At 69.1% G+C, this 56887-nt stretch carries 51 protein-coding genes and 5 pseudogenes; 34 read left to right on the plus strand and 22 right to left on the minus strand.

Going from position 1 to position 56887, the window contains the following annotated elements:
- Positions 1-246: 246 nt before the first annotated feature.
- The 8 genes and pseudogenes from ACIRQH_RS39565 (at position 247) to ACIRQH_RS39600 (ending at position 9779) form a co-directional block, all read left to right on the plus strand.
- Positions 247-861: pseudogene (locus ACIRQH_RS39565) on the plus strand (transposase).
- A gap of 731 nt (positions 862-1592) precedes the next feature.
- Positions 1593-2690: a sugar ABC transporter substrate-binding protein gene (locus ACIRQH_RS39570; protein WP_388878113.1), complete on the plus strand. Its 1098-nt coding sequence runs from the start codon at positions 1593-1595 to the stop codon at positions 2688-2690.
- 116 nt (positions 2691-2806) lie between these two features.
- Positions 2807-3583: an ATP-binding cassette domain-containing protein gene (locus ACIRQH_RS39575; RefSeq protein ID WP_404230287.1), complete on the plus strand. Its 777-nt coding sequence runs from the start codon at positions 2807-2809 to the stop codon at positions 3581-3583.
- Positions 3580-4860, plus strand: a complete 1281-nt coding sequence (locus ACIRQH_RS39580; protein WP_388878107.1) for a sugar ABC transporter permease — start codon at positions 3580-3582, stop codon at positions 4858-4860. Before ACIRQH_RS39575 ends, ACIRQH_RS39580 begins: the two co-directional genes overlap by 4 nt.
- Positions 4861-4873: 13 nt before the next feature.
- A complete protein-coding gene (locus ACIRQH_RS39585; RefSeq protein WP_388878104.1) occupies positions 4874-6079 on the plus strand; it encodes an ROK family protein in 1206 nt (401 codons plus the stop codon).
- An 867-nt stretch (positions 6080-6946) separates the two neighbouring features.
- Complete coding sequence (locus ACIRQH_RS39590; RefSeq protein ID WP_388878101.1) at positions 6947-7813, plus strand: CPBP family intramembrane glutamic endopeptidase; 867 nt, start codon at positions 6947-6949, stop codon at positions 7811-7813.
- A gap of 67 nt (positions 7814-7880) precedes the next feature.
- Positions 7881-9083: a sensor histidine kinase gene (locus ACIRQH_RS39595; protein ID WP_404230291.1), complete on the plus strand. Its 1203-nt coding sequence runs from the start codon at positions 7881-7883 to the stop codon at positions 9081-9083.
- 3 nt (positions 9084-9086) lie between these two features.
- Complete coding sequence (locus ACIRQH_RS39600) at positions 9087-9779, plus strand: response regulator (protein ID WP_404230294.1); 693 nt, start codon at positions 9087-9089, stop codon at positions 9777-9779.
- Positions 9780-10313: 534 nt separating this feature from the next.
- Here the strand turns inward: ACIRQH_RS39600 and ACIRQH_RS39605 are convergent.
- Positions 10314-11327 (minus strand): ArsR/SmtB family transcription factor, encoded by a 1014-nt coding sequence (locus ACIRQH_RS39605; RefSeq protein WP_388878092.1) that lies wholly within the window; start codon positions 11325-11327, stop codon positions 10314-10316.
- 511 nt (positions 11328-11838) lie between these two features.
- Here ACIRQH_RS39605 and ACIRQH_RS39610 point away from each other — a divergent pair.
- The gene (locus ACIRQH_RS39610) at positions 11839-12747 is read left to right on the plus strand and encodes a LysR family transcriptional regulator (RefSeq protein WP_388878134.1); all 909 of its coding nucleotides are present in this window, start codon (positions 11839-11841) and stop codon (positions 12745-12747) included.
- 172 nt (positions 12748-12919) lie between these two features.
- Here ACIRQH_RS39610 and ACIRQH_RS39615 read toward each other — a convergent pair whose 3' ends face one another.
- Entirely contained in the window at positions 12920-13234 is a 315-nt protein-coding gene (locus tag ACIRQH_RS39615) for a hypothetical protein (RefSeq protein ID WP_388878089.1), read from the minus strand.
- 160 nt (positions 13235-13394) lie between these two features.
- Positions 13395-13970: an RICIN domain-containing protein gene (locus tag ACIRQH_RS39620; RefSeq protein ID WP_404230297.1), complete on the minus strand. Its 576-nt coding sequence runs from the start codon at positions 13968-13970 to the stop codon at positions 13395-13397.
- A 967-nt stretch (positions 13971-14937) separates the two neighbouring features.
- On the opposite strand from ACIRQH_RS39620, the gene lanKC reads away from it, so the two are divergent.
- The 4 genes from lanKC (at position 14938) to ACIRQH_RS39640 (ending at position 21835) form a co-directional block, all read left to right on the plus strand.
- Entirely contained in the window at positions 14938-17523 is a 2586-nt protein-coding gene (gene lanKC, locus ACIRQH_RS39625; RefSeq protein ID WP_388936378.1) for a class III lanthionine synthetase LanKC, read from the plus strand.
- 58 nt (positions 17524-17581) lie between these two features.
- On the plus strand, positions 17582-17710 hold the full coding sequence (locus ACIRQH_RS39630; protein WP_058940762.1) for a SapB/AmfS family lanthipeptide: 129 nt from the start codon (positions 17582-17584) through the stop codon (positions 17708-17710).
- 172 nt (positions 17711-17882) lie between these two features.
- Positions 17883-19742 carry an ATP-binding cassette domain-containing protein gene (locus ACIRQH_RS39635; RefSeq protein WP_404230301.1) on the plus strand — a complete coding sequence of 620 codons (1860 nt, stop codon included), beginning with the start codon at positions 17883-17885 and terminating at the stop codon, positions 19740-19742.
- Positions 19742-21835 (plus strand): ATP-binding cassette domain-containing protein, encoded by a 2094-nt coding sequence (locus tag ACIRQH_RS39640; RefSeq protein ID WP_404230304.1) that lies wholly within the window; start codon positions 19742-19744, stop codon positions 21833-21835. The genes ACIRQH_RS39635 and ACIRQH_RS39640 overlap by 1 nt, the downstream gene beginning before the upstream one ends.
- On the opposite strand, the gene ACIRQH_RS39645 is transcribed toward ACIRQH_RS39640, so the two are convergent.
- Together ACIRQH_RS39645 and ACIRQH_RS39650 are read right to left on the minus strand one after the other, a co-directional pair.
- A complete protein-coding gene (locus tag ACIRQH_RS39645; protein ID WP_404230380.1) occupies positions 21810-22421 on the minus strand; it encodes a LuxR C-terminal-related transcriptional regulator in 612 nt (203 codons plus the stop codon). The genes ACIRQH_RS39640 and ACIRQH_RS39645 overlap by 26 nt on opposite strands.
- 333 nt (positions 22422-22754) lie before the next feature.
- Positions 22755-23118, minus strand: a pseudogene (locus ACIRQH_RS39650) (methyltransferase domain-containing protein); the annotation flags it as partial.
- Between the two features lie 172 nt (positions 23119-23290).
- Between ACIRQH_RS39650 and ACIRQH_RS39655 the strand changes: the two are divergent.
- Entirely contained in the window at positions 23291-23653 is a 363-nt protein-coding gene (locus tag ACIRQH_RS39655) for a MarR family winged helix-turn-helix transcriptional regulator (RefSeq protein ID WP_404230383.1), read from the plus strand.
- Positions 23650-25083 carry an MFS transporter gene (locus ACIRQH_RS39660; RefSeq protein WP_404230307.1) on the plus strand — a complete coding sequence of 478 codons (1434 nt, stop codon included), beginning with the start codon at positions 23650-23652 and terminating at the stop codon, positions 25081-25083. The genes ACIRQH_RS39655 and ACIRQH_RS39660 overlap by 4 nt, the downstream gene beginning before the upstream one ends.
- A gap of 29 nt (positions 25084-25112) precedes the next feature.
- Here ACIRQH_RS39660 and ACIRQH_RS39665 read toward each other — a convergent pair whose 3' ends face one another.
- From ACIRQH_RS39665 to ACIRQH_RS39680, 4 genes are all read right to left on the minus strand, one after another.
- Complete coding sequence (locus tag ACIRQH_RS39665; protein WP_404230386.1) at positions 25113-25964, minus strand: IS5 family transposase; 852 nt, start codon at positions 25962-25964, stop codon at positions 25113-25115.
- 103 nt (positions 25965-26067) lie between these two features.
- Positions 26068-26988 carry an SDR family NAD(P)-dependent oxidoreductase gene (locus tag ACIRQH_RS39670; protein ID WP_404230309.1) on the minus strand — a complete coding sequence of 307 codons (921 nt, stop codon included), beginning with the start codon at positions 26986-26988 and terminating at the stop codon, positions 26068-26070.
- Between the two features lie 177 nt (positions 26989-27165).
- Entirely contained in the window at positions 27166-27492 is a 327-nt protein-coding gene (locus ACIRQH_RS39675) for an SDR family oxidoreductase (RefSeq protein WP_388936384.1), read from the minus strand.
- Positions 27390-27719 (minus strand): SDR family NAD(P)-dependent oxidoreductase, encoded by a 330-nt coding sequence (locus ACIRQH_RS39680; RefSeq protein WP_404230312.1) that lies wholly within the window; start codon positions 27717-27719, stop codon positions 27390-27392. Before ACIRQH_RS39680 ends, ACIRQH_RS39675 begins: the two co-directional genes overlap by 103 nt.
- 94 nt (positions 27720-27813) lie before the next feature.
- On the opposite strand from ACIRQH_RS39680, the gene ACIRQH_RS39685 reads away from it, so the two are divergent.
- From ACIRQH_RS39685 to ACIRQH_RS39700, 4 genes and pseudogenes are all read left to right on the plus strand, one after another.
- Positions 27814-28419, plus strand: a complete 606-nt coding sequence (locus ACIRQH_RS39685; protein ID WP_388878069.1) for a TetR/AcrR family transcriptional regulator — start codon at positions 27814-27816, stop codon at positions 28417-28419.
- A pseudogene (locus tag ACIRQH_RS39690) lies at positions 28395-28742 on the plus strand (transposase); the annotation flags it as partial. The gene ACIRQH_RS39685 and the pseudogene ACIRQH_RS39690, both read left to right, overlap by 25 nt.
- Before the next feature lie 45 nt (positions 28743-28787).
- Complete coding sequence (locus ACIRQH_RS39695; RefSeq protein WP_404230389.1) at positions 28788-29102, plus strand: DUF1330 domain-containing protein; 315 nt, start codon at positions 28788-28790, stop codon at positions 29100-29102.
- A 635-nt stretch (positions 29103-29737) separates the two neighbouring features.
- Positions 29738-31186, plus strand: a complete 1449-nt coding sequence (locus ACIRQH_RS39700; RefSeq protein ID WP_404230314.1) for an FG-GAP-like repeat-containing protein — start codon at positions 29738-29740, stop codon at positions 31184-31186.
- A 626-nt stretch (positions 31187-31812) separates the two neighbouring features.
- Here the strand turns inward: ACIRQH_RS39700 and ACIRQH_RS39705 are convergent.
- From ACIRQH_RS39705 to ACIRQH_RS39715, 3 genes are all read right to left on the minus strand, one after another.
- On the minus strand, positions 31813-32871 hold the full coding sequence (locus ACIRQH_RS39705; RefSeq protein WP_388878063.1) for a hypothetical protein: 1059 nt from the start codon (positions 32869-32871) through the stop codon (positions 31813-31815).
- A 516-nt stretch (positions 32872-33387) separates the two neighbouring features.
- The gene (locus ACIRQH_RS39710) at positions 33388-34419 is read right to left on the minus strand and encodes an alpha/beta fold hydrolase (protein ID WP_404230318.1); all 1032 of its coding nucleotides are present in this window, start codon (positions 34417-34419) and stop codon (positions 33388-33390) included.
- Positions 34420-35128: 709 nt separating this feature from the next.
- Complete coding sequence (locus ACIRQH_RS39715; RefSeq protein WP_404230321.1) at positions 35129-35332, minus strand: hypothetical protein; 204 nt, start codon at positions 35330-35332, stop codon at positions 35129-35131.
- A 370-nt stretch (positions 35333-35702) separates the two neighbouring features.
- Here ACIRQH_RS39715 and ACIRQH_RS39720 point away from each other — a divergent pair, with 370 nt between their 5' ends.
- Positions 35703-36008 carry a hypothetical protein gene (locus tag ACIRQH_RS39720; RefSeq protein ID WP_404230324.1) on the plus strand — a complete coding sequence of 102 codons (306 nt, stop codon included), beginning with the start codon at positions 35703-35705 and terminating at the stop codon, positions 36006-36008.
- Positions 36009-36258: 250 nt separating this feature from the next.
- On the opposite strand, the gene ACIRQH_RS39725 is transcribed toward ACIRQH_RS39720, so the two are convergent.
- Together ACIRQH_RS39725 and ACIRQH_RS39730 are read right to left on the minus strand one after the other, a co-directional pair.
- Positions 36259-36930, minus strand: coding sequence for an alpha/beta fold hydrolase (locus ACIRQH_RS39725; RefSeq protein WP_404230326.1), 672 nt, complete (start codon positions 36928-36930; stop codon positions 36259-36261).
- 262 nt (positions 36931-37192) lie between these two features.
- The gene (locus ACIRQH_RS39730; RefSeq protein WP_404230329.1) at positions 37193-37555 is read right to left on the minus strand and encodes a hypothetical protein; all 363 of its coding nucleotides are present in this window, start codon (positions 37553-37555) and stop codon (positions 37193-37195) included.
- 37 nt (positions 37556-37592) lie between these two features.
- Here ACIRQH_RS39730 and ACIRQH_RS39735 point away from each other — a divergent pair, with 37 nt between their 5' ends.
- The 8 genes and pseudogenes from ACIRQH_RS39735 (at position 37593) to ACIRQH_RS39770 (ending at position 43757) form a co-directional block, all read left to right on the plus strand.
- Entirely contained in the window at positions 37593-38411 is an 819-nt protein-coding gene (locus tag ACIRQH_RS39735) for a LuxR C-terminal-related transcriptional regulator (RefSeq protein ID WP_404230330.1), read from the plus strand.
- Between the two features lie 389 nt (positions 38412-38800).
- A complete protein-coding gene (locus ACIRQH_RS39740) occupies positions 38801-38977 on the plus strand; it encodes a hypothetical protein (RefSeq protein WP_404230333.1) in 177 nt (58 codons plus the stop codon).
- Between the two features lie 484 nt (positions 38978-39461).
- Positions 39462-40272: pseudogene (locus ACIRQH_RS39745) on the plus strand (SigB/SigF/SigG family RNA polymerase sigma factor).
- A gap of 125 nt (positions 40273-40397) precedes the next feature.
- Positions 40398-40781 (plus strand): DUF5133 domain-containing protein, encoded by a 384-nt coding sequence (locus ACIRQH_RS39750; protein WP_404230335.1) that lies wholly within the window; start codon positions 40398-40400, stop codon positions 40779-40781.
- A gap of 11 nt (positions 40782-40792) precedes the next feature.
- The gene (locus ACIRQH_RS39755; protein ID WP_388878042.1) at positions 40793-41056 is read left to right on the plus strand and encodes a hypothetical protein; all 264 of its coding nucleotides are present in this window, start codon (positions 40793-40795) and stop codon (positions 41054-41056) included.
- A 32-nt stretch (positions 41057-41088) separates the two neighbouring features.
- On the plus strand, positions 41089-41481 hold the full coding sequence (locus tag ACIRQH_RS39760) for a hypothetical protein (RefSeq protein ID WP_388878039.1): 393 nt from the start codon (positions 41089-41091) through the stop codon (positions 41479-41481).
- Between the two features lie 15 nt (positions 41482-41496).
- Positions 41497-42033, plus strand: coding sequence for an isochorismatase family cysteine hydrolase (locus ACIRQH_RS39765; RefSeq protein ID WP_404230339.1), 537 nt, complete (start codon positions 41497-41499; stop codon positions 42031-42033).
- Positions 42034-42716: 683 nt separating this feature from the next.
- Complete coding sequence (locus tag ACIRQH_RS39770) at positions 42717-43757, plus strand: NAD(P)/FAD-dependent oxidoreductase (protein WP_404230341.1); 1041 nt, start codon at positions 42717-42719, stop codon at positions 43755-43757.
- A gap of 176 nt (positions 43758-43933) precedes the next feature.
- Here the strand turns inward: ACIRQH_RS39770 and ACIRQH_RS39775 are convergent, their stop codons facing one another.
- The 4 genes from ACIRQH_RS39775 to ACIRQH_RS39790 all read right to left on the minus strand — a co-directional run bounded on the left by ACIRQH_RS39775 (position 43934) and on the right by ACIRQH_RS39790 (position 46581).
- Positions 43934-44362 carry a nuclear transport factor 2 family protein gene (locus tag ACIRQH_RS39775; protein WP_388878028.1) on the minus strand — a complete coding sequence of 143 codons (429 nt, stop codon included), beginning with the start codon at positions 44360-44362 and terminating at the stop codon, positions 43934-43936.
- Between the two features lie 62 nt (positions 44363-44424).
- Entirely contained in the window at positions 44425-45177 is a 753-nt protein-coding gene (locus ACIRQH_RS39780; protein WP_404230344.1) for an SDR family NAD(P)-dependent oxidoreductase, read from the minus strand.
- An 89-nt stretch (positions 45178-45266) separates the two neighbouring features.
- Positions 45267-45698 carry an Rrf2 family transcriptional regulator gene (locus ACIRQH_RS39785; RefSeq protein WP_388878022.1) on the minus strand — a complete coding sequence of 144 codons (432 nt, stop codon included), beginning with the start codon at positions 45696-45698 and terminating at the stop codon, positions 45267-45269.
- Between the two features lie 535 nt (positions 45699-46233).
- The gene (locus ACIRQH_RS39790; RefSeq protein WP_388878019.1) at positions 46234-46581 is read right to left on the minus strand and encodes a hypothetical protein; all 348 of its coding nucleotides are present in this window, start codon (positions 46579-46581) and stop codon (positions 46234-46236) included.
- A 1097-nt stretch (positions 46582-47678) separates the two neighbouring features.
- Between ACIRQH_RS39790 and ACIRQH_RS39795 the strand changes: the two genes are divergently transcribed.
- On the plus strand, positions 47679-48014 hold the full coding sequence (locus ACIRQH_RS39795; protein WP_404230348.1) for a MerR family transcriptional regulator: 336 nt from the start codon (positions 47679-47681) through the stop codon (positions 48012-48014).
- A gap of 219 nt (positions 48015-48233) precedes the next feature.
- Positions 48234-48707, plus strand: a complete 474-nt coding sequence (locus tag ACIRQH_RS39800) for an ATP-binding protein (RefSeq protein ID WP_404230350.1) — start codon at positions 48234-48236, stop codon at positions 48705-48707.
- A gap of 123 nt (positions 48708-48830) precedes the next feature.
- Here ACIRQH_RS39800 and ACIRQH_RS39805 read toward each other — a convergent pair whose 3' ends face one another.
- The gene (locus ACIRQH_RS39805) at positions 48831-49166 is read right to left on the minus strand and encodes an STAS domain-containing protein (protein WP_404230352.1); all 336 of its coding nucleotides are present in this window, start codon (positions 49164-49166) and stop codon (positions 48831-48833) included.
- 39 nt (positions 49167-49205) lie between these two features.
- Between ACIRQH_RS39805 and ACIRQH_RS39810 the strand changes: the two genes are divergently transcribed.
- The 4 genes from ACIRQH_RS39810 to ACIRQH_RS39825 all read left to right on the plus strand — a co-directional run bounded on the left by ACIRQH_RS39810 (position 49206) and on the right by ACIRQH_RS39825 (position 54077).
- Complete coding sequence (locus tag ACIRQH_RS39810) at positions 49206-50087, plus strand: phosphatase PAP2 family protein (protein ID WP_404230355.1); 882 nt, start codon at positions 49206-49208, stop codon at positions 50085-50087.
- Between the two features lie 327 nt (positions 50088-50414).
- Complete coding sequence (locus ACIRQH_RS39815; protein WP_404230358.1) at positions 50415-51605, plus strand: MFS transporter; 1191 nt, start codon at positions 50415-50417, stop codon at positions 51603-51605.
- 827 nt (positions 51606-52432) lie between these two features.
- The gene (locus ACIRQH_RS39820; protein WP_404230392.1) at positions 52433-53620 is read left to right on the plus strand and encodes an Ig-like domain-containing protein; all 1188 of its coding nucleotides are present in this window, start codon (positions 52433-52435) and stop codon (positions 53618-53620) included.
- Between the two features lie 127 nt (positions 53621-53747).
- On the plus strand, positions 53748-54077 hold the full coding sequence (locus tag ACIRQH_RS39825) for a hypothetical protein (RefSeq protein ID WP_404230360.1): 330 nt from the start codon (positions 53748-53750) through the stop codon (positions 54075-54077).
- A gap of 202 nt (positions 54078-54279) precedes the next feature.
- On the opposite strand, the gene ACIRQH_RS39830 is transcribed toward ACIRQH_RS39825, so the two are convergent.
- From ACIRQH_RS39830 to ACIRQH_RS39840, 3 genes and pseudogenes are all read right to left on the minus strand, one after another.
- Positions 54280-55245, minus strand: a complete 966-nt coding sequence (locus tag ACIRQH_RS39830; RefSeq protein ID WP_404230362.1) for a CU044_5270 family protein — start codon at positions 55243-55245, stop codon at positions 54280-54282.
- Positions 55246-55247: 2 nt separating this feature from the next.
- Positions 55248-55853, minus strand: coding sequence for an RNA polymerase sigma factor (locus ACIRQH_RS39835; RefSeq protein ID WP_404230365.1), 606 nt, complete (start codon positions 55851-55853; stop codon positions 55248-55250).
- Positions 55854-56110: 257 nt separating this feature from the next.
- Positions 56111-56858, minus strand: a pseudogene (locus ACIRQH_RS39840) (transposase family protein).
- Positions 56859-56887 lie beyond the last annotated feature (29 nt).

Raw genomic sequence — 56887 nt, forward strand, 5'->3', positions numbered from 1 at the left:
GTAGCCGAAGCCCGGCTCCAGCGGCTCGATCACGAACCGGGAGCGGAATTCGTCGACGACCTCTTCGGTCAACGAGGGACGCTGAGCGATCAGCACGTGGTGTTGCCTCCAGTGGTTTGGCGCCCGTTACGAACGCCGTAGACCTTACGAAGGGTACGTGCGATACGGCCTCCGCAGAGAACGCCATGGCGTAGCTGACGCTCATCCTGGGCTCGGGTTCGCCGTCGACGCGGTGGAAGAAGGCGTGTGGCCGCGGGTGGAAGCACCGCGGCGGCGCTCGGGGCCCGGATCGTGTTCGAGGGCGAGGCCGGGTTCGCGAGGACGCCGCCACGAGCCCGCACGTGGGGCCGGCGTGGACAGACGCCCGTGGTGCGGGTGAGGGGACGGCCCTGTCGAGGGATCTCGATCGCCGCGATGTGCTGCTACCGGTCCGATGAAAGGCCCCGGCTGATCTGCTGGCCCCGTTTCCACCTGCTCCTCAAGAGCGTTACCTGGCAGGACTACCGCGACCTTCTGGTCCGAGCTCACGTGCAGTTCGGCGCCGCGATCGTTGTCGTTCGGGACGATCTGAACACGCACCGTGCCGCCGGGATGAGGAAGTACGCGGCCGAGCATGAAGGTTCACCGTCATCCAACTGCCGTCCTACATAAGTGACTTGAATCCTGTGGAAGGCATGCGGTCGCTGCTGCGGCGCGGGCCCACGGCCAACGCCGCGTTCACCGACCCCGATCACCTCAGCCGCACACTCCGCCGAGGTCGCCCGCATCCCGCGCCATCCCGAACTCATCGACGGCTGCCTCACGGAGACCGGCCCGACCCATACCTCAGACTCCCCGAAGCTCATCCGAAAAGATCAGTAACGCGTTCTTGACCAGGTTGGGTCTGCCGTGCCGAGAACTGCCGCCGGAGTCACGACCGCACCGGCTGGATCGAGGGCGTCGAGTCCGCCGCGCCATCGAGGCGGCGGACTGGGCGGAGGCAGCCAGGTTATGGGCCGCGTTCTCGCCTCCGCAGGTCGCACGCCAGACCCGGAAGTCGCCGGTGAGGTCCGGGCGTGCTCGATGCGGGAGACCTAGGCGGGTACCAGTCCAGCCGCGGCGCGAGCTCCGTTGCCGTCAGATCTGCGTCCTTGCAGGTCTCCCGTGGCCGGGAGGGTCACCGCCGCGGAGGTCATCGGCGCCGCTGCGAGTCCTCTTGCCGAGAGGCTGGTCGCACCGGCGAAGCCTGTTGGATCCGGCTGTCCGGATGCGGAAGGTCTGCGAGATCGAGGACGGTGGGGTGTCGAACTCGGAGATCGGAACGCTGCTCTGCCGGGCCACCGCACGGCCTCATGCGCTCGCCGGGTGCATGAGGCACAGGAGGCAGTAGTGCCCCGCGTTGTGACGGGCCGTCATCTAATTGTTATGGCGGATGACAAATGGCGCTGCCCGCCCTCTGGGCATGGGGCCTGGAGCGCCGTAAGTTCCCGCTCACAACATTCGATCCGGGTGGATCACCCGACATCCGGCAATTCCCCCTAAGCGCGCTTCTCGTCTCCTTCCGACCACCCTCGTCCGGTCGTCAGGCCGAAACACCAGAAAGGACCCTGCCCATGCGAAAGGGACTCCTCATCACCGCCGCCTCGGTGGCACTGGCCGGCTCGCTCACTGCCTGCAGCGACTCCTCATCGGACGACTCCGCGTCCGGCTCCGGTTCCGACGCCAAGCCCAAGATCGGTGTGATCCTCCCGGACAGCAAGTCCTCGGCCCGCTGGGAGACTGCGGACCGCAAATATCTCTCCGAGGCGTTCAAGGCGGCGGGCGTCGAGTTCGACATCCAGAACGCGCAAGCCGACAAGCAGGAATTCCAGACCATCGCGGATCAGATGATCACCAGCGGCGTGAACGTCCTGGTGATCGTGAACCTGGACAGCGGCACGGGTAAGGCAGTCCTCGACAAGGCCAAGAAGCAGGGCGTCGCCACGATCGACTACGACCGGCTCACCCTTGGCGGTTCCGCCCAGTACTACGTGAGCTTCGACAACACCGAGGTCGGCAAGCTGCAGGGCGAGGGCCTCAGCAAGTGCCTGAGCGACATGAAGGCCAAGAAGCCCATCATCGCCACACTCAACGGCTCACCGACGGACAACAACGCCACTCTCCTTGCGGACGGCTACAACGGCGTCCTCGGCCCGAAGTACAAGTCGGGCGACTACGTGAAGGGCCCGAACCAGTCCGTCCCGGACTGGGACGCCGCTGAGGCGAGCACCATCTTCGAGCAGATGCTCACCAGCGAGCCCAAGATCGGCGGCGTGCTCGCGGCCAACGACACCCTCGGCAACGCGGCCATCGCCATCCTGCGCAAGCAGAAACGAAACGGCGAGGTCCCTGTCACCGGGCAGGACGCCACCGTGCAGGCCCTTCAGAACATCCTTGCGGGCGACCAGTGCATGACCGTCTACAAGGCGGTGAAGAAAGAGGCCGACGCCACCGCGAAGCTCGCCGTCTCCCTCGCCAAGGCCGAGAAGGGCGAGACGAACGCGACCGTCGAGGACCCCGAGGGCAAGCGCAAGGTCCCGTCCGTTTTGGAGACGCCCGTGGCCATCTACAAGGACAACGTCAAGGACGTCGTGGACGACGGCTACGTCACCAAGGAACAGCTGTGCAAGGGCAAGTACGCCGCCCTGTGCGCCGAGGCCGGCATCAAGTAGCCCTGGCCGGACGCCCGGAACCGTATCCCCAGTCCGGCCGGCCGGCCCGAGTGCGGGGCCCGGGGCTCCCACCTCCCCGGGGCCCGCGACATCACGACCCTAAGGAGCCGTCTTCCATGACAGCTACCCCGATCCTTCAACTGCGGGGGATCGACAAAAGCTTCGGCCCCGTGCAGGTACTGCACGACGTGTCCTTCGACGTCCATCCGGGGGAGGTGACGGCCCTCGTCGGAGACAACGGCGCAGGCAAGTCCACCCTGGTCAAGTGCATCGGCGGGATCCACCCGATCGACGGCGGCGCGTACTGGTTCGAAGGCGAGCAGGTCCAGGTGCACAGCCCCCGTGAGGCGGCGACCCTTGGCGTCGAGATCGTGTACCAGGACCTCGCACTGTGCGACAACCTCGACATCGTGCAGAACATGTTCCTCGGCCGCGAGAAGCGCCGGGGGCTCGTCCTGGACAACACCACGATGGAGGAGATGGCCACCCGGACCCTTGAAGGGCTGTCGGTCCGCACCGTCAAGTCCATCCGCCAACAGGTCTCCAGCCTCTCCGGCGGTCAGCGGCAGACCGTGGCCATCGCCAAGGCCGTGCTGTGGAACAGCAAGGTCGTCATCCTGGACGAGCCGACCGCAGCGCTCGGTGTCGCCCAGACGGCACAGGTCCTCGAACTGGTCCGGCGGCTGGCCGACAACGGTCTCGCCGTGGTCCTGATCTCGCACAACATGAATGACGTCTTCGCGGTGTCCGACCGGATCGCCGCCCTCTTCCTTGGACGGATGGCCGCCCAGGTCAGCACGTCGGAGGTGACGCACTCCCAGGTCGTAGAACTCATCACCTCGGGCCGCAGCGGAGACCTCGGCCTCGCCCACAGCAACGGAGCCACCGCATGACCGCCGCCGTCGCGCCCGAGAAGCCGGAACTCCCACGCGGTGCCGGTACGCCGAGGAAGAACGGAGGGGCCGCAGCCGCGAGTCTGGGCTCGGTCGCCAAGAACTACGTCGATCGGGTACGGGGCGGCGAGTTGGGCGCCATCCCCGCCGTACTCGGCCTGATCGTCCTGTGCGTGTTCTTCGCTGCCCTGCGCCCGGTCTTCCTGTCCGAGCTGAACTTCGCCAACCTGCTGACTCAGGGCGCGGGCAGTATCGCCATCGCCATGGGTCTGGTCTTCGTGCTCCTCCTCGGCGAGATAGACCTGTCCGCGGGATACGCAAGCGGGGTGTGCGCCGCCGTCCTCGCCATCCTGCTCACCAACCACGGGTGGCCCTGGTACGGAGCGGTCGGCGCGGCGATCCTCACCGGCACCGTCATCGGCCTGATGCTCGGTCTGCTGGTGGCGAAGGTCGGGATCCCGTCCTTCGTGGTCACGCTGGCCGCCTTCCTGGGGTTTCAGGGCATCGTGCTGATGCTGCTGAAGGAAGGGACCAACATCTCGATCCGGGACGAGACGATCCTGGCCGTCGCAAACAACAACCTGTCACCCGCGGCGGGCTGGATACTGCTCGCCGTCAGTGTCGGGGCGTACGCGGCAATCCAGCTCAGGCAGAGCCGCAACCGCCGGAAGCGCGGACTCACCCCCGCCCCACTGATCCTGCTCGCAGTAAGGATCGGCGGCCTGGCCGTGCTCGGGGCAATCGCCGTTCACCTGCTCAACCAGGAGCGCAGCCGCAACATCATCGTCGACTCGCTCAAGGGCGTGCCGATCGTGGTGCCGGTCATCGCCGTCCTCCTCGTCTCCGGTACGTTCCTGCTCCAGCGCACCTCCTTCGGCCTGCACATCTACGCGGTGGGCGGTAACGCCGAGGCGGCCCGCCGGGCCGGTATCAACGTGGCAGCCATCCGGATCTGCGCGTTCGTCATCTGCTCCTCCCTGGCCGCGGTCGGTGGCATCATCGCCGCGTCCCGTGGGAACTCGGTCGACCCCAACACCGGTGGCAGCAACGTGCTGCTGCTGGCGGTCGGCGCGGCCGTGATCGGCGGGACGAGCCTGTTCGGCGGGCGGGGCAGGGCCATTGACGCGGTGCTCGGCGGCATGGTGGTGGCAGTGATCCAGAACGGTATGGGCCTGATGGGGTACAGCTCAGGGGTCAAGTACGCTGTCACGGGTTCGGTTCTACTGGTGGCCGCAGGCGTGGATGCGCTGTCCCGTCGCCGGGCCGTACAACGATGACACCTGGGGTTCCATGAAAGCCGGTCCCTCGCAGGAGGAGATTCGCCGGCACAACCTCGGCACGCTGCTCCGGCACGTACACATCGGCGGATCCATGTCGCGGGCCGTCCTGGCCGAGCGCATGGGACTCAACCGCAGCACCATCCTTGGGCTGGTGAGCGAGCTGGGCTCGGCCGGCCTGGTCCGCGAGGAACTGCCCCGTGATACCGGCAGGGCCGGCCGGCCGTCCCTGGTCGTACGGCCCGAGTCCGACCGCGTGTACGTCCTCGCCTTCGACGTGGGCGTGGACCGGCTGGCAGCCGCCCGCATCGGCCTGGGCGGCATCTTCCTCGACCGCCGTGAAATCTCCATGCCTCCAGGCCCTCGCGACGCCGACAAGGTGGCCGAGGTCCTCGCCGGCTCCGCGCTGGAAGTGATGACCTCAGCACCGCACGGCACCCACTGCGTAGGAGCGGCCGCCGCCGTCCGCGGGATGGTGCGCCGACCCGACGGCCTCGTCCGCGCCGTCCCTTACCTCGGCTGGGAGGACGAGGAGTTCGGCAAGGACCTCTCGCGCCGGCTGGACCTCGGGCTCCCCGTTTCGGTGGGTAACGAGGCCAGTCTCGGCGCACTCGCGGAGCACCTGCGCGGTGCCGGCACCGGCTGCCAGGACCTCGTATACCTGCATGGGGACATCGGCATCGGAGGCGGTGTCATCACCGGTGGCCAACTGCTGCACGGTGACCGCGGATACGGGGGCGAGATCGGGCACATGGTCGTCAACCCGCGCAACGGCAGGCCCTGCGGCTGCGGAGCGCACGGCTGCCTCGAAGCCGAGGCGGGGGAACGCGCCCTGCTGGAGGCCGCGCAGCGCGACCCGTCAGCCACCGGCCGGGAAGCCGTACGCACCGTCATCGAAGCAGCCGACCGGGGCGACATCACCGCCCGCGCCGCCCTGCACGACGTCGGCGACTGGCTCGGCATCGGCGTCGCCAACCTGGTCAATGTGTTCAACCCGCGCACGGTCATCTTCGGCGGGACGCTCCGCGAGGTGTTCCTCGGCTCGGCCGCCCAGATCCGCAGCCGAATCAACCGCATTGCCCTCGGCCCCTCCCGCGAGAACCTGCGGCTGCGCGTGGGAGAACTCGGCGACGACGCGGTGCTCATCGGAGCCGCCGAACTCGCCTTCTCCGAGATCCTGGTCCGCCCTCTGGAGACGCTGGCTCGCGCAAGCGCATAGCCGGTACAGCGAGGCGACGGGCACCAACGCCGGACCACGACAACCACCGGGCTCACGTCCGTAGTCTTCTCCACCGCCGGCGCAGTGGACAAGGAGGCCGGTGAGGCAAACGACGTCCAACGGTGGCGATGTTTCCCGCGGCCGTTCTCGGGACGTGTCGGCAGAGGTCCGTGACGCTGACGACGTGCTCTCGCCCTTGAGCGCCCAGACACTGGCCAACGCGCTCAACCGGTCCACTCGGGGTTCGCCAGATAGGCCGTCAGCGGGCGCCCGCACCGCAACGGCGTGGTTCATCTCCATCAGCTCGAACCGTGGTCGTGGGCCGGATGTGCGGGGTCGGCGGCCCCACCGGCGGTCGTCACGAACAGGCGATTCACCCTGGGGAGTTCACCTCTTCCCGCAGCACGTCGAGCCTGTGGTCGAGCAACTGGCTCGGGGCCCTGCTCTGGCGGGGCGGAGCGGGCGGCCCACGTCCGGTCGTGGAAGGCGAGAACGCCGGCGGCAGTACGTCCTGGCGCTTGAAGTGATCCCGCAGTCCCGCCTGCGACATGCCGGCCGCGACTCCAACGGGCCGTGGGCTCCGTCACCTTCACCGTGGTGCTGTCGGTGCTCTTGCACGGCGCTCTGGCCACGCCGGAGGTCGCATCCCTGGATCGTCGCGAACGCCGTATCGCGGAGTCTGCAAGCGGCACGCTCGAAAGCCGTTCCGAATCAGCCGGTTGGCAGGTATGCGGCGGCGGAGGGACGCAGCGCATCCCCCGTGCGAGCTACAACAGGTGTCCCTGTATGGGGGATGGGGGAACAGCTCCGAGTTCCTACCGTGGTCCTCAGGTCGCCGCCGGTGCGACCGCGATCGAGGAGGCCACCATGAGCACGCAGCCCGCCGCCGGGGACAACGCCCCTACCCCTGGCCCCGAGCAACCAGATGGGGGCCGCCTGGGCCGACTGCTCCGGGCTCCACTCGGCTGGATGGTTGTCGGCCTGCTCGGTCTGGGCCTGGTGTCGGGCCTGACGGCTGCGGGGCCGGGTCCTGTCCCGGCTTTGGGCGCGGTTGCGGCGGTGGGTGTGTACTGGCTGTTGATGCAGCGATTGGCGCATCGCTCGACGCCGGAGGTAGGCCGTCGTGGAGCCGCCCGCGAGGCGCTCTTCGGCGGTGCGATCGGTCTGGGCTTCGTGCTCTTGTCGACGCTGGTGATCGTGATGTTCGGCGGCTACTCGTTCTCCTGGACAGGCGACGGCGTCTTCACTGTTGTTGTGAGCGCGGTGGTGGTGCAGGGCGCCGCCGCGGTTACTGAGGAGCTGATGTTCCGCGGTGTCGCCCTGCAGGCGTTGGAGCAGATGTTGGGCAGCCGTGCCGCCATTGTGATCACCGGACTGTTCTTCGGTGTCGCTCACCTGGGTGCCCCGAGCGCCACCGCGTGGAGTGCGCTGTGCATCGCCCTGGAAGCTGGAGTGATGCTCGGTGCCGCATTCTTGTGGCGGCGCAGCATCTGGTTCGTCGTGGGGCTGCACTTCGTCTGGAACGTCATGGAGCAGCTGCTGGGCATCCCGGTGTCCGGGCATACGCCCGAGGGTCTGTTCACCGTCGATGTGTCGGGCGGAACGTGGCTGACCGGCGGCGGCTTCGGGCTCGAGGCTGCTCTGGTTACCCTCGTCGTCGGATCGCTGATCGCGGTGCGCATGGTCACCTTGGCCGGCCGCAGTGGCAGACTCGTCTCGCGCAGGTCCGCATGACATCCTCAGGCCAGATGACTGGAGGGACGTAGTGACGGCCCGTCAGGTGTGGTCGCGGCGAGGGTCGTTGATCGACTCAGTACATGTCTGGTGGAGGACACGGGGCGTCCTCGCCACCGACGGTGTTCTGGCTGTCGGTGCGGCCGCGGTGGCGCTCGTCCCGGCTTTGGCGACCTTGTCAACTGTCGGGGCGCAGATAGGGGATCTGCCGCAGCGCCCGCCAAGCCTGTGGGGAGTTGGCCTGATCCTTGCTCAGACTCTGCCGCTGGCTGCGCGACGTCGAAGGCCCGCTTTGTGTGTCGTCGTTGTGGCGGCCGCGTTCGCCATGCATCAGGCCATGGGCTTCACGACGACGTTCGCGAGTCTGGGACTGTATTTGGCTCTGTACTCGGCCGGCGCCCACCAGGGCAGCCGGCGCCTGCGACTGGTGGGGGCGATGACTGGGGGCTATGCGGTCCTGGCATTGGCACTTGACCGGCTCGGCTCACCTCAGGACGTGGCGGACTATCTCGCGTTCTATCTGGCTCTGGCCGCCTTCTGGATCGTCGGGAGTACGGTGCGCGGACGGCGAGTTGGCGAAGTCCAGCGGCGCCGTAGGGTCGGTGAGGAAGCCGCGGCCGCGGAGCGGGCACGAATCGCCCGCGAGCTGCACGACGTGGTTACGCACCATGTGACCGCCATGGTCATTCAGTCGGACGCGGCCCAGGTCGTGCTCACCTCCGCGCCGGACAAGGCAGCAGAGGGGCTCTCCGCCGTCAGCGGCACAGGCCGAACAGCTTTGAAGGAGCTGCGGTTGCTGCTCGGTGTGCTGGAGGCGACCGCCGACAGTGCGCCAGCCGGTCCCGCTCGCCAGGGGCGGGCACCCGCACTGGGTCGGCTGGAGGACCTGGTCGCCCAGACGCGTCGGTCCGGGCAGCCGATCGAGTTCAGCGAACAGGGCACGCCGCACGCGCATTCCGCGGATGTGCAGCTGGCTGCCTACCGGGTGGTTCAGGAGGCGCTGACCAACGCGCTCAAGCACGCAGCCGGCTCACCGACCCGGGTCGTGGTCGAGTACGGCGCGAAACTTCTCGACATCACGGTGACCACCGACAGGCCTACCCACGCCACCGGTCCCGCCGAGCCCAAGGAGAGCGCTGCGGGCGGGCGCGGACTTCCTGGCCTGCGAGCACGCATCCAGATGGTCAGCGGTCAACTGCAGGCAGGCCTGCGCGCCGACGGTGGATTCGAGGTCCACGCCACCATCCCTTCCATCCCCATTCAGGAGTGAACCGTGGCCAAGGCGCCGCTTCCCATCCGTGTGCTCGTCTGTGACGACCAGGCACTCGTGCGCACCGGCTTCACGACGATCTTCTCCGCACAGCCCGACATGGAGGTTGTCGGCGAGGCGGAGAACGGGCACGAGGCGGTCCACGCCGCACGGCGTCTTGATCCCGACGTGGTCGTCATGGACATCAGAATGCCTCTCCTCGACGGCATTCAGGCAACCCGGCAACTCGCCGGCCCCGACGTCCAGGACCCGCCGAAAGTTCTGGTCGTCACCACCTTCAACGTCGACGCCTACGTCTACGACGCGCTGCACGCGGGTGCGAGCGGTTTTCTCCTCAAGGACGCGCCGCCGGCCGAACTGGTCAACGGGATCCGGACGGTAGCGAGGGGCGAGGCTCTACTCGCGCCTGCCGTGACCCGCCACCTCATTGGCCACTATGCCGAACGCCTGCGTCCAGCCGAGGCGTCCCGGCTGGACGGTGTGGCGGTGGTTCAGGCACTGACGCCCCGTGAACTGGAGGTCTTCCGGCACCTTGCCGAAGGCTTGTCGAACGCGGAGGTCGCCGCGCGGATGTTCATCACGCCCGAGACCGTCAAGACCTACGTCTCGAGGATCCTCACCAAGCTCGACCTGCGCGACCGCGTCCAGGCCGTCGTCCTGGCGCACAGAGCAGGACTGGTCTCCCTCGGGCCCTGAGCCCGGCGGGCGTGCGAAGCGGCATGGGCGGTCCTATGAGTTGGTGCGTGACAGCGCGTGTGCATGCTCTGCTGGAGAGACCCGGGAGCGGCAGCCTCGGACCAGCCAAGACCACAGCCGCCTGACCGGCCGGACATCTCGTGAAGTCCCAGATCGCCCAGGCCAGGGAAGGGGTCAGGCACTCCGGCGCTTCTGTGTCGAGGACTCCTTGGCCGGCGACCTCGCCGGCCGCGGGCACATCGTGGTGGGCGTGCGGACTCTCATCCCGTCCACCATCGACGCAGGCAGACGAGCGGAGGTGCCCACGGCGTCCAGGCCGTGACCGGCTCGCCTGCCTTGAGTGCTTGCCATGCGATCGCGGCGGTGCGGGCGACGGGTTCCTCCACGTTGGGGCAGCCATCGTGTGCATGGCGTGTGCCGCAGTGAAGGGAACGCTTTCGGGCCGCAGAAGCTGAGTCGGGGGAGTGAGGCCTGGACCAGCGCGGCCGTCCACTGCTGATCTCCCGGGGGCAAGCGAACCAGCGGGACCGTAGGTCAGGCGGTTCGCCGGTGGGGAGGCAGATCGCCGCTCAGCAGCGCGGCACCCAGCGGGGTCAGGGTGTGGATGACCTGGGTGCCCATGCGTTGGCTGTGTGCGAGATCCACCTCTCGTAGGGCAGCGACGTGTTCACTCGCCGAAGGAGCCGAGATGCTCAGGCGTCGGGCGAGTTCTCCCGTGGTCGCGGTGGTGTCCAGGGCGGCCAACACGCGGGCGCGCGTTCGGCCGACCAGGGCGGCCAGAGCCTCGGGACGGCGGTCGTGTGTGGCCGCGGGGACCCAGACGGGGGGATGGGCGACGGGGTAGGCCAGGACTTGTGGGAGGGCGGGGTCAGCGAGAGCGATGGGTGTACCCCAGCAGAAGTGCGAGGGGATGAGCCGCAGACCGCGGCCGTCCAGGTGCAGGTCCCTGTCCTCCGGGTAGCGCACGTGCAGCACGGGAGGTTGCCAGACCATCAGGGGACGAAAGGAATCGAGCAGCCCGTGGACGCCGCGATCGCGCAAGATGCGCGTCCGCAGTGCCCGGTCGGCCTCGGTGGTCTTTGCCGTTCCGGCCCAGTCCGGCGTGATGATCGTGCGGTGGATCAGCTGAAACGCCGTCGCCACCTCCTCCGTCCTGCTCCGATCACCCGAGGCCAGACCCTGCGCCCAGGACGGCAGCGGGTGGGTTTTGGTGAGGCGGACCAGTTCACGCCGTAGTCGTGGCCTGGAAGTGGCGCGCAGTTCGTCGAGTGCTGCCTCCAGACCTCTCGCCGAGGCGTCTGGTGTCAGGAAATCGGGCCAGTAGCCCGCCGAACCCGGGGCGAGTGCCGAGAGCAGCCGGACCGGGCCCGTCAGGCGCTGACTGGCCAGCTTGGCGCGTGCGGTGCGCCGCCAGTGGGTGAAGACGGGGTGGCCTCGGCGCGGGGAGGCCAAATGGTGCAAGCTCAGCAGGGTCTCCCAGATCGGATCAGGCTCGCGGGCCAGGTGGACGTGGGCCAGGTCGCCGTCGGATAAGTGAATGCGCAGCACCTTTTTGTCTCCCCGTTGGCTCTTGCTGTCGGTACGGTCCGAACGCGAGCGCGGCGGCCACCGCCGGCGCGGACAGGCGGGCGGGTCACCAACGGTGCCTGCAGGACCGAACGGGCCCGGCGCCATGCCCGAACTCTGGCCTCGGCCCCGGCCGTCCGGGATCGCACCGACGGCTCGTCGTGTACGCGCGATCGGCACGGCTGCAGGGATCGCCACGATGCGGCGGGCCGGACGGGGGCCGGAAGAAAGCCGGCGGCCAGCATGTTGTCCCCCTGACCGCGCACGTGTCTTCATCGCGTCTCGCCGGAGCCGGCTGACACCGCCCAGCTCCTGCCGGTGGTCAGTCCGGGCGGCGCTGCGCCGTCTCAACGTTGCACGAAGAGTGTGCGTCTGTCAGGGAGGCGACTGATGAGAACCTGGGCCGGATCAATAGCGCGGCCGTTATGGCTGCAGGCGGGGGACCTTGGCTGTGCCTGATGCAGGGGGGACAACGGAGCCGAGCTTGCGTCAATTGCGCATTTTCCTGACGCTGGGACAGGAACTGCACTTCGGCAGGGCGGCCGCGCGATTACACATGACCCAACCGGCGTTGAGCCGTCAGATAAAGGATCTGGAGAAACGGCTGGGGGTGGTGCTGTTCTCCCGTGACAGTCGAAGGGTGTCCTTCACCGAGGCCGGCCGTGGCCTGACGGAGGAAGCACGGGTCACCGTGGAGGCGATGGGGCGACTGCGTCTCCGCGCGGGCCAATGGGGCCGCACCCTCGCCGGGCACGTGGTGATCGGGACGATCGGCGCGGAGGCGGCCATGCCCTACACCCGGGCCATCCTCGAGCACCTCCGAGCCGGCCAACCCCGGCTCACAGTGGAGATTCGCAGCCTCAACTTCACCGAACACCTTGCCCAGTTGCTCTCCGGCGACATCGATGTCGCCATACTCCGGCCCCCGGTGCCTGCCGGCATCGAACTTCTGGAACTGGCGACCGAGCCCCGTGTCGCCTGCCTCGCGGCCACAGACCCGATCGCGGATCTTGCCAAGATCTCGCTCGCCGACCTGGGGGACCGGGTCTTCGTGGACGTCCCGCCGGAAGTGCCTCGGGTGTGGTGGGACTTCTGGGCCATGGACCCACGCCCGGATGGCACACGCGTGCGCTACGGACCGGTCGTCTCCGACATGGAGGGCCTGCTGCTCGCGGTCGCCAGAGGAGATGGAATGTGCTTCCTGCCCGCAGCCGCACGCGAGTTGTTCCCGCGCCCCGGGGTGCGCTACCTCGATGTGGTGGATCTGTCTCCGTCGATGTCCGCCCTCGGCTGGCCCGTCCAGTACCGCGACCGTCCGGGAGTGCGGGCCGTGCGGGCAGCCGCGAGCGTCATTGCCGATTCCGGTCGAGGGCGCACCCCGCCCCGTCGACCCGCCGCGTGAGAGGCGACGGAACCGCGGGACGGGGCGCAATCACGCTTCGACAGGGACCGATGGAGGTGGTCGCGAGCGGTGCCTGTAGAAGATTCGGCGAACCTTGATCATGAAGGCTTGTGCTTGTCGCATCGGGGGAACGCAAGCCACTTGCTGAGTTACTGTGCCGGCGCTCTCGACGTCAGAACACCCGGACGGAAACGATCCTGTCGTTCATCGCGTCGCCGACGTACGGTTGGCTGCCCGTGTACGTTTGGACGTGGCCGGGTTCCGTCACCACGCAGTTGCCGGTGCTGTAGACGTTCACTCGACCCGACGCCGTAAAGGATGAGATGGTGTTCTGCCAGTGGGCGGGAAGGGTCACACAGCTACCGCTTGGTACGTAGAGCGATGATCCTCCGCCGTAGCCGGCGTCCGCGAAGAACTCCGCGGACGCTTGCGGACTTGCTGATGCTGATGATGTGGCTGCCATGACGCCGACGAATACCGACGCCATCAAGGTGAGCATACGGTTGCGCATCTTTTCCCCGCAATCTTCATAGGGTGTACCGAGGTTCGGAGCTGCTCGGCGGGGTCATCGACACCGGTGGGATACGTTCTGCCGGAAACGGATACCGTCCGCCGGTGCCGCTCTTGTGCCGGGCCGTTCAGCGGGATCAGTAGTCCCACTTCTGGGCGATGCCCTCACCGCATGTCCATTGGTGTGCCAGGGCGCCGTTGGAGCCGACCGATGCGTCCGGGATCTCAAGGCATTTCAGGCTGTTGAGATTGGCGAGGACGGCGGTGCGAAATGTCCACGGGTCGTGGTCGAGAATCCACTTCTGCGTGTTGACGTTCTCGCACGTCCACTGCTGGACGGGCGCGCCGTTGTCCAGGCGGGAATCTGCCACTTCCAGGCATTTGTTGGTGGAGGCGTTCCGGATCCGGTACACGGTCCCGCCGCCGCCCCAGACGTTGGGGTCGACGGGGCCGATTTTCTCCCAGCGCCAGCGCATCCACGCCGAGGTTCCGCCCGCGCAGGACCATTGCTGCGCGCGAACACCGTTCTCGGGGCTGCCGTCGTTGACCTCTAGGCAGAATCCGCTCCGTTGGTTGACGATCTGGTTGATCTCGAAGTCGGCGGGCAGTTGCTGAGCTGCCTGAGCTGAGGTGGTGCTGAGAGCAGCCATCGCTGTCGCCGCCGCGAAGGTCAGCAGCGTGCGGTGTCTGCGCGGCTTGAAGTGCTGTTTCATCGTTCCCCGTCCGTGGTGGCGCTTTTCAGCGCGGATTCCTGTCGTTCAGGTGGCTGTCGCCGGTCTCATGGCGGACTGTTCGTCAGAGCTGCTGGTCAGGCGTTCCGTTTCTCTCGGACCTTCTCCTGCAGTGCAGCTTGTGGGGCGGCGGGGAAAGACGCACCCCTTTTCGGCCTGCGCCGAAAGCTGCGAGGTCCGCGACTTCTTGATCGGCGCAGACCCATTGCGTCGCGGACATCGGCTTGGTCCTGATGGGTCGGACGTCTCCAACAGGTCATTCCGTGCCGAAGGCCAACTATGTGGGCAGGCAATACCACTGGACGCCGACGCGCTCACCGCACCGCTCCTCGCCACTTTCGTGGGCACCATCCCTGAGCGAGCTTCCGTCGCCGGCGAACTTGTCGACCGTCTCCGCCCCTATGCGCCGGCCCATCTCGGCGACTCCCAGCTCAATGCGGAGACTGTCGCGCGCCAACACCGCATCCCGGCTCGCTGGGGCGTGCACGACACCGAACACCTCGGCAGGGCCCTGAAACGTGAATTCGGCGAAACCGTCAGTGACCTACGCCGCGGACGGAGGGCATCGGCCGAGGGCGGATGACGCCGGCGGTCGATGTCGGAGCGGTCCCCGCCCGGCTGTCGGTGACCCACGGGATCGGCAAGCCGCGCCTCTTCGCCCGGCTTCGGCACGCACCCTCCCCTGCGGTGCCCCCATCGACGGAGCACTCTTCCTCGATCCTGCCCCCCCCGCACCGGCGGCTCGTGCCGGGGCACCGCGAAATCAGGACCTCGTGGCGCGCAGGCACTCTGCGGTGGTGCGGGCAACCTTCCCCCAAGGTCCGAGTCACCCATGCGTTTCGCACGGTCAGTTGCTGACGTGTGTGACTGTCGGCGCCCCTTCGCCGAATGACACCGTTCTTCCTGTCAGGCCGACACGGAGCCGGTACCGCCGACCGAGGGAGTGGACGTGATCCAGGGCTACGCCGCCTTCTGTGACGCGGACCCGCACTTCTACGACGCTCCGCACCGGCTGAGCACCGGTCCGACCGGTGGAGCCGGCGGCAGGGGAGAGCAGTACGCCGTGGCCCTCGCACCGGTCCCCGAGGGCTGGCAGCGTCACCGCGTCGGCGACTGGCTGGCCATGCGGCCGGCAGACCGCCAACTCCCCGAGCAGGGCTGGAAGATCCATGTGTCCGCGTGCCTCGGCAACGCCGAGTCCGTACTCGCGAGGGTCTCCACCTACTGCCAAGAGCAGCGTGTCGCCTACAAGTTCGTGCCCAGCCGCTATCTGCTGCACCATCGCAACGCCAAGTACGCGGATCGGGCCGCGAGCGGCAAATTCATCACTGTGTACCCGTGCGACGACGGGCGGTGCCACCGCGTCGCCGAAGACCTCGCCGGTCTCCTCGACGGCGAGCCCGGGCCCTACATTCTCAGCGACCTGCGCTGGGGATCCGGACCGGTCCACCTCCGCTACGGCAGCTTCACCCGCCGCCATTGTTACGACGAGGAGGGGGAACTACGGCCCGCGGTTCGGCGCCCCGACGGACGCCTCGTCCCCGATCTGCGCGGGCCCGCCTTCCGGGTGCCCGACTGGATCGAGCCGCCGGCCTTCCTCGCGCCGCACATCGAGGCCCGGGCCGCGGTCACCGTCGGCGAACTTCCCTACGCCATCGAGAGTGCCCTGCACTTCTCCAACGGAGGCGGGGTCTACCTCGGCCGCGACCGTGCCACCGGTGAGAAGGTCGTCCTGAAGGAGGCCCGGCCGCACGCAGGACTGGCCGCCGACGGCGCCGACGCGGTTGCCCGACTGCGCCGCGAACAAGAAGCGCTGGAGCGGCTCTCCGGGCTCGGCTGCACCCCGGAGGTACGGGGGACGTTCTCCGTCGGAGACCACCAGTTCCTGGCGATGGAGTTCGTCGAGGGCAAACCGCTCAACACCTTCTTCGCGCGGCGTCACCCCCTCATCGAGTCCGACCCCGGCGCCGAGGCGCTGGCCGAATACACGGCCTGGGCCCTGCGTATCCACCGGCTGGTCGAGGGCGCCGTGCACGCGGTGCACGCTCGCGGAGTCGTCTTCAACGACCTTCATCTCTTCAACATCATGGTCTCCGAGGACGAGCAGTCCGTGACACTCATCGACTTCGAGGCCGCAGCCCACATCGACGAGGGCCGACGCCAGACCGTCGCGAACCCCGGCTTCGTCGCCCCCGCCGACCGGCGAGGACACGACGTGGACCGGTACGCCCTGGCCTGCCTGCGGCTCGCCCTGTTCCTGCCGCTCACCAGTCTGCTTCCCCTCGACAGGGCCAAAGCCCGACACCTGGCGGACATCGCCGCCGAGCAGTTCCCCGTCGACAGAAGCTTCCTGGACGAGGCGGTCGAGGAGATCGCCCGCGGCACCGACCGACCCGCTGCCGGACCGTACCTGCCCGTCGAGCCAGGCGACTGGCCACGCAGCCGCGACTCGATGGTCCGCGCCGTACTGGCCTCCGCCACCCCCGAGCGCGACGACCGGTTCTTCCCCGGCGACATCGCCCAGTTCGCCACCACCGGCGGCGGAGCGACCTTCGGGTACGGCACTGCCGGTGTCCTGTACGCCCTCGCCGAGACCGGCTCGGACCCCCACACCGAGGCGGAGGAGTGGCTTCTGCGCCACACCAAGGCACCGGAGTCCGGCACACCGATCGGCTTCTACGACGGACTGACCGGCATCGCCTGGACACTGGACCGCCTCGGCCACCCCGAACGGGCCCTGGAACTCGTCGACTCGGCGCAAGCTCGGCCTTGGGAGGGCATCGCCCCCGATCTCCACGGGGGCCTCGCCGGCGTCGGACTCGCCCTGGACTCCCTCGCGACCACGACCGGCACACCGGCCCTGCACGACGCGGCTCGGCGCTGCGCCGAACTGGTCGCCGAGGCCGTACCGGGCATCACCCGCGCCGGGCTCCTGTACGGGGCGTCCGGACCGGCCCTGCTCTTCGTCCGACTCTACGAACGTACCGGTGATACCTCGCTGCTCGACCGGGCAGGCGACGCACTCCGGCAAGACCTCGCCCGGTGTGTCCGTAGCGCCTCCGGAACGCTCCAGGTCGACGAGGGCTGGCGGACCATGCCGTACCTGGGCGCCGGCAGCGTCGGCATCGGCATGGTGCTCGACGACTACCTCGCCCACCGGGCGGACGACGACCTCGAACGAGCGCGCCGCGAGATCGTGCAGGCCGCGCAGGCCACCTTCTACGCTCAACCCGGGCTGTTCCGTGGCGCCGCCGGCATGGTGCTGCACCTCAGCCGGACCACCGCGCCCGGCCCCGGCACCGCGCCGGGGGACGTCCGCCGACAGATCGACGCCCTGACCCGGCACGCCGTCCCCTACGAGGGCCATCTGGCGTTTCCCGGCGAGCAGATGATGCGGCTGTCCATGGACCTCGCCACCGGCACTGCCGGTTGCCTCCTCGCTCTGGGCAGCGCCGCCTCCGGCGGAGGCGTGCATCTGCCCTTCCTCCCGCCGCCCCGGCGGAACCCACAAGCCGGTCCCGTACAGGGATCGTGAAGTGCACCACCCGCAGGACGTACGAACCGCTCACAGTCCCCGATCGAAAGGAAAGACGATGACGCTTCTTGACCTGCAGTCGATGGAGACCCCGAAGGAAGAGGCCACCGGCGACGTCGCCACCGGCAGCCGCGCGAGCCTGTTGCTCTGCGGCGACAGCAGCCTGTCCGTCACGACCTGCAACTGACACACCGGCCGGTCCGCGCGGCTTCACCGCTGCGCGGACCGGCGCCGGTCACCGGCCCGACGACGATCACGCCCGACGTCTGAGACCGACGAGGACAGCTCATCGACCCGAGCCCCGACGCCGGCCGCCCACACCACGCATCTCAGCCGTTCCCGGGGAGGAGACCTCCGCGATGACCTCCGTCCCGGACTTCCCGGCCACCCCGTCCATCGCCGGAAACGACGGCGAGGAGAACTCGGAAGTCCATGCCCCCCGTGACGGCCTATTGCGCCAGGCACTCCGGCACAGCGGCGGGCACAGCCTCGCGATCCTCCTCTGCTCCGTCACCTCCGCGCTCGTCTCGCTGGCTGAACCCGCGGTCCTCGGGCACACTCTTGACCTGCTCCTCTCCCGGTCGCCGGGCGCCACCGGATGGACCCTCGCGTGCGCCGCGCTCGTCGTTGCGGAGATCCTGCTCGACTCCGTGGATGCGCTGCTTGTCGGAACCGTCAACGCCCGCTCCACCGCCTGGCTGCGCACCCGGACACTCGACCGGCTCCTGCGCGCCGACCCGAACCGCGCCACCGCCTCCTTCGCGCCCGGGGATCTAGCCACCCGGCTGACCGCCAACGCCACCGAAGCGGGCACCGTTCCGGCCGCTTCGGCGGGAGCGTTGGCGGCTCTGCTCCCGCCGCTCGGTGCCCTTGTCGCGCTGGCCGTCATCGACGTGTGGACCGCCGCTGCCTTTCTGCTGGGGGTCCCCTTGCTGGTGCTGCTCCTTCGAACGTTCGCCCGCTCCTCGTCCGTGGCGGTCGGCCGGTATCAGCGGATCCAGGCGGAGATCGCCGATCGGCTCGCCGAGGTGCTGGACGGAGCCCAGACCGTCGCCGCCGCGGGCACCGCACCCGGGGAACGACGCCGCGTGCTCGCGGACCTGCCACGCCTGGGCACCGAAGGCCGTGCCATGTGGCGGGTCTACGGGCGCGCCGTCGCGCACAGCGGAGTGCTGATGCCGCTGCTCGTCTGTCTCGTTCTCGGTGTGGGAGGCCTGCGGCTCGCCGCCGGACACCTGAGCGTCGGTGACCTGGTCGCGGCCTCCCGGTACGCGGCGCTGGCTGCGGGCGCCGGGGCAGTGGCGGGGGTGGTCGGTTCCCTCGTGAAGGGAAGGGCGGCCGCTCGACGCACGGTCGAACCGGCACTCCTGTCCCCGGTCGCGTACGGTCCGTCGGCCCTGCCGGCAGGCGGACGGGGGACGTTGGAACTGCGCGGTGTCGGTGTCGTGCGCGACGGCGCCCACGTCCTTGACGACGTCACCGTCACCGTGCCCGGCGGGACCACGGTGGCCGTCGTGGGCCGCTCCGGTTCGGGCAAGTCCGCCCTCGCCGCGGTGGCGGGCCGACTGACCGACCCCGACGAGGGCGGCGTGAGTCTGGACGGCGTCCCGCTTGACCGGCTCACCGAAGAGGACCTGCGCACGGAGGTGGTTCACGCCTTCGCACAGCCCGCACTCTTCGGAACCACGGTCGCCGACGCCATCGCGTTCGGCGCCGTCGCACCGCCCCCCGCAGCCGTACGGGCCGCCGCCCGTGCAGCTGGAGCGGACACCTTCGTGACGCGCCTTCCGCAGGGATACGACACCCCACTCACGTACGCGCCGTTGTCCGGAGGCGAGCGCCAACGCCTGGGGTTGGCCCGGGCGTTCGCGCACGCCGGACGACTGCTCGTGCTGGACGACGCTATGTCCGGCCTGGACACCGTCACCCAGCGGGAGGTGGAGCGCGCGCTCGCGCAGGACGTCCGTGCCGGCACCCGGCTGCTGGTCGCCCATCGACTGTCGACCGCGGCCGGCGCCGATCTGGTCATCTGGTTGGAGAAGGGCCGCATCCGGGGGGTGGGCCCGCACGATGTGCTGTGGCGGATGCCGGACTACCGCGCCGTCTTCACCGCCACGGACGTCGGACCAGACCATCTGAGCAACTCTCGAACGGTCCCGGACATGGGTTCGCCGCCCGGTGCCACGTCCGGACACCAGGCAGCGGGGGAGAAGGCCTGATGAACGACGCCCGCCCCGCGGCAGCCACCGACGGATCCTCGCTCCGCCACACGGCCGGACCTTCGACACGGCGGGCCCCGGGTGACCCGAGATCGATCGGGAACGATGAACGTGGCTCCCCGAGAGGAGTGTTGGCGGACGGTCGACGGTTCCTGCGCCGACACCGACCTGTCCTGATCGCGTTGTCCGGCTGGTCCGTCCTGGAGAGCGGCCAGACATTCCTCGGCGGTTACGGCGTCGCCCGCTCGCTCGATGACGGCTTCCTCGCCGGCCGTACCGGCACCGGTCTGCTCTGGCTCTGCGCCGCGGCCGGCGCCACGTTGCTCGGCGGCTTTGCCGTCCGCCAGATCTTCCGAGGTCTGGCCGACCTGGTCGAACCGTTCCGCGACGGTCTGATGCGCCGGGCGGTGGACCAGGCGCTCCGCGCCGCGCTCGCCGAGCCGGCACGAGCCGATCCGACCGCGGGCGTGTCCCGACTCACGCACCAGACCGAGATCGCCCGCGACAGCTTCGCCGGCCTGGTCCTGACCGCCCGCTCGTTCGTCTTCACCACGGCAGGCGCGCTGCTCGGCATGGCCTCGCTCGACCCGGCGCTGCTGATCGTTGTACTGCCGCCGCTGCTGGCCGGGCTCCTCCTCTTCCTGTCCACCTTTCCGCCCATGGCGGTGGCACAGCGTGCCTATTTGGACGCCGACGAAGCACTGTCCGCACTGTCCGGGCAGGTGGCCGCCGGCCTGCGCGACGTGGCGGCGTGCGGGGCCAGAACCCGGATCGCTGCCGAGGTCGGCAGACTGATCGCCGTCGAGGAACGGCTGTCCCGGAGGCTGGCCCGCTGGGCGGCCGTACGATCGTTCGCGCTCGGCGTCGCCGGCCGACTTCCCCTGGTGGCACTCCTCGCCGCGACCCCCCTTCTCCTCAAGGGCGGTCTGACCGCGGGCGCCCTGCTGGGAGCGCTGACCTACCTGGTCCAGGCACTCCTGCCCGCCCTGCACGCCCTGATGACCGCCGTCGGAACGGCAGGCACCCGCCTCCTGGTCGTGCTGGAGCGGTTCACCGACCGACCCGACTGCCATGCCCCGGCAATCCCGACTGCCCAGCCTCCGGTCGAACCTGCGCACACGTCAGGACGGATACCTGCCGACGCCCCCCGAACTGCACGGCCCGCTGCGTCAGGCCGCTCCGGACCGATACCTGCGGCCGAGCTTCGAGGCGTGACCTTCGCGTACGGCACCGGAGCTCGCCCTGTGCTGCGAGAGCTGGACCTGACCCTTGAGGACGGCGAGCACCTCGTGGTCGTGGGGCCGAGCGGCATCGGCAAGTCCACCCTCACCTCTCTGCTCGCCGGGATACTCACGCCCGATGCCGGTTCGGTACGGGTGGCGGGAGCAGCGGCAGGTCCCGACGGACCGGCGCATCCACAGCTGCGCCGAGCACTCCTGCCGCAGCGGGCGTACGTCTTCAGCGGGACGGTTGCTGAGAACCTCGCGTACTTTCGGCCCGACGCCTCCCGTGCCGACCTCGAACGCGCCACACACCTCCTTCGTCTGGAAGACCTGGTGCGGCGGCTCGGCGGCCTGCACGGGAGGGTCGACCCGCGTCTCCTCTCATTGGGGGAGTGCCAGCAACTGGCCGTCGGGCGCGCCTATGTGTCGCCGGCGCCCCTGTTGTTGCTGGACGAGGCCACCTGTCACCTCGACCCGGCGACCGAGGCGCGGACCGAGCGTGTCCTCGCCGCGCGCCCCGGCACTCTCGTACTCGTCGCCCATCGGATCAGTTCCGCTCTGCGGGCCGACCGAGTCCTGGTCCTGGACGGCGACCGAGCCCTGTGTGCACCGCACGACGCCCTTCTGGCCGAATCGGAGCTCTACCGCGACCTGGTCGGCCGTTGGTACCACGACTCCGAATCCGCTGCGCAGGAGCGTGATCGACACGCGCGTCGGAGCGCCGCGCGTACGGAGGAGCCGGAGGGTCACGGTGAGAGGGCGCCCCGGTCCAGGCTTCGTGATGAGGACCCCACGGCGTCGAAGGGCGCGGTCACAGCGGTCGGCCCGCCCTGCGACCGCGACGTCAGACCCAGCCGGCGCCCTGCGTGATGCGGATGGCGTCGATGCGGTTGCGGGCGCCGACCTTGCGTGTCGCCGCGGCCATGTAGTTCCGTACCGTTCCGCTGGTCAGATGGAGTCGGCGGGCGATCTCCGCCACCGTCTCACCTTCGGCGGCCCGTGCCAGCACGCTCAGTTCCCGGGTGGTCAGCGGCATTTGGGAAGCTTCGAGGAACCCACAGGCCAGTGACGCGTCCACGAACCGCTGACCGGCGGCCACTTCCGTGATGCCCTTGATCAACCGCTGTGCGGAGCTGTGTTTGTCCACGAATCCCAGTGCGTGGGCATCGAACGCTCTGCGCAGTGCTCCGGGTCGTCCAGCCGACGCCAGGACGACGAGCCCGGCGCGCGGCACCGGCACCCGCTCCGCCGTGTTCCCGGCGCCGCCCTCTAATAAGGAGGTCGCGTCGGGACAGTCGAGGTCGACCACGCACACGTCGGGGAGCAGCGCGCCTGCGTTCTCACGGGCGGACCTCCAGCCCGCCGCATCCACGTCGAACGTGGGTTCCGTCTGAAGGAGTGCCGTCAGCGCGGAGCGCATCAGGCTGACGCTGTGCAATACGAGCACCGTGGTCATGGTCGTCACCTCTCGATCCTCCACCCGGCATGCACACACCAGGCATCCGTCTTGTCGTCCCTCCGGCTTCCCGAGAGGCCGGGACGGAACCCCGAACGGGTTTCGACGGTGGCTCACTTGCATGCCGTGGCAGCGCACCCTGATCGTTCCGGATATCAGCGGAACAGTCGTCCGTCGCTCGCGTCCGGACGCATACGGCCTCGTGACGGGGCGCCGCTGCCCGCGGCAGCGACCGTCCGTCGTCCGTCGGCCGACCCGTAACGGTCGTGTCGTCCGCCAGTGCAGGCCGCCAAGAAAGGCGTGATCCATGCAGGTTCCGCGTCCACGCCGACCGACGGAGTTCGAGATGACGACGTCGATGGTGTTCGCGGGCGGCGGGATGGCCTCGATGGTGCATTTGAGGAACTCGACGTCGGTAGCGCCGGCCTTCCGCTGATTCTCGAGCGCGAGGGCGGGCAACTCCTCGGTCATGTCGAGTCCTTACGCCTTGCGGTGGGGCCGACGCGGCGAGCGGAAAGCAGTACGTCGGTGCCGCCGCCGGAACCGTGGTCCAGGACGCGTTCGCCTCCGTGGAGGTCGGCCACCGCGGTGAGTTGCCGCAGCCGAGGGGGGCGGCGAGGGCCTCAGCGGGCAGGGTGTCGCGCTCGTCTTCGGCATCCAGGGTGGAGCCGAAGTTGTCGTCGATCTCGCTGGGTTCGGTCCCCAACAGCGGTGCCCCTCGTGCCAGTCGACCAGTCCATAAAGGGTGAATATAAAAATGCTATGCTTCGGGCATGAGTCGCCAAGACACCACTCCTGGCGCGTCCGCCGCCATCGGGGCAGCCCTCTACGGCCTGGCCACCAGGGCCGCGAGACGCCTGCCCCGGGACATGAGCCTGACGTCCGCCGCCACCCTGGCCACCCTGGACCGGACCGGCCCGCGGCGCATCACCGACCTGGCCGCGGTCGAGGGCGTCACTCAGCCCGCGATGACCACCCTGGTCCGGGTGTTGGAGGAGTCCGGCCTGGTCGAGCGGCGGGGCGACGCGTCCGACAAGCGGGTCACGCTGGTGTGCCTGACCGAAGCCGGCGCCTCCTATGTCCGGACGCGGCGCCAGGCAGGCGTCCACGCGTTCGATCGGTTGATCGGCGAGCTCACCGGCGACGAGGTCGAGGCGCTGGTGGCGGCCCTTCCGGCGCTGATGCATCTGGCAGAACTCGAAAGCCAGGACCGCGAAGGGCCGAAGCAGTGACCGGGCAGCCGGTCGGCGGGGTCGCGGCGAAGGCGTTCCCGGTGCCGCGTTCCGAGGCGCGGCTGCTGGTCCCCGCCCTGATGTTCATCGCTCTGGTCGTGGCGGCGGTCGCCAGCCTCGGGACGCCGCTCATCACCAGCGTGGCGACCTCGTTCCACGTCTCGCTCGGCAGCGCGCAGTGGACGCTGACCGTCGCTCTGCTCAGCGGCGCCGTCGCCACGCCGGTCCTGGGCCGGCTCGGAGCCGGCCCGCACCGGCGGGCCGCGATCCTCGCCACGCTGGCGGTCGTCGTCGCCGGCAGCGCGCTCACCGTGCTGCCGCTGCCGTTCGCGTGGCTGCTGGCCGGCAGGGCGGCCCAGGGCGTCGGGCTCGGGCTGACGCCGCTGATGATGGGCGTGGCCCGGGACCACCTCCCCGAGGAGCGCAGCGCGGCCGTGATCGCCCTGATCTCGGTGGTCTCGATCATCGGGGCCGGCGTCGGCTACCCGCTGGCCGCACTGCTCGCCGAGCTCGGCGGAGTACGGGCCGCCTACGGCCTCGGCCTGGTCGTCACCGCCGCCGCCCTCCTGACCGCGTGGCGCTCCATGCCCGAAGCCCCCGAAGGCCGCTCCGCCCACGTGGACGTGGCGGGCGCGGTCGTCCTGGCCGCTGCGCTGCTCCTGGTGCTGTTCCTCGCCGGCGAACGGAATCTGTGGAGCCGGCACCTCGCCGTGGCGGTGGGCCTCGCCGTCGTCGCGGTGGTGCTGCTCTGCGCCTGGGTCGTCATCGAACTGCGCAGCACGACACCCCTGGTCGATGTGCGGGCGGTGCGGCACCCGGCGGTCGCCGGGGCGAACCTCGCCATGTTCGTCGGCGGGATCGGCATGTACCTCCTGCTCACACTCATCACCCGGTACGCGCAGACGCCGCACGGCGCCGGCTACGGCTTCGGGCTGACGACCTTCGTCGCCGGGCTGGTCCTCATCCCGTTCTCGGTGCTGGGATTCGTCGCCGGCAAGCTCACGCCGCGGGTCCGGACACGGATCGCCGACCCCCTGATCCTGGCCGGCAGCGCCGTCGTGGTCGGCGGCGGGTTCGCCCTGTTCGCGGCGGCTCGGTCGGACCTGGCCGAACTGTTCGCAGCGATGGGCGTGCTCGGCTTCGGCGTGGGCGGCTTCTCGGCCGCGATGCCCGGCGTCATCCTGGCCGTCACCCCCAAGAGCGAGACATCGAGCGCCATGAGCTTCAACTACGTCGTCCGCAGCGTCGGCTACTCCCTGGGAAGCGCCATCGGCGGCCTGATCCTCGCCGCGGGCACCGGCCCCGGCCACCTCTTCCCCGACGACAGCGCCTACACGACCGCGGCGCTGGTCGGCATCGGCGCCATGGCGATCACGACGCTGACAAGCCTCGCTCTCGCCCGCCGACGCCCGTCCGAAACCAACCCGTAAGAGCGTCCGCCAGTAGGCGTTGAGCTGGGCTATCGGATGCGGGGGCTGCGCGGGTGGGTGTCCCACCGGTGGGTGTACCAGGCTCGTCGGATCAGGCTACGAACGGTGATGGTGGCCGTGGCCAGAGCAAGGAAGAACTCGGTGCATACGCGTCGCCGCTCGGTGTTGCGGCGAAGCTTGCCGAAGTTGTTCATCCACGAGTTCGTGCGCTCGACCACCCAGCGGCCGTCTGTCTGGATCGGCGTCTTCGTGCCGCGCCGGCTGATGCGTGGCCCGATCCCGCGTTCGGCCAGGGCGGTGTGGACGGGCCGGTAGTCGTAGCCGGCATCCAGGCTCAGCGCCGGGTTCTGCGGGGCGTGGTCGAGGCGGTCGGTCAACGCGGTGAACTCGTCGAGGGTTTCGGGGAGCAGTGTGTGGTCGCGAATGTTCGCGCCGGCGGGCACCGTGACCACGGGTATCCCGTAACCGTCGGTCAGCTGGGAGTGTTTGGTGCCCTGCTTGCCCCGGTCTACCGGTGACTTCCCCGCGCGTTGCCCGCCCGAGGGCGCCTTGGTGGTGCACCCGTCGGCGGCCAGGTCTTCGAGTTCCAGGCCCACGATCTGGTCGTACGCTCGCAGCACCGTGAGGAGCAGGTGGCCGATGACACCGGCCTCGATCCACTCGTCCCTCCGGCGGCGGATCGTGAGCGCCGAACAGGCCCGGTCGGCGACCCGCTCGTAGCCCATCACCGAGACCAGTGCCAGGACAAGCCGGTCGAACACGACCGTGTCCGCGATCCGCGGGTTGTGGCACCCCAGCGGGTGCGAATCTGGCCGGGCAGGGAGCAGCCTCAGGAACTCCTCACGGATCGGGTCGATGATGGACGCGGGCACGACGGACACCAACCCCGCAGATGGTCACATGGCGTAGACAACTCCATGCTGATCAAACGCGTCTCCGTCGTGCCGCCCTCTCGATCCTTGCCCACGCCTACTGGCCGACGATCTAGATGATGAAGCGGTGGATGGCCTCGTTTGCGTGGTCCTGGAACGACGGGTTGGCCAAGTCGGGGAAGATGTCCGCTTGGTCGACCAGGGGGCCCTTCAGCTTGTTGGCCGCGCTGGCGTAGAACACGCCGCTGGACAGGGTCGGGTCGGTGACGCCGTCGACCAGTCGCTTCGCGCCGACCTCAAGCTTGTGGGAGATCCCCAGGGCGGGCAGGACGTACTTGGACGCCATGCGCAGCGGTAGGGCGATGTCGTTGGAGGCTTGGGTGCCGGTGGTGGCGCCGGGGCTCACGGTGATGAGGCGGCGGTCGGGGTGTTGGCGGGCCAGGTAGGCCATCCATAGGGCCCCGATGTACTTGGCCTGCCCGAAGGCGAGGTTGAAGTCTGTCTTTCCGTCGGCGAAGTATCTGCCGTCGATGACGGTGGCGAGTTCGTCAGCAGAGGTTGAGACGAAGGACGGCCGTTTCATTCGCAGAATCGGAAGCCCCCTGGCTGCTTCGCTTCCGGCGAGGACCGCGACCTCGCCAAGCCGCCCCTCGGCCAAGAGCCCTTCGAGGAGGGCGACGTGGCCAAGAACGTTCGTCGCGAACACATTGGTGACCCCGTCGGAGGTCAACTCCATCGACTGCGGGCCGATGACGCCAGCGTTCATGACCAACGCGTCGATGGATCCGTCGATGGCCGCGAGGCCGGCTCGGACCGAGCCCAGGTCGGCGACATCCATGACGACGATCTCAAAGATGCGCCGGCCGGTAGCGGCTTCGAGCTCCGCCTTTGCCGTTGTCGCCCGATCCCGGTTGCGGCATGCCAGATAGATGCGGGCCGTCTCCGGTCGCAGAGCCAGTTGCCGGGCCACGTCCTTGCCGATCCCGACGTTGGCGCCCGTGATCATCACGGTCTTTCCCGGGAGTGTGCTCATCGGGATTCCCTCTCATCTTCTGTGGGGCTGTTCAGGTTGGACGGCTCTTGCTGCGTCGCGGGGCCGGTGCTCCGTTGACGAGTCACGCGGCCCTTCTTGGTCGAGGGCTCGGCTGCCACTGCTGCACCGCTGGCTTCGGACGTCAGGTTCCACCCGAAACGAAGGGGGCTCAGGCACTCAGAGGCCGCGACCGGCGTCAGGTCGATACTCGGCCCCCATCGACGGGAACGGTGACGCCATGGATGAAGCTGGCATCCTCGCTGGCCAGGAAGACGATCGCGGAAGGAGTTTCTCGGGCTCGGCTACGCGACCCGCTGGTGCCAGACCTGCGAGCTGGTTCACCATCTCCTCGGGGATGCCCTCGGTCATCCGGGTGCGCGTCGGGCCGGGCGCAACGGCGTTCACGCGCACACCACGCGGGCCGTATTCGGCGCCCCCAGCAGGGCGATTCCGGCATTGTGGACGAGGATGTCGACGTGACCACCGCCGACCTCGGTGGCCCATCGCGCCAGGTCTCGTACAGATTCCAGGTCTCTCAGCGTGGTGAGCCTGAACGACGCCCAGCCTCCGCCGCCTTCGATCTCGGCCACGACCCGCTCGGCTCTTTCTGCGTTGCGCCCGACAACCAGGACGTGAGCGCCGCGGGCAGCGAGGGCTAAGGCGGTCGCCTTGCCGATTCCGCTCGTGGACCCGGTGACAAGTGCAGTTCTGTCCTTCAAGTCAACAGGCATGCGTTGCTTCCTCCTCCTGCTCAAAGTGGGTTATGCAACTCAGTCTGACTCGACCGGACTGGGCTGTCAAACTCAGAATCGCTACTATGGGTGCATGGTGAACAAGACGAACGATCGGCCCCGGCTCACCCCGAAGGGCGAACGGGTCCGGGCGAGAATCGTGGAAGGGGCTGCGGCCTTGATCCACGAGCGCGGGGTCGCGGGTACCACCCTGGAGGACGTCAAGGTGGCAGCGGAGGTCAGCGGTTCGCAGCTCTACCACTACTTTCCCGACAAGAACGAGCTCCTGCAGGCCGTCATCTGCCACCAAGCCGACACCCTCGTCAATCACAATCGGCACGCGCTCGGCAGCGAGGACCCAGTCGCAGCCTGGCGCAACATGCTGATCGCCGGGGTGAAGCACGGCCAGGCAAAGGGCGGCTGCCCACTCGGTTCGCTCGGCGGTCAACTAGCCGAGAGCGATCCCGAGGCCCGAGCCCTCATCGCCGCCGGATTCGAGCGATGGTCAACCGTCATCAGCGAAGGACTCAGGTCGCTGCATGCCGACGGGAAGCTCGCGCCCGGCATCGACCCGGACGCCCTCGCCACCACGATGCTCGCCACCCTGCAAGGGGGACTCCTGCTCGCCCAGGTGCAACGCAGTACGCGTCCCTTCGAAGTCGCGGTCGATACCCTCCTCGCCCTTGCCATCCAGACTTGAGGCTCAAAGACCGGTTCCGATGTGGGGGGGACAACCGCCGGATAATCGTCCACACCGGCCTGGCCGAACGCGGGATCAGGCCACGCATCAGCCGGCGCGGCACGAAGACGCCGATCCAGACAGAGGCCCGCTGGGTGGTCGAGCGCACAAACTCGTGGATGAACAACTTCGGCAAGCTTCGCCGCAACACCGAGCGGCGACGCGCATGCACCGAGTTCTTCCTTGCTCTGGCCACGGCCACCATCACCGTTCGTAGCCTGATCCGACGAGCCTGGTACACCCACCGATGGGACACCCGCCCGAACAGCCCCCGCATCCGATAGCCCAGCTCAACGCCTACTGGCGGACGCTCTAAGTCAGATGCACTCATCCCAACACCGGAGGTTCCATGCCCAAGGGGCTACTGGGGCGGCGCTTACCGCACCATTTCAGACCCTGAGAAGCCGGCTGCTTACAACAAGCTGGCAGGTCCGGCCGTCGAGGCCGGGGGCGGTCGGATCCTCGCCCGTGGCAGTCGGGTCGTGGCGCACGACGCCGGAATCGCCGAGCGCACCGTCCTGATCGAGTTCGACAGCTTCGAGCAGGCCGTCGCGGCGCACGAAAGTGCGGCCTACCAAGAGGCGCTGGTCGCTCTCTCCGACGGCGTCGAGCGCGACTTCCGCGTCGTCGGAGGCATCGAGTGACAGAGGTCCAGTCGGATCTTCGCTGACGGCGCATTGGACGCGTCGCTCGCCATCGTTTGACGTCAGGCGGCTGACGCGGCGGGCGGGGCGGGTCAGGAAGTGGGCTGAGCGGACTTCCGCGCCTGGTAGTGGAGTTCAGGGTGGTCGGTGAAGGCGTCACCGACATCACTCGCCCGCTCCTCCTGGGGACCGCGGCGCCTGCCTGCGTCGGCGCCCGGCAGCTCCGCACGTCCTGGGGGGGGCATCGCGGCGGAAGATCGAAATCAGGCGACGGCACGGCCTCGGCAGCACGGTCCCCGAGGTGATCGGTGAGCCCTACGAGGACGCCGCCGCGGTCGCCTACGTGCCCATGTTGCTGCGGCGGGGGTGCGCAGGTGCGCGACGAGAGGGTGCCAGGCTGAGTGCTCCGCGCGTGCATCCTCACCTGCGAGATGGGCATGACCCCACGTCACCGGACAGCCTTGCCAACACATGCGCAAGCGTGTGGCCGCAGGTCTTCGACGCCCTCGACGCCGTTGCCGTCCGGGCGCGCTGGCCGGACGCACCGTGCGCCGGGGCGGTCCACGCCCCGGCTCGTCCGGCACGCGGCCGGCCCCCCGTACAACCATCGGCCCCGCGGATGGGTCTGCCGTGTCATGCGAAGACTCATCGTCGCCGGCGCCGCGCTGCCGGTCGCCCTCGCGGCCTCCGTCCTTCTGTCCCCGGCCGCCGCCCACGCCCGCACACCGGCTCCGTCCGCCGACTTCAATGGTGACGGCTACGGCGATCTCGCCGTCTCCGCGCCCGACGCGGCGATCGACGGGAACAACCTGGCCGGGGCGGTCGTCGTCGCCTACGGCTCGTCCGCCGGGATCAAGTCCTCGCGGACGTCGGTCGTCAGCCAGAACACGGCGCGCGTGCCGGGTGTCGCCGAGGCGTTCGACCGCTTCGGCGCGTCCACCGCGGCCGGGGACTTCAACAAGGACGGATACACCGACCTCGCGGTCGGCTCGCCCGGCGAGGACATCCCGCGCGGTGACGACTGGGGCTCTGTCACGGTGTTGTGGGGGAGCCCGAAGGGACTCGGCGCGGGCGGCGCGCTGAGTCAGCCGTTGGGCATCGAGCAGACCGGATTCGGCACTGCGGTCACCGCCGGGGACTTCGACGGGGACGGCCATGCCGACATCGCTGCGAGCACCGGCAGCGGCACCCACCTGTGGCTCTACCTCAACCGGAGCACCGGCCAGTCCGGCGAAATGGGCTTCGCGCACACCGACTTCGAGGCATCGGCGGTGCCCGCCACCGGCACCGGCGTCACCGCACTCGCCGCTGGGGACGTCGACGGCGACGGCACCGATGACCTGGCCGCCGTTACCAACCCGCTCAACGGCTCCGGCGGCGCGCTCTACCTCTCGCCCGGGGTCCCGGCGAACCGCCGCGCGGCGGGCGACCTGCCCCCGGCACTCTCCCTCGCCATCGGCGACGTGGACGGCGACGGCCACGGTGACGTCGTGTCCGGGCAGCCGTACGGGCGCGAGGAGGTGCCCGGCGCCCGGGACGGCGGCAGCGTGACCGTGCTGCGGGGCTCGGCGCAGGGCGTCGACGGCCGACGGGCGGTCGTGATCACGCAGAACACCGCTGGGGTGCCCGGGGTCGTCGAGGAGGGCGACCGCTTCGGCTGGTCCGTCGAACTCGCCGACGTCAACCGGGACGGACGGGCCGACCTGGCCACCGGCGCCGTCGACGAGGGCGTGGGCCTGACGGGCTTCACCGGCTCCGTCACCGTCGTCCCCGGTTCCGCGAAGGGCCTGACCGGCACCGGCTCGTACGCCTTCCACCAGGACACCCCGGGCGTGCCCGGCGTCGCGGAGTCCCGCGACTCCTTCGGCGAAGCCCTGGCGCTGGCCGACACCGACCGCGACGGGCGGCTCGACCTGGCCGTCGGCGCGCCCGGCGAGAACGGCTGGTACGGCGCGCTCACCTCGCTGCGCGGCGACGGCGCGCGGATCACCTTCACCAGCGCGGTCGGCTTCAGTGCGCAGACCATCGGGCTCGCCACCGGCGAGGACTGGTACCCCGAATTCGGCGCCCCGATCAGCGGCTGAACCCGGACGCTCGGGCAAGGGGGCGCGCCCCGGTACACACACCACCGGGACGCGCCACGTTGCCGTTCCAACTCCCAGGATCGGTGGGATGTCCCACTCCCTCACCCTTCGATGAAGCGTCTAAACGACGCTCGCCTGGCGCTGAAGCACAACGGCAGAGCGCCGCGATGGACGTCGTCAGGACCAGAAGCCCGCCGCACAGGGCGGCGACTCCGATCCCGCCGAGCGTGATGTTCACGGCCGCGCGGGGCATCGCCGGCTTGGCCGCGAGCGGGGAGGGGCGCGTCAGCCGGCAGGTGTGGTGTGCCCTGGCCTGGAGGCAGTCGCTGGGTGGTCGCATGACCTGACCATCTTGATTCCCAGCCAGACCTGTCTTGCGCGAATCCTGGCCGCCGCCCGGCACCCTGTGAAGGCAGTTGTCCTCAACCCCGTCAGCCGGCGCTCCGCCTCCCTCCGTGTGCCTGCGTAGTCCTCGTCGGCGACGCGCAGCACGGGGCGAATCCGTCCCCAGGAGCCGGGCAACTCGCCGAGCCCTTGGCCGCGGCTGGCCCCGGCTGACGAGCACGCGCGTACGGCGGGGATTCGAAAACGTCCTAACGCGCGTACCGCCGCCCCTCGCCCGTGGATCAGTTGATGAAGTCGCTCTTGTAGAACACACTGGCCTCGAAGTGGTCGGTGTCGGCGATCTGCCTGGAGGAGTAGCCGAAGGCGAGTCGTGGGGCACCCGAGGCCATCCAGATCGCCATGCCCTGGGCTTCGCGGCCGTTGAGGGAGGCGCCGGCGCCCGTCGCGAACTTGTCGTAGTACGTGCCGCCGGTGGCGTTCAGGTCGAGGGTCACGAGGTACGAGGTCCGGTTGGGGCCTCCGTACAGGAGGTATGCGAACCGGCCGCACAGCGCGATTCCCTGGAAGAGGTCGGCGTCGGTCAGGCCGAGTTCGTCGTTGTTCGGGATCGCGCGCTCGGCGATCCGGTTGTCCTGGCCCAGCCGTCCCGCGACGGCGTCCGCCATTGAAAACACCGCGATGCGCCAGACGCGGTCGGCCGGCTCCTGCGTTGCGTAGCGGATCAAGAGGCGGTTGGCGTACGGGTCGATCGCGGGCCGCGGGAGCTTGGCGAAGCTGTCGAACGTCGGGGTCCGGTTCCAGATGGGGGTGACCGGGTCCGTGTACTTCAAAACCATCCCGTCCGCGTACCGGAAGCGCGCGAGCGTCTCGCCCGCGCCGTTGTCGTCGGAGTCGCCGCCTTCGATCCACAGATAGGGCAGCGCGCCGGCGCCGGCCGGTTCCACGCCCATGGAGGAGCCGTGGCCGAACCCTTGGATCGTCGAGGCGCCCAGGACGTTACCGGCCAGGTCTGTCCGGGAGATCCACAGGTCACCGTTGTGCCCCGCGCTGGTACCCACCCGGTGCTGGGCGAAGTACATCTGTGCGTTGACGTGGTCGTAGGCGAAGGACTGCATCGCCCAGTACGGCTGGTGGAGGGTGGCCTTGAGGACAGGGTTCCCGCCATTGCCCGCCAGGACGAAGTGCGGGGAGACGAGGGGGTCCCCGGCGGCTGCGGGGGACGCCGCGACCAACGGTGCCGCGGCGCCCGCCGCGAGCGCCACGAAGCCGCCGCCGGCCCGCAGAAGCTGCCGCCTGCTCCATCCCCGGCCACTGACGTCGTGCACGCGTGTCTCGCTCATGGCACTCCACTCCCCACCCTACGGACCCAGCCAATTCCAGGTCCGAACAACTGAGCCTATCGAGGCTGGAGTTGATCGGAGCAGTGGGCATCCCGCGACCGGTCCGTCGGCCGTGGGTATGTTGATGACCTCCAACGTGCCTTACGTGTCTGACAACCAGTCAGCGCCGGAGATGTCGGTGGGCAATAGCCGCGAGGTCCTGGATGTCGACACCACCGGACACGTGCAGCCGAATACAGCACCGGTCGTCGCCATCAGCGCGATCAGATCCGCCTCGAGGAGCTTCGCCGATACGGAGCGCCGGCACGCGCGCACTCCTCGATGCAGGCGCCAAGTGCAGCCGTGGCCCGGAGAACCCGACCCACCCCCACCACCCGCGATCAACAGGCCGGAGGCCCGTACTGGAGGGCCCGTTCGGCGTCACCTGGCTTCTGGGGTCGCTCCGGCGGGTCGGCGGGGACGGACAGGCTCCGCTCATCTGCCCTCTGTGGTGGATGGGTGGACTTGCTGCCGGCGCTACTCACCGACATGCGCACGTCCAGCGAGTCGAGGGGGGCCCTTGGATGCTGGTACTCCGCCGACAGCGCGGATGGCATGGGCGACCAGTTGGGGCTGTTCGACGCTGATGCCGTGCCCGCTGTCGGTGTGGGTGATGTGCCGAGCGTGGAGGTCGGAGGCCAGCCGCTGCTGGGCTGCCAGCCAAGCGGGCCAGGTCGAGCCGCTGTGCCCCACCTGGAGGTCCCACGGTTGGTCGGAGGTCAGTACGGCGGCGGGCGGGAGTTGTGGCAATGCGGGTGCGTTCCGAATCTCCGTGACGCTGGATTCGTAGTCGGGCACCTCAAGGCGCTTCGCCGACTCCGTTGCGGCGATCTTGTCCATCCAGTCGGACCACTGATCCGGAGTCAGTGTTTCTTTCAGAAACTGCGAAGCGCCGTCGACAGTGACCAGACCGGTCACTTGGGTCGGGTGGGTTCGCGCGAAGAGGGTGGTGATCATCGCACCCCAGGATGCTCCAACCAGTACATACGGCGGATGTTCGCCGGCGGCCCGGAGGACCGCCTCCAGGTCCGCGACGCCGTCCTTCGCCGTTGTGGGCTGCGGAACCCGCGTCGAGGGGCTCAGGCTGCCGTCGACTCGGGTGGTGCCGGGACGGTCGTAGGCGCACACCCGCGTGGATGAGGCGACCGTCGGCAGCACCGCTGACCTGCTGGGCTTCAGAGGGCCCGCAGGGTGAGCGGGGTCGACGACGTGGGTCCACTCGTCCGAGGCGCCTCCCGTACCCGACACGAGCACGACCGTCGGAGAGCCGGTTCCCTGGCACTGGAGATAGATGCTGCGGCCGTCGCCGATGGTCACCAGATGCCCGGTGCTGCCCGGCTCCGTGGCACCGGTCGTGGTTTTGCCTGCCGCTCGTGTGTCGCCTGAGGGCAGAGCTGAAGCACCGAGGGTGGAGAGGACGAGTAGGACGACGACCGTAACGGCAGTGACGACCCGGCGGCCGCACCGTGCAGTGACCGGATCTCCCGGACCTGTGCGCGTCACGCTCATCCCCACAGTGTTTCACCGGAAGGTCACCCGTGCGACGTGAGTCCGGGTCGGGAAGAACAGCAGCAGCCGGGGACGGGGGCTGAACAGGGGAGACCCAAGCCGTGCCGGGGCCGGTGCCGGGCGCGCACGGGAGGAGACCCGCAGCGCATCGATCGGTACACGAAGGAACGGAACCTCGACGACCACGGCGGGTGTCGAACTGCTCTGCGCCAGCTCGGGCCCGTGCCTGCTCTGCGGATCGGCGGCCCGAGACTCCGACGGTTGCGTGCCTGGTCGGCCTTGTCCGGGATGGGGCAGTGGATCCCACGGCGACGCAGGTAAGCGCGGTTCCTACGAGAGGCGTACGTCCTTCGCCGAGGCTTCGCCATCGCAGCGAGGAAGGCCGGATACGACCCGGTACCGATCGGCCGGCACATGGGGGCGATGGATCGAAGGCACTGCTCGGCGGCTTCGAGGACAACGACCGTTGGGAGAACGACCCTGTCGCCGGAACGGGTCTGTGGCCTGGGAAGAGCACGATGCCCCGCCGTTGGCGCTGTCCATCAGGCGGGGCATCGAGAGTCCAGCGCGTGCAGCCAGCAGACGCTCAACTGTGATGACGCGAACGCTACTCGCGGCCACTGACAACGACTCAGCCGTTTAGGAGCCGGGCCCTCCGCTGCTCGAACTCTTCCGGGCTCAACAGCCACCGCTCGCGCAGCGCCCCCAGCTAGGCCATCTCGTCAGCCACCGAACTCGACGACGGGGCCTGCGCCTGCGGGGTGTGGTGCGCCGCGACGGCCGCCTCGATCGCGGCCCGCAGTTCGTCGAACGCGGGCATCTGCTTCTCCAGGAAGGCGACCGAGTTCTTGTCCAGGGCGGCGTCCTTCGTCTGGCGGCCGAAGGCCCACCTGCGCTCGTCGCTCCCGGGCACAGTGATCTGGATGAAGCCGTTGATCAGTGGACCCGGCCGGTTTGCTCGGCGCGTCGGGGAACACGGAGGGAAGACGACTCAAGGGCGCCCCGATCTACGTCCTTCTGGAGAAACTCTCCGCCCATCCCGGTTCGGACAGCCGCCGCTGGGCGAAGAAGAACAAGGTCAAGCTGTGTTCCACCGGACCGCCGAAGGCCGTTCCTGTGTCCGGTGAATCTCCAGGAGAGCGAACCCGTTCGAGACGTCGTTCGGGACCATGGCACCATGTACGGCATGACAGCCAACCGAAAGGCCCATGCCGCGTAGACGGCCTGGACGTATCCGGGCTGGAATCCCGGACCGGCACCAGTCACAGAACGCACGACTGGCCGTGGACCGCCTTTCCTCGCGAGCGCTGTCCGAGATCGTTCGCATCGAACGCACGCGGAACTATCTCCGGCCGGGGGACATCAGCGCGGCCTTGCGCGGCTGGAAGGACTACGTCCGCCGCCCCGAGGGCGAGCTCTGGCACGACGACGAGGTCGGCAACGTGCACTGGTACTGCTGCGGCAACCCGCTCGAAGGCCGTGCCCTACTCGACGGCGTGATGCAAGCAATGTCGCGGCGCGGTGCCCGCGAACTCCGCAGGGTCATCGAGGCGCTTGACTCCCGCATCGGCCCGTCCGGCCCGAGCTGAGCCGCCTCGGCGCGTGATCCGGCCGCTGTGGTTGATCCCCTGACCAGTGCGCCCGCCATGCCCGGTCCGAGCACTGGGGGATCAGCGACGAGCCCGAGCAGTAGCGCGCGTCCCGGCGAGGCACCTTCCGAGGTGCTCGCCGGGCGTTCGGCTCGTTGACGGCGCGTCGAAGAGGTTCCGCCCCTGCGAGACGCGGCGATGAGCGTGTGGCGGCGTTCCGGTCAGGATGTGGCGTCGGCTGCCTGGACGATCAGGTCGGCGGTCCGGGCCGGATGGGAGACCATGACGACGTGTGAGGCCCCTTGACCTCCGTGGTGTGGGCGCCCGCGCGCTGGGCCATGAACCGCTCGGCGGCGGCCGGTATGGCCTGGTCTGAGCCTGCGACGAGGTACCAGGAGGGAATGGTCTTCCAGGCCGGGACGCCGCTGGGCGCGGCCAGGGCGGCAAGCGCCACCGGACGCTGGGCGGACGCCATCTCTTCGGACGTGCGGTCCGGGACGTCGGCGGCGAACACCGCGTGGAAGGCCGCCGGGTCGACCGTCGCCTCGGAGCCGGTGCCACCGGCTGCCTGGGGGAAGGGGCGCACGGTGAGGTGGGCGCCGAGTTGACTGCCGGGGAAGCGGCCGGTCAGGGCCAGGCCGGACTCGCCCTGCTCGGGGGCGAAGGCGGCGACGTAGACGAGGGCCTTGACGTTGGGATGGCCCACGGCGGCGTTGGTGATGACCTCGCCGCCGTAGGAGTGCCCGACCAGGACGACCGGCCCCGTGATCCCGTCCAGGACGGAGGAGACGTAGGCGGCGTCGCCGTCGAGGTCGCGCAGCGGGTTGGCGGCGGCGACGACGGTGTAGCCCTGGCGCTGGAGCCGGCGGGTGACGCCACTCCAACTGGACGCGTCGGCGAAGGCGCCGTGCACCAGCACCACGGTCGGCTTGGGTGTGTGCGGGGCGCGGTGCGGTGTTGTCGCGCCCGCCTGGGCGGTGTTGGCGGTGGCGGTCGCGGCCGGGATACGCCGCTCTGCACCGACTGCTCCGGCCCTTCCTCACCGGCCTCGCCCGTCTGCCGCCCCCGCAACGGCACGCACTGGCCGCCACGTTCGGTCTGGGCGACACCGACACCGTCGCCGACCGCTACCTGGTCGGGCTGGCCGCCCTGCGCCCGAGGAGTACGCCCGGGCCGCGCTCGCCTCACCCGCCCTGCGTACCACGCATTTGCCCACCGTCTCCGATCTGCTGCTGCGGGGGTTCGCCACCCGCATCGACGCCGGGCACGCCCCGGCCCTCCCCCTCCTCAGGGAGGCGCTGGCCCTGCTCGGCGATGGCGGCGAGGTCACCGAGGAAGGCTTGCCCCTCGCTATTCTCACCAGCCTCGCCGCCGACGACGGCTGGGACGACGTGGCCGGCCGCGAGGCCTGGCGACTGCTGGACGCCCACGACCGCCGCACCGCAGCACTCGGCTCCCTGCAGAGCATCCTCGTCATCCAGTCGACCTGGGAGGTTCGCGCCGGGCGTCTCCGCGCCGCCGAGGTCTGCCTGGACGAGGCCGAACAACTGGCCGAGGTCACCGGCCTGCCCCCCCACGGGCCCGGTGCACCGGGTCGAACTGACCGCGTGGCGCGGGCAGGAGGCCGAGACCAGGACCGCCGCGGGCGTCATCACCGAGCAGCGGGAGCAGCACTACGGCAACCGCATCTTCGGAGCCTGGGCGGCCAGTTGTCTGGCCGCCCTGGAGAACAGTCTCGGCCGTTACGCGCAGGCGCTGGCCTGCGTCCGTCCCGCCTTCGACGCCGACCTCCCGGGCACCGGAGCCAGGCTGCTCCACGAGGTCGTCGAAGCGGCCGCACGCAGCGGGGACCACAACACCGCCAAGGCAGCGCTCGCACGCCTGGAGGAGCGTGCCACCTCCAGCGTCACACCGTGGGGCCTCGGCCTGCTGGCCCGCTGCAGGGCCCTCACCGCGGACGACGACCAGGCGGAGGCCTTCTACACGGACGCCATCGACCTTCTCGGCCGGACCAGTACCGTCGCCGAACTCGCCCGTGCCCACCTGCTCTTCGGTGAATGGCTCCGCCGACGCAGGCGCCGCGCCGAGGCCCGCACCCAGCTTCGCACCGCCCACGCCATGTTCACCGCCATGGGTGCCGCCGCCTTCGCCGAACGCGCCGCCAGCGAACTGCGCGCCAACGGCGAGCAGGCCCGCCGCCGGACCGGGGCCGCCGACCACGCCCTCACTCAGCAGGAGCGCCGGGTCGCCACCCTCGCGGCCGAAGGCGCCACCAATGCCGAGATCGCGGTCCGGCTGTTCATCTCCGTCTCGACGGTCGAGTACCACCTGAACAAGGTCTTCCGAAAGCTCGACGTCTCGTCCCGCCGACGGCTGTCCTCGGTGCTGAGAGACGGCGGGTGACGCTGGTCTTGCCGGCCCGACTCCTCGCCCGGCCCGAGACCTCAGCTGCTACTCGTCCGCACGGATCTGGCGGGCGGGCGGGCGGACGGCGAAGTCCCCGGGATCGACGGACCGGCGGCCGGCGCATGCCTCCCGCGCGGCGGCCGGCTCTCCCGGCGAGTGCGTTCGGCAGCAGGCATCAGTTGGTGACGAGGTCGCCTCGTGCCGCGTGAGCGTCGGACGCTGTCCAGCCATCTTCCGAACCTCGGTCATCGTTCTCCGCATGGAAGCGACCCCGCCGGTGATCGGGGCGGTGGTGCGTGCGCACCGCATGTGCCGCTGCTTGGACGTCCTGGTGTCGGCGGCGACGCCTTGCGCGTCGTCCCGCGACACCACCGGGGAACAGTTCGGTGAAGACCGCCTCGGCACTCGCGCCCTCACCGCAACGAGCCTCGGAGGTCCTGGACGCTCCCACCAGCGCAGTCCACGCCTTCACCGGCGGCAACGACATCGACGACGACCAAGGCGTCCTCATCCTGACCGCCACCACCTCTACGCGGTGCATCAGCGCCGGCCACGATGAATAGCCCGGCTCCCGTCGGCAAAACCGGTTCGCGCCGTTGACCGGCAGGTCGCAGGCTCGTGCCGGGGAGTGTGGGGTGTGGAAGCGACGCGTCGCGGCGTGGCCGGGCAGCCTCCGGCTTTTCGACGCCTGGCCCCCTTGAGGCTGATCTTCATGGCTTGCCCGGAGGCAGCGGCGGGATGATCCCTGCACTCCCGAGGCTCCGGGCTTGCCTCGCGGCAGCCACCAAAGTGATTTATAGTGCATATCGGATCTGGTGCGTGCTCTTCGATCTGCGGTGTTTGCCGGTGTGACCGCGGGGCAGGCGCGGATTAGTGCTTCGGACCGGAGGCGCACGCCGAGCGGGGACCACCCCGGCTGCTGCGAATTCCTCCGGCGAGGCAGATCTCCGTACGGCGAACCCTGACTACCCGTTTCTGTCGTGCCCGGGCATCTCTCCCGTGCACGGCAGGTACTCACCGCCAGGAGCGAACGCTGTGCTCACTCAGATAGCTGCCGACCGTGTCCACGGGGGTTACCACTCCAGCCCCCGATCCGTCGCCGGGCGGCGCACGCACGAGGAACACCCGGAGGCCGCCGCACTCTTCGCGCAGCTGGCCGACCTGCAAGACGGTCCACGACGCGAAGCAGTACGTGACGCGTTGGTGGCCATGTGGCTTCCTATGGCCCACCGCCTCGCGAGCCGCTTCCGTGACCGCGGCGAAGCCATGGACGACCTGCGTCAGGTGGCCGCGCTCGGCCTCGTCAAAGCCGTCGACGGCTTCGATCCTTCCCGAGGGGCGTTCGAGAGCTACGCGATCCCCACGATCACCGGCGAGATCAAGCGGCACTTCCGGGACCGGATGTGGGCCGTGGGGGTGCCCCGGCGAGTGCAGGAGATTCGCAACAAGGTACGCATCGCGCGCCGTGAACTCACCGAACGCCCCGGAGCCGACCCCAGCCGAACTCGCCGCACACACCGGCCTGACAGAGGACGAGGTCGCCGCAGGCCTGGAGGCCCTGCAGAGCTTCAGCAGCCTCTCGTTGGATGCCGTACTGGCCGACAGCGACGACGGATACAGCCTCGGCGACTCCCTCGGCGTGGCCGATTCCGCCTTCGACCTCGTCGTCGACCGCGAAGCGGCCAAGAACGCTCTGCGACGACTGCCCGAACGTGAGCGGAGCGTCCTCTACATGCGCTTCTTCGAGGACATGACGCAAACGCGCATAGCCGAGAAACTCGGCATCTCCCAGATGCACGTCTCCCGGCTCATCACCCGCAGCTGCCAGCGCGTACGCAAAGAGGCGCTGGCCCCGTGAACCAAAAAGCCGGCAGCACAGCGAAGCCGATGACACCCCGTACGGCCAGTTTTTCCTCACACCAAGCAGCGCGTCCGCCGGCCGTCCCACTGCCCCCGCTCACAGGGTTCGAAGGAGTCGTACCGATGCTGATGCCCCTCCCCTCCACCCTGCGCCGACTCCTCACCGGATATGAAACCCTCCTCGCCTCGACCGGGACGACCCCGCCCGGCCAGCGCCTGCGCGACCTCGACTACACCCTGTGCGTGTCAACCGGCACCCGCGAGATCACCCAGGCTCTGGAGACTGCCCACTCCTACCTCGCTACCCGCGCGGGCACGCCGACAGCGGCCGGCAAGAAGCGGGGCCCCGAGCGAGCGGCGGCCGACGCCTCCCCGAAGGCCCCCTTCATCACGGCGACCGTCTTCCAGCACGAGGTCGGCGCCCTGCGGCGCGCCGGCGGCGAGCACCCCCGCCCGAGGCCCGCGGCGCTGCCCGGTGCGGACACAGCGCAGGGCGGTGGACAGTGAGGAGACAAGACATGAGCGAGCGTTCCGTGATCATCCATCCGCCCACGAGACACACCGGCCGCCAGGTGTGGGTCGACGGACGACTCGTCGGCCAGGCCCGTAGCCTCGGAGAACTCACCGTACTTCTGCGCCGGGCCGGCTGGGAGGACCTGGATGAGGTCGACGTCGCCGAACTGCCCCTCATCGAATGGCACGGTGGAGGACCGGAGGTCTGGACCCCGTGGACCAGCCCGTGGCCCACAAGTCCAGCAGCTGCCAGGGCCGGCACGCAGTGAGCAACTCACAGCGCCGCCAGGAGACGAGCCGGGTGCAGGAGCTGCTTCCCACGTGTCAGGACCGAACCGATGATCTCGACCCGGCGCAGTCGGGCGCCGCGACAATGACGCGCCCCGCTGCCACCGCACCGGTAGAGGCGCGGCAACAACCATCGAGCGCGTCGCTGCACGAGGCATCCGCCGACACGGTGATGCACCAGGCCGTCGGCATCGTGATGGCACTCGGGCGTCTGCCCGCCTACAAGTCGCGGACCGTGCTGACAGAAGTCTCCCAACGCACCAACGTCACGCCGCTTCGTATCGCCGGACTCCTCACCTCCTGGGCATCCTGCGGAGAACTCAACCTCGGCATCCGCATAGCTCTGGAAGAAGCCATCCGGGCCCAGCGCCGCGCTGCCCGACCGACCGGCCCAGCGGCCGACTGAGCACCAGGACCACCCATGGGCAAAACCGCAGTGATCGTCATCGACATGATCAATACCTATGACCACCCGGACGTCGACCGCCTCGTCCCGTCCGTGGCGAAGGCGATACCAGCGCTCAGCCGCCTCCTGGAACGCGCCAGAACCGCCGAGGCACCCGTCATCTACGTCAACGACAACTTCGGAGAATGGCGATCCCACCACGGAGAACTGCTCGACAAGGCGCTCGCCGGCCCTCACGCCGACCTCGTCGAACCACTTCGGCCCGACGACACATCCCTCTTCGTGGTCAAGGCCCGGCACTCCATCTTCTACGAGACGCCGCTGACCTATCTGCTCACCCAACAGGACATCGACCACGTGGTGCTGTGCGGCCAGGTCACCGAGCAATGCGTCCTGTATTCGGCGCTCGACGCACACATCCGACACCTCGAGGTCACCGTTCCCGAGGATGCCGTGGCCCACATCCATGCCGATCTCGCCGACGCCGCGCTGCGCATGATGCGCCGCAACATGGACGCGAACATTTGTGCGGCCGCAGACGTCACCTTCTGAGAGTCCACCCGTGGAGGCCGAAGTAGACCTGAGGCTCGGCAAACCCGGCAATCCCACGCTCCCGGGAAGCTGACGAGCCAGACGAGAGCGATCAACCTGACTGCGGTGCTGGCGGATGTGGCCGGGCCCCTCCCGGGCAGCCGCTTTGACGGGATTCTGCGAGCAGGACTTCGGCCCGGGTTCTGCAGCCGTCGGGTCGGCGTCGATCCAGTGCTTGAAGTTGGTGCGCTGGTAGCCCTCCCGGGACTCGGCCGATGACGGGAGGAGGTCGACGGCCGCCGTCATCGGCAGGGGAGCGGACCGCAGTTGGTGCGCGGAGGGCCGGGGGGTGATGGTGAGCGGTAGGGCGAGGAGGGCAGCAGCCACGGCCGCGAACTTCGAGAACGGGATCTCTTCCTAGCGGAACGCGGTCCCGAACCGCCCGAACTCACGCCGAACTTCATCCGAGTGAGGACATCGCCGACGTCCGGAGGATGGCCGACCCGGCACCCCGGAGCGGGCACCTCGCTGCGGGAATCGTGCTGGCCGCTGATAGGGGCAACGGGTTCTCGGCCAGGCCCGCCGGGACGGAACCCGGGCCCAAGGCCGGCAGATCCCGTTGCGCCATCGCCGCCGCGACCCGACCGTGTCTCCACGGCTGCAGCGACAGCCTGAAGGATCGTCGGCCTAGCGAAAGGGACCTCATGTCAGCCGTTGTCGTTGTCGGTGCGGGAATCGTCGGCGCCTCCGTGTCCTACCACCTTGCCCGTCGAGGCGTCCCGGTCACTCTGCTCGAGCAAGGACCTGCACCAGCCAGCGGGGTCACCAAGCACTCCTTCGCCTGGATTGGCAGCGCGGGAGGCCACTGGCCCGGCGGCGCTCAAGACCTCCGGGAGTACGTGCTGGCGGATTACCGGCGCCTGGAGACGGATGTGCCTCATGTCGTCGTCCGCTGGACCGGCTCGCTGTCCTGGGCCGATACACCGGCTGAGAGCTCACGGCCGGGGCCGGGCCAGTTCCGCATCGGACGAAGTGACATCGCAACGCTGGAGCCCAACCTCCGACACCCACCCGACCAGGCAATCCACACCCCGAGCGACGCAGGCGTCGACCCCACAGCCTTGACCCACGCGCTCGTGGCAGCCGCCGGCGCCCACGGAGCAACCGTGCTCCACGACACCACGGTCATCTCCCTGCAGATGACCAATGGACGCGTCGAGGGCGTGCTGACCCCCACCGGGCTCCACCCCGCCACCACCGTCGTGCTCACTGCCGGAACAGGCGTCCCCAAGCTCTGCGAGCCGCTGACAGCCGACTTGGCCATTGCCGACTCCCCGGCCACCCTCGCACGGGTCGCAGCGCCGCCGGGCCTGGTCAAGCGCATCGTGGCCAGACCTGAATTCGAGGTCCGAGAGGTACAGGATGGCGAACTCGTGCTGGTCGTGCCGCACGTTGAAGGCACAGCGGCAGTGTGTGAGCAGGCAGCTCAAGATGCACTTCAGCACCTGAAGACCGCCTTCCGAGGAAGCGACCAGTGCCGCCTGTTGGGCTACGGCATCGGCAGACGCCCCGTGCCCAGGAACGGACCCGTCATCGGATACATGACACACGAACGATCTGTCTACGTCGCTGTCATGCACTCCGCCATCACTCTGGCGCCCACCGTCGGACGGCTCATCGCAGACGAACTCGTGACCGGCAGCCCATCCTCCGAGCTCCAGCGTTGCCGTCCACCCGTCCACTGACATGGCAGATCGGAACGCGGTCGCCGCGAGAAGGTACTGGAGGTGGCGAAGCCGTTCAGCCTGCCGAGTCCGTGCCGCGTGTCCAGGACATCACGCTCGTCGTTCGGACCTACGCCGGCGGGTGTGCGGGGTGATCACGGCTGAGGTGTGGTTCATCGACGTGGTGCGATCACTCTTCAGCTCCCGTTCGGGGGCATGGCCTGCGCGACGGTGAGGGTGTCCTCGAACAGATGAAGGCGTTCGATGCGCCCGTCGCGGACCGTGAGATGGAAAGCCACAGGGGTCGTGAAGCGACGTCCCGTCGACTTGACCGTGTGTGTGAACCGGCCGAAGAGGGCCGCCTCGTCGCCATCCACGAGGATGTGGCCGATCTCTGATTCACTCGCGCCCTCGATGAAGACCGGCCACAGGGTGCGGAAGTACGCGGAGACCTCTTCGCGACGGGACCGCGCGCCCGTCCAGGGAAGGCTGCTGTCGCCGGGGACGAACCAGTCGATGTCATCGGCGAACAGGTCGGCCAGGCCCTCGGCGTCTCCGGCTGCCAGCAGGGCGAGGAAACGGCTGATGGTGTCCTGCACCGTGCCGGCCGGGGGAGTTGCGGACATGTCGGCTCCTTGGAGAGTGATGAGCATGGTGGGAGGTACCGCCCCCGCGGCACCTTCGCTTTTCAGAGCTGGGTGGCGCCACCGTCGACGAGCAGTTCCGCGCCGGTGGTGAACGTGCTCTGGTCGCCGGCCAGGTACAAGGCTGTCGCGGCGACCTCCTCTGGACGCCCGGGGCGCCCCAGCGGGGTAGGTGCCGCGCTCTCGGCCACGTCGGGGTGACCGTCGTGCGGGAAAGCGGCGCGCAACTCGTCGCCGCCGGGTGTTTCGACGGGACCGGGGGTGAGGGCGTTGACCCGGATGCCGCGATCGGCCAGTTCGGCGGCCCAGGTGCGGGCGAGACTACGGATCGCGGCCTTGGTGGCAGCGTAGACGCCCAGGCCCGGGGCGGCGCGCAGCGCCGCACTGGAGGACAGCAGGATCACCGAGGCGCCGGACGGCAGCAACGGGAGCGCCTTCTGGACGGTGAAGATCGTGCCCTTGAAGTTGATGGAAGTGGTGCGTTCGTACTCCTCCTCCGTGATCGCGCCGAGTGGGCCGTAGTCGCCGACACCAGCGTTGGCGACGACGACGTTGAGACGGCCGCTGCGCTCGGAGATCTCGGCGTAGAGCCGTTCCAGGTCGTCGAGGTTCGAGGCGTCGCCCTGGACGGCGATGCCTCGGGCGCCGACCTCTGCTACCGCGGCGTCCAGTTCTGCCTTGCGGCGGCCGGTGAGGTAGACAGTCGCGCCCTCGGCGGCGAAGCGCCGGGCGATCGCCAGACCGATGCCGCTGGAGGCGCCGGTCACGAGGGCGGTCTTGTTGTCCAGGTGTCCCATGGGATTCCCCACATCATTTGTCGTAACCATATTGGTTACATTGAAGGGCTGGAAAAACGACGTCCGACAGGGGGCGACGAGAACTGAAGCTAGGTGACGGTGAGCACGTCCCGGAGTACGTCCTCCAGCGTGGTCTTCGCGAGCTCCCTGCGCAGGGCGGCCTCCACGTCGTCATACACGGCGGTCATCACCGGACCGATCCCCCGGCCCACGACGCACTCGGGGTCGGGTGCCGAGCGGTGCAGCGCGAAGACCGATCCCGGCTCGACCGCCTCGTAGACATCGAGCAGAGTGATCGCCGCCGGCTCCCGGGAGAGCATCCACCCCGCCCCCGCGCCGCGCCGCGAGTCGGCGAGCCCGGCCTTGCGCAGCTCGGCCAGCAATCGCCGAATTACCACGGGATTGGTGTTGACGCTCGTCGCGATCTGCTCCGAGGTGGCCACCTCGTGGCCACGGCGCTGATACAAGCCGATCCACGCCAGGGCATGAGCCGCAACGGTCAGCCTGCTGTTCGCACTCATTCTCACTCACCTCGGTTGTAACCGTAATCGTTACATCAAGGTGGTGCAAGTCCTTCGCGCCACTCCGTCGGGAGCCCTGTCGAGCGGGTCGGCCCGCACCTGATCCGCCTCCGTCGGCCGGATCACCACCTCAATAAGCGATCACCGAATGGAGGGTAAGCCATGATCAGTTCATCGACCCGCCTGGCGGGGTGTTGTCTCCCAGCTCGCTGCCAGGGCTGTGCGGCCGGCGGGATACCCCCCTGCCAGGTGTAGTTGGCGAAGGGTGCTTTCCGTCTCGTTTGTGAAATGTTCGAGGGATGCCAGACGCTGCCACAGCGGGTCGGGGTGGCAGGGGACGGTGGCGCCGCGGGCGGCCCATTCCTTGGCGAGCTGTGCGTACAGGGGTGTGTCCAGGTCGGGTGCTTCCGCGCGGGTCTGGCCACGGGCGTGTGCGGGATGGGTAGGCCTTCGGCGCGCTTGTTCCGGAAGACGGGTGTCCGCTCTGCGTTTGCCGCTGCCTGCCTGTGGGCCGTGGCCAAGGTCCATCCAATGATCATCCGTCACGTTCGTCAAAACGATTCATCCGCCTTTGGGACACCGTGGGGCGTTGATCGGGCGTGGGTCGCTGCCCGGCCGCGTCGAGACGGAAGGCGTCGACGAAGGCCGCTACAAGGCGGGCCTCGGGAAGCAGGCCAGCTTCTGGCCAGCGGACACCTGAGAGGTGGCGGACCATCTGATCGGCGGTGTAGAGACGCGAGCCGGACGTACCCGCCCAGTCGAGCCCGCAGTCGCCCCCGCCATGCCGATCCTGGAATGCCTGCGTGAAGGAGATGTCGACCTCGGCATCGAGGTACTCGCCGTCCGTGTCGCGCCAGGAGCCGCAACTCTGTATCCCGGTCACGGGTCGGCCCGCTTCCAGGAGGCACTCGCCGACAGCAGCCGCATAGTGGCCCGCCCGCCGGGAGAGGGCAGCCCAAATCTGGAGACTGGATTTGCAAGCCACGGAACTCTCTCCGCTGCCGGCACCGGACCCCGCTGTCGGTACCGGACGGTGACGTTGTCGCATATCCCGCCGAACCGGATGCGACGTCCGCCCGCTGCCTGCGCGACAACCCGCGTCTGCTCGCCGTGGTGGGAGGCGACGGTTGGTGATCGTAACCACCTGAACTCACGCGACTCGCACTTCCCGGGGCGGCGCCCCGGAAGGGGAGCCGTGTTGGTCGAGGCCGATTACCTCCTTGGGAACCTCGCAAAAATCTGTGATCGCTGGAGTAGACATTGACCGGTCGACTGGCTATCGTTTCTCTCGTAGTCAGGAAGTCGGCAGGGCCCGGCAGACACGAACTGCCGGGAGCAGTGCAGGTAGTTGCAGTGTTCAGGGCGGTGCGGTGGTGGAGTTTCGAAGCCAGAGCGGTTGCAGGTCGGCGACGGGACTGACGGCCGTACCGGGTGGCCCGCAGTGATCAGGGGCCACCGAGAGCAGGACAGCGGTTGAAGGTGCAGTACGGGTAAGTGCAGTTCGCAGGACCCAGCAGTGCAGTCTGTGAGTGGTTCCTCGGTGAAGGCGTCGGCTGCGGGCGCGCGCACCGGGAGGTCCGGTAGTGGGGTTCTAAGCCAGAGCAGTGGTCGCAGGACGGGCGACGGGGGCTGGCTGCCGGAGAGTGGCGCTGTCACAGGCCGCGAAGCGGTACGCAGGAAAGCAGTACCAGTAGTACGCAGTACCGGTAGTTGGTTGGTTTCAGAGGGATTGAACGGAGGAGTGAGGCGCCATCAGGATCGCCCGGGCGGAATGGCTGAGCCCGGGTACCGCAGGACATCGATAGTGAGGTGGTCTCCGGTCGAGCAACCGCGATCCCCGCACAGGCTCACACCCTTCGTGAGCTGCCGCGGACACAGAAGGCCGGCGCAGGACTGGGGCCGGCAGATGGTGTAGCTGTTCCTTCGGGGCCCTGGCGCAAAGGCGCCAGGGCCCCTCCACGCGTTCCAAGAGAGGTGCAAGTGACAGCAGACGACTCGTTCGGCCGGCTCGACGACGATGACTACCCCGCGTACACGATGGGCCGGGCCGCCGAACTCCTCGGCACCACCCAGGGCTTCCTCCGCGCGATCGGCGAAGCCCGCCTGATCACCCCTCTGCGCTCGACGGGCGGACACCGCCGCTACTCCCGCTACCAGCTGCGCATCGCCGCCCGCGCCCGCGAACTCGTCGACGGTGGCATGCCCATCGAGGCCGCCTGCCGCATCATCATCCTCGAAGACCAACTCGAAGAAGCCCAGCGCATCAACACCGAATACCGCCGTGCCGCATCAGCGGGGTCGACGGCTGCGGTGTAGGGAACGGCTTGTCTGTATAGGTCGTCCAGGAGCAGGAGGGTGGCCCGGCGGCCATGGCCTGTGACGTGGGCGGAAGTCGGCTGCGGGCTTGGCAATTCTCGCGGTCCTCGCACGAGCGAGTCCTGAAGCTGCCCGCGTGACCCGATTCGGCGGTTAGATCCGAAGACGGGGGTAGATGGTGGGCTGTCACGGTCATGGCTCAGGAAGCGGGCGGATCGCATGGATGAGGCTGCCCGAAATGGGGACCTTCTGCAGGACGGCACTTCGGTCGGGGTGTCTGTGGCCTACGAGGGTGCCATGGGTGATGCTGCCCAGGGGCGTGCATTGGCGCGGGGTTTTCTTGAGCGGGTGCAGTCTGTTCACGGTTTCCCGGTGTCGCGCCGGGCGATGGACATCGTCCAGCTCGTCGTCAGTGAGCTGCTGACAAACGCCTTCCGGCACGGGTCCGGCCGGTGCCGACTCGACTTGAACGTGGTGGGAGGCTGTGTCCGGGTCGCGGTCTGGGACGCTTCCACGGTGCTGCCGATGCCCCAGGCACCTGATCCGAGCCGGGTCGGCCAACATGGCCTCGAGATTGTCATGGCGGTCAGTCGGAACTTTGAGGTGCGCCGAGAGACCACCGGCAAGCGTGTCGTTGCGGCCATCGTGCTCGCCGACGATCCGGAGGGAGACCTCGCGGGCCACAGGTTCTGAATCGCCTTCACTCTGAGCGTTGCCACTACCAGCGCGTGCCGTTGGGCACAGGGCTGGGTTCCCCGGTCGTCAGGGCCGGGGAACCCAGCCCAGCAGGCGGCTGTTTCCGCGCCGGCCGAAGGCCTACGCCGTGTCCCCGGAGCGCGGGGGAGCGGTTTGTGCTGCTTCGCAGGTGGGGTAGATGGCCAGAACCTCGTCCATGGCGGTGATGGCGAATACTCTGGCGATGGTGTCCGGGACGCCGGTCAGGCGCAGGTCGGTGCGCGTCTCGGCATGGATCAGGGTGTTGAGGAACGTGGAGTCGCCGAAGGTGACGCCTGCCAGGTCCACGATGACCGCACGGTGCTGGGCACAGAGCTGTTGGAGCTCGTCGGCGAAGGAGCCGACGGTGGCGTGGTCCATGTCGCCGCACGGACGAAGGACGGGTATCTCCTGCGGTGCGCCGCCGTCTGTGACCATGCCGCAAGGCGGGGCCCCGATCGAAAGGAACACCCCCGCATGAACCGCCCCCGTCGCCTGAAGTGGCAATACCCCGTCATCGCGGTCGTGGCCGCGGGCGCCGCCACCTTCGGCGTCATCCACACCACCACACCGACAGCCGCCACCGCCGCGGCGAAGAAGAAGCCGGGCGCGACCGACCGCATCAAGAACGACCCGCCGCCCCGGCTGTTCACCGACGCGCGAGTGGCCGACGTCGCCGAGCAGCAGACGGTCCAGAAGCACACCGCGGGCGCCCTGTTCATCCAATGGAAGGCGGCCCACGGCACCACTCGCGACGACAAAGCGTTCACCATCTGGGTCACCCAGCAGGTCCCCGCCCCACCCTCCAAGGCCGAGCGCACCGCCGAGCTGCACCAGGTGCAGCAGCTCGCCAAGGCCCGTACCGCCGCCGGAAAGAAAGCCGCGACCTGGCTGGAGCTTCACGGCAAGGGCGACATCTGGAAGCTGTACGGGCACGACCAGCGCGAACTGCTCCCCAAGGAGCAAGGGGCCGTCGACAAGAGTGAGTTGAAGCGTGCCCTCAAGCTCGCCAAGGCCATCACCGAGAAGGTGGCCGCAAGCGACAAGCAGCCCGCCCCGTACGTCCTCGACCCCACCCTGCGCCCCGACAAGCACGTCACCACCGGCCAGAAGGGCCCCTACTCCTATCCCTCCCGGCACGCCGCCAAGTCCGCCGCCGCCGTCACCTTGCTGAACGGCTGGGCCCCGCACCGCGACGAGGACTACCAGGCGATGGCCGCCCAGGTCGTCTACTCGCGCCTCTATATGGCCGGCCACGTGACCAGCGACATCACGGCGGGAACCCTGGTCGGCGATCTCGTCGGCGATTACTTCGACTATGTCGACAACGCCGACTCGGCTCTGAGCGCCGGCAAGTAGCCGTTGCCGTGCTCCCGGCCGATCCGGTCGGCCGGGACGCCCACACCAGCCGAGCGGGCGCCGCGGCCGACAGCACGCTGCCGCTTGCAGCCATCGCTTCCGCCCCCGGCGCAGGCACCCCGCCTCGCCCCGCCCCGCCGCGCCGCGCAGGCACGCTCGCCCGCCCCGCCCCGCCCTGGAGGCGCGCTCGTCCGCCACGTTGCTGCCTGCTCGCCTACCGACCGGACGGGGCACCCCCGCACCCAATCCCGGCACACTCATGGATGTAACACCGGATACAGCGGAACACGTTCTCTACGTCCGGCATCAAAGTTCGGAGGACGACCGATGACCAGGCCCGCACCGCTCCGCCCGGCCGAGCGGCGGCAGATGTGGCCGCTGTACGCGGCCGCCTTCACCACGGCCTTCGGCGCCCACGGCGTCGCCGCCAACCTCGGCGGTTTCTCCGACGACGCTGTCACCTCCCTCATGACACTGGGTGCCCTGCTCGCGCTCTACGACGGCGCGGAGGTGCTCCTCAAGCCCGTCTTCGGCACCCTCGCCGACCGCGTCGGCGCCCGACCCGTCCTCCTGGCCGGCCTGGCCGCCTTCGCGGCGGCCTCCGCCCTGTACGCGGTGGCGGACAGCCCCGGCTGGCTCTGGGCTGCCCGGCTCGGCCAGGGCGCCGCCGCGTCCGCCTTCTCCCCCTCCGCCTCCGCGCTGGTGGTCCGCCTCAATCCGGCCGCAGGCCACGGCCGGGCCTTCGGCAGCTACGGCTTCTACAAGTCCATCGGCTACAGCCTTGGCCCACTGCTCGGCGGCATCCTGGTCTGGGCCGACGGGCTGCGGCTGCTGTTCAGCGTCATGGCCCTGCTCGCCGCCGCCGTCGCCGTGTGGGCGGCACTCGCCGTACCGCACGTTCCGCCACTGCCACGCACCAGGCAGACCGTCGCAGACCTTGCCAGGCGGCTGACCGACCCGGCCTTTCTCAAGCCGACCGCGGCTCTTGCCGCCGCAACCGCCGCACTTTCCGTCGGTGTCGGCTTCCTGCCGGTCTCCGGCGCTGCAGCCGGCCTCGGCACCGTGGCCACCGGCGCCGCCGTCTCCGTCCTGGCCGCCGGCGCCGCCATCGTTCAGCCCAAGGCCGGACGCGCCCTGGACACCGGCCGCATCACCGCACGAACCGGAATGGGCCTCGGCCTTTTGACTGCCGCCGCGGGACTCGCTTGCGCAATGCTGCCCGGCCTCCCCGGCGTCCTACTCGCTGCGGTCCTGATCGGAATCGGCACCGGCATGATCACCCCACTCGGCTTCGCCACACTCGCGGCCTCCACCCCGCCCGAACGACTCGGCCAAACCATGGGCTCCGCCGAACTCGGCCGCGAACTCGGCGACGCAGGGGGCCCCTTGTTCGTCGCGGCCGCTGCCACGCTTGCCACCCTCACCTACGGATACGCCGCACTGGCCCTGCTCCTGGCCGCGGGCCCGGCACTCGCCCTCATCGTCCGCGGCACGGCACCTGCGCAGAGGCCCGGGTAGGCATGTGGCACCTCGGGTGAGCGACTGGTGGAGGCGGCGTGGGCTGTTTCCGAAGAGTTCCCGCAGGACCGTCGTGGCCTTCATGCGGCGAAGCCTGCCCCGCAGACTCACCGGGTCGCCACCGACGTCGAGGCCGCCCACCATGCGGAGTACGGTCCGGCACGCCGCGGCCACCGCATCCAGGGCCCTTTCCTCTGCCTGGATGTGTGATCGGCGGCCAGGCCCCGTACGTGATCCACAGGCTGATGCCTGCCGCGATCGCGGTCGGCGCCCGTGCCAAGGGTCGTGAGGCGGGGACGTCGAAGCGACGCGTCCCGGGCCGGCGTCTGCTCGCTCTCGAACATCGCGTGAGCCTCAGTGACAGTCCGGGAACACGTCCTGCTCTCGTGCAGGGTCACGGGCCGATGCAGCCGCGGGCCACGGTCGCCTGCGCACGGGCGAAGTCCGCCGGCTTCCGCATCCGGCCTCGGAGCGCCCGGCCCGGAGGGCATGGCACGGCTCTCCGAGATCTCCGACAGGTGAGGCCACGGCCGCGGCCCGGTGGCGGGCCGGTCGCCGGTCACGCCGGGCCTCTCGCCTACCTGTCGCCGTACGTCCTGCACCGATCAGGGAGCGCGGATCGATCACACGCCATCCGGCCGTTGGGCGAGGTCTCGGCGAAGCGCGCGTAACACGTGAAACCCGACACAATCCGCCCACAAAAACGGACTAATAAGCCAAAATGATTCTTTGGAGCTGATTGCCCCTACCAATCGGCCGAGGGATTTCAACGACCAGCGGGATGGGAGAAGCGCTTGATCACCGCAGGCAAGCGACGCACCGGGCTGATGGCTTTGGCCGGCGCACTCACACTTACGGCGCTGGGCGGTACCAGCTACGCCGCCACCGGCGACCCCGGGGCTCACGCGGAAACGCATGCACAGGCGAAGCGAGCGGACGCTCAGGACGCTTCCGACGCCCGAATAAAGATCACCCCAAGCCAAGCCCGCGGAGTCGGAATCAATGACCCCGTGAACGTCACGGTCAGTGACGGCCTTCTCACCAAGGTGACCATGACCGACGTCGCGACCGGCACCGAGGTTCCGGGCGCCCTGTCCGCGGACGGCACGTCCTGGAAGCCGAACGGCCCGCTGAAACAGGCCACCCGATATCAGGTCGCCGCCGAGGCCGAGGACGGCAAGGGCCGCTCCGCCATCGAAAACGCCGCGATTTCCACGGTCTCCCCGGCCAACGACTTCCTCGGGCACCTCTCACCCGAGAACGGCTCGACCGTCGGTGTGGGCATGCCCGTGACCTTCAACTTCGACAAGGCGATCGGCGACAAGGCCGCCGTCAAGTCGAAGATCCAGGTCAGCTCCAGCAGCGGCGAACAGATCGTCGGTCACTGGCTCAACAACAGCCGTCTGGACTTCCGCCCCGAGCACTACTGGAAGCCCGGCTCCACGGTCACCGTCAAGATGACTCTCGACGGCGCCCAGGAGACGGCCGCTTTCAAGATCGGCCGGAGCCAGGTCAGCACCGTCGACGCCAAAACGAAGCAGATGACCGTCGTGCGGGACGGCAAGACGATCAAGACCATTCCCATCTCGGCCGGCAGCGCCGAGCACCCGACGTACAACGGCCAGATGGTCATCTCCGAGAAGTACCGGCAGATCCACATGAACGGTGCGACCGTCGGCCTCACGGAGAAGAACGGCAAGCCCTCCTACGACATCGAGGCCGTGCCGCACGCCATGCGACTGACCGCCTCGGGCACGTTCATCCACGGCAACTACTGGGGCGGCGACGCGGTCTTCGGCAAGGTCAACACCAGCCACGGCTGCGTCGGCCTGAAGGACGTCAGGAACGCCGGCGAAGGCAAGCAGCCCGCCGCATGGTTCTTCGACAACTCGATGACCGGTGACGTCGTGATCGTCAAGAACTCCTCGGACAAGGCCGCCGTGGCCCCGGACAACGGCCTCAGCGACTGGAACATGCCGTGGAGCCAGTGGGTCTCGGACAGCGCATCGAACTGAGCTCGTGATTTATGGTCCGCAGTCGAACGGGGCTCGAACGTGATCAGGGTTTTCGCAGTTCAGCGGACGTGAGAGCGGTCTTCGCCTGATCCTGGGATCCGTCACAGAGTGGATCAGTGCGAGGGCCGTGGTTTTTGAGTCTGGTGGATCAGAGCTTCCGGCGACGCCGGCGAAGATCGAGCAGGCCTACCGCACGGTGCGACGGGAGAACGTCGCCCGCTACCTGCTCGCCCGACTCAACCGCGAGGGCCGCGGGACGCGGGTGGAGATCCAGCCGCTCAACCAGTCCCAGGACTCCCGGCCACTCCAGCGCGAAGTGAGTCTGCGCCACATGAACGTCCGCCGCTGGGCCCGCATCGTCGCCGCGTGCGCGGCCGGTGCCGAACAGGAGCTGGACGACGCGTGGGTGGAGCAGGTCATCGACCCCGGTTCCCAGTGGGCCCATACGAGTACGTGACCAACGTTGGGTTCGCCGCATGAGTGGGGCATTGCCCAACCGTTCCAGAGGCCCATTCGCGTGATCGCGAATGCGCCTCTGGCGTGCGTACAGCCGTTTTGTGCAGCAACCGCCGTGCCCCTCGCCGGCCCGCGGAACGCTTGGCGGTCTCGGAAGACGGGCGGCCCGCCCCGTGGCGCGGGCCGCCCATGATCGCGGTCGATCAGTTGCGGTTGCCTGCCTTGTCCACCACAGCCGTCGTGACGATCGAGTCACCGCCGAGGACCTTGCCGCGTGCCGAGATAGTCTGGGTGCCGACGATCCGGTAGGTCCGCGGGTCGATCAGCCACTGGTCGTGGATCGATTCACCGGTCGCGGCGTTCTCCCCACGGAAGTAGTTCAGGGCGACCACCCGGCGCCCGGCGGCGCTGTCGACCAGGTGGCCGGTGACCTTTCCGCCCGGCAGGAGTGCGAGGGCACGGTAGAGAGACGCCAGGCCCTTGGCCGGCATCACGTCGGCCGACAGCAGGTCTCTGATCTCGGAGTAGTCGTTGCGTGCCTGCGAGACCTCCTCGGAGTCGGCGATGGCATCCTGCTCGCGCAGCGCCTTCAGCGTCTCCATGCCGTCAGCCGGCAGGGCGGTGAGGACCTGGTACATCTCACGTGGCGAGCGGTCATCGCCCTCGCCGCCGTTCTTCAGGTGCATCTCGGTGACGTCGAGCGGATGGTGCCTCAACCGGAAGGCGCTGGCGGAGCCGTCGTAGCGGATCCAGTTCTCCACATCGCCCAAGCGTTTGTTGGACTTGTTCGCAGGCTCCTGCACCGACTTGGTGTAGATCCATTGCTTCGCCGTCGGAACGGTGCCGTCCGGCTGTGTCTGGACCGCGTCGGCGGCCTGCCGCAGGAACTCGGCAGCGCCTACTCCCTTGAAGCGCACGCCCGGCGTGGCCGCGGGCTGCACCGCGCGTCCCGTGTCCTTCCCGCCCACCAGCAGGGTGGCGGCGACGGCGACGGCGGTCACCGCGGCCACGACTGCGACGATCGCGAACTCCCGCCGTCGCCACAACGCGCGGCGCGACTCCCTGGCTCGCACGGCTTCGGTGAGCCGCGCCCGCCCCGGTGCGAGCCGGCCTCGGTCCGGTACCGGCATGTAGGCGCGCAGCTCACGCACTTCGGTCATCTCGTCCATGGCTAGGCCACCTCCGCAATGTCAATCACAAACGCGGGATCGGCACCCAGCGCCGTACGTACCTTGCGTCGCGCCCGGTTGAGCCGCGAACGAACCGTGCCGACCGGTATGCCCAACGCCTCCGCGACCTCCTGATAGGTCAGTTCGGCCCAGGCGATGAGCAGCAGAACGTGCCGGTCCGGCGCCGACAGTCCCGCGAGAGCGCCGGCCAGCGGGCCCTGCGCCGCGATCCGGCTGTCGGTGTCCTCCAGCCAGAACGCGCCCCCGGACGCGGCGAGCGGGTCGTGGCCGGTGCGGGCGAGCGCCCTGAGCGCCCGCACCTCGGCGCGGCGCTGCTTGCCGATGAGGTTCCCGGCGATGCCGTACAGCCAAGGGCGCGCGTTGGGGCGCCTGTGGTCGTAGCGGGACCGGATCCGGAAGGCGACCAGGAAGGTGTCGGCGGTGATGTCGTCGGCGGCCGCGTCGCCCAGGCGACGGGCCGCGTAGCGGTGGATGTCAGGGGCGTAGCGGTCGTAGAGCAGGGCGAACAGCTCCGACTCCTCCAACGACTGCGCGACGATCTCCGCGTCGTCCATCGTCCGTTCCGTGGACGGCGGTGGTCCGCTCACAGTGCTTCCCCTGACTCCTCGGTGAGTGCATGTCACCTGTTGTTCCCCGCCGAGATCCAAAAGGTTCACGGTTTCGCGAAAGCCGTCGCACCCCCGGTGAACACGCAGGCGCCCAGGGAATAACCCGCTTCGGCACCTTACTCACGGAGGGGCTCAGCCTCCGAGGCTCGTAGTGCCTCGCACCGCGTCGTGCAGTCTGCCGGCGCCTACGGATCTGCGGGCCGGGCTACACGCCGGCTACTGAGCGTTTTCCAACCTCACGTTGATGTGTGGTGAAGGACGAGGACCGCTTCACGACGTCGAGGATTCGGTTGGTGCTGCAGCGGCGTTTCCGCAGGAGGTGCCAGCCCTTGAGGGTGGCCATGGCCTTTGCGCCGAGACAGGGGATCTTGGCGTGGGTGGTGTTGTGGCGGCGCTTCCACCACTTGGGGCCCCGGCCTTGAAACGGTACGCGGATGGGTCCGCGGGCGTCTTGATGCGCCTTGTCCGCCAAGCATTTGAGTCCTGCTTCGGTGAGGGCTTCGATGATCCGGTGCTGCCGGGCGGCGGTCAGGTCGTGAGTCGAGCCGGGCAGAGCCGGCGAGGCCCAGAGCAGCCGTCCGAACGGATCGCTGAGGACCTGCACGTTCATGCCGTGGCGCTTCCGTTTGCCGGAGCAGAAGGGGGTGTCGGCGGAGGTCGATCGGCAGCAGGGTGCCGTCGAGGATGACGAATGCCTTCTCCCGGATCGTCCGCATCGCCTCGGTCAGGGACGGGGCGATGGTGGCCAGGGCCTCGACGGCTTCGCGTATGTAGCGGTGGACGGTCGCGATCCGATGCCGAACCCGGCGGCCGGCGGGCCTAGGTGTCCCCGCCCTGCAGGTGGGCCAGGGCGAACAGGGCCTGTCGCGAGGCGGTAAGGCACCGTCGACGCGTCCCGATGGCCTGCCGTCTGGCCGTCAGTTGTCCGGTCAGGAACCGGACGGTGCGGCTGAACAGATCAACCGAGGACGGGTAGAGAAGCACGCGAAGCTCCTGGCAGACGCGGGTGATCT

It is taken from the genome of Streptomyces sp. NPDC102279, from assembly GCF_044766365.1.
GTDB lineage: Bacteria > Actinomycetota > Actinomycetes > Streptomycetales > Streptomycetaceae > Streptomyces.

What these genes read in the sequence shown, in the direction of transcription:
- ACIRQH_RS39570 (WP_388878113.1), top strand. Translation starts at nt 1,593, where the DNA reads ATGCGAAAGGGACTCCTCATCACCGCCGCCTCGGTGGCACTGGCCGGC.
- ACIRQH_RS39575 (WP_404230287.1), top strand. Translation starts at nt 2,807, where the DNA reads ATGACAGCTACCCCGATCCTTCAACTGCGGGGGATCGACAAAAGCTTC.
- ACIRQH_RS39580 (WP_388878107.1), top strand. Translation starts at nt 3,580, where the DNA reads ATGACCGCCGCCGTCGCGCCCGAGAAGCCGGAACTCCCACGCGGTGCC.
- ACIRQH_RS39585 (WP_388878104.1), top strand. Translation starts at nt 4,874, where the DNA reads ATGAAAGCCGGTCCCTCGCAGGAGGAGATTCGCCGGCACAACCTCGGC.
- ACIRQH_RS39590 (WP_388878101.1), top strand. Translation starts at nt 6,947, where the DNA reads ATGAGCACGCAGCCCGCCGCCGGGGACAACGCCCCTACCCCTGGCCCC.
- ACIRQH_RS39615 (WP_388878089.1), bottom strand. Translation starts at nt 13,234, where the DNA reads ATGGCGTCGGTATTCGTCGGCGTCATGGCAGCCACATCATCAGCATCA.
- ACIRQH_RS39620 (WP_404230297.1), bottom strand. Translation starts at nt 13,970, where the DNA reads ATGAAACAGCACTTCAAGCCGCGCAGACACCGCACGCTGCTGACCTTC.
- ACIRQH_RS39630 (WP_058940762.1), top strand. Translation starts at nt 17,582, where the DNA reads ATGACGCTTCTTGACCTGCAGTCGATGGAGACCCCGAAGGAAGAGGCC.
- ACIRQH_RS39635 (WP_404230301.1), top strand. Translation starts at nt 17,883, where the DNA reads ATGACCTCCGTCCCGGACTTCCCGGCCACCCCGTCCATCGCCGGAAAC.
- ACIRQH_RS39640 (WP_404230304.1), top strand. Translation starts at nt 19,742, where the DNA reads ATGAACGACGCCCGCCCCGCGGCAGCCACCGACGGATCCTCGCTCCGC.
- ACIRQH_RS39645 (WP_404230380.1), bottom strand. Translation starts at nt 22,421, where the DNA reads ATGACCACGGTGCTCGTATTGCACAGCGTCAGCCTGATGCGCTCCGCG.
- ACIRQH_RS39655 (WP_404230383.1), top strand. Translation starts at nt 23,291, where the DNA reads ATGAGCCTGACGTCCGCCGCCACCCTGGCCACCCTGGACCGGACCGGC.
- ACIRQH_RS39670 (WP_404230309.1), bottom strand. Translation starts at nt 26,988, where the DNA reads ATGAGCACACTCCCGGGAAAGACCGTGATGATCACGGGCGCCAACGTC.
- ACIRQH_RS39675 (WP_388936384.1), bottom strand. Translation starts at nt 27,492, where the DNA reads ATGGGCCACCGAGGTCGGCGGTGGTCACGTCGACATCCTCGTCCACAA.
- ACIRQH_RS39680 (WP_404230312.1), bottom strand. Translation starts at nt 27,719, where the DNA reads ATGCCTGTTGACTTGAAGGACAGAACTGCACTTGTCACCGGGTCCACG.
- ACIRQH_RS39685 (WP_388878069.1), top strand. Translation starts at nt 27,814, where the DNA reads ATGGTGAACAAGACGAACGATCGGCCCCGGCTCACCCCGAAGGGCGAA.
- ACIRQH_RS39700 (WP_404230314.1), top strand. Translation starts at nt 29,738, where the DNA reads ATGCGAAGACTCATCGTCGCCGGCGCCGCGCTGCCGGTCGCCCTCGCG.
- ACIRQH_RS39705 (WP_388878063.1), bottom strand. Translation starts at nt 32,871, where the DNA reads ATGAGCGAGACACGCGTGCACGACGTCAGTGGCCGGGGATGGAGCAGG.
- ACIRQH_RS39710 (WP_404230318.1), bottom strand. Translation starts at nt 34,419, where the DNA reads ATGAGCGTGACGCGCACAGGTCCGGGAGATCCGGTCACTGCACGGTGC.
- ACIRQH_RS39750 (WP_404230335.1), top strand. Translation starts at nt 40,398, where the DNA reads ATGCTGATGCCCCTCCCCTCCACCCTGCGCCGACTCCTCACCGGATAT.
- ACIRQH_RS39755 (WP_388878042.1), top strand. Translation starts at nt 40,793, where the DNA reads ATGAGCGAGCGTTCCGTGATCATCCATCCGCCCACGAGACACACCGGC.
- ACIRQH_RS39765 (WP_404230339.1), top strand. Translation starts at nt 41,497, where the DNA reads ATGGGCAAAACCGCAGTGATCGTCATCGACATGATCAATACCTATGAC.
- ACIRQH_RS39770 (WP_404230341.1), top strand. Translation starts at nt 42,717, where the DNA reads ATGTCAGCCGTTGTCGTTGTCGGTGCGGGAATCGTCGGCGCCTCCGTG.
- ACIRQH_RS39775 (WP_388878028.1), bottom strand. Translation starts at nt 44,362, where the DNA reads ATGTCCGCAACTCCCCCGGCCGGCACGGTGCAGGACACCATCAGCCGT.
- ACIRQH_RS39780 (WP_404230344.1), bottom strand. Translation starts at nt 45,177, where the DNA reads ATGGGACACCTGGACAACAAGACCGCCCTCGTGACCGGCGCCTCCAGC.
- ACIRQH_RS39785 (WP_388878022.1), bottom strand. Translation starts at nt 45,698, where the DNA reads ATGAGTGCGAACAGCAGGCTGACCGTTGCGGCTCATGCCCTGGCGTGG.
- ACIRQH_RS39800 (WP_404230350.1), top strand. Translation starts at nt 48,234, where the DNA reads ATGGATGAGGCTGCCCGAAATGGGGACCTTCTGCAGGACGGCACTTCG.
- ACIRQH_RS39805 (WP_404230352.1), bottom strand. Translation starts at nt 49,166, where the DNA reads ATGGTCACAGACGGCGGCGCACCGCAGGAGATACCCGTCCTTCGTCCG.
- ACIRQH_RS39810 (WP_404230355.1), top strand. Translation starts at nt 49,206, where the DNA reads ATGAACCGCCCCCGTCGCCTGAAGTGGCAATACCCCGTCATCGCGGTC.
- ACIRQH_RS39815 (WP_404230358.1), top strand. Translation starts at nt 50,415, where the DNA reads ATGACCAGGCCCGCACCGCTCCGCCCGGCCGAGCGGCGGCAGATGTGG.
- ACIRQH_RS39820 (WP_404230392.1), top strand. Translation starts at nt 52,433, where the DNA reads ATGGCTTTGGCCGGCGCACTCACACTTACGGCGCTGGGCGGTACCAGC.
- ACIRQH_RS39830 (WP_404230362.1), bottom strand. Translation starts at nt 55,245, where the DNA reads ATGGACGAGATGACCGAAGTGCGTGAGCTGCGCGCCTACATGCCGGTA.